Origin of the sequence: Schinkia azotoformans, assembly GCF_035811335.1 — a bacterium.
GTDB lineage: Bacteria > Bacillota > Bacilli > Bacillales > Bacillaceae_J > Schinkia > Schinkia azotoformans.
In genome coordinates this window covers 115344-172043 of record NZ_JARSMD010000021.1, presented here as the reverse complement: position 1 = coordinate 172043, position 56700 = coordinate 115344, and the positions used below count along the sequence as shown (strand labels likewise).

64 protein-coding genes, 1 other RNA gene and 1 riboswitch (1 of these 66 cut by a window edge) are annotated in these 56700 nt (G+C 36.2%); of the genes, 42 read left to right on the top strand and 23 right to left on the bottom strand.

What is annotated here, in order from left to right; translation table 11 throughout:
* Nucleotides 1-81: 81 nt before the first annotated feature.
* On the top strand, nt 82-897 hold the full coding sequence (locus P9E47_RS13730) for a CAP domain-containing protein (RefSeq protein ID WP_326163697.1): 816 nt from the start codon (nt 82-84) through the stop codon (nt 895-897).
* 68 nt (nt 898-965) lie between these two features.
* Here the strand turns inward: P9E47_RS13730 and P9E47_RS13725 are convergent, their stop codons facing one another.
* On the bottom strand, nt 966-1721 hold the full coding sequence (locus P9E47_RS13725) for a DUF4931 domain-containing protein (protein ID WP_326163695.1): 756 nt from the start codon (nt 1719-1721) through the stop codon (nt 966-968).
* 176 nt (nt 1722-1897) lie between these two features.
* On the opposite strand from P9E47_RS13725, the gene P9E47_RS13720 reads away from it, so the two are divergent.
* Nucleotides 1898-2161: a stage VI sporulation protein F gene (locus tag P9E47_RS13720; RefSeq protein ID WP_003330193.1), complete on the top strand. Its 264-nt coding sequence runs from the start codon at nt 1898-1900 to the stop codon at nt 2159-2161.
* A gap of 53 nt (nt 2162-2214) precedes the next feature.
* Here P9E47_RS13720 and P9E47_RS13715 read toward each other — a convergent pair whose 3' ends face one another.
* The 3 genes from P9E47_RS13715 to trhA all read right to left on the bottom strand — a co-directional run bounded on the left by P9E47_RS13715 (nt 2215) and on the right by trhA (nt 3473).
* Nucleotides 2215-2562: a hypothetical protein gene (locus tag P9E47_RS13715; RefSeq protein ID WP_003330194.1), complete on the bottom strand. Its 348-nt coding sequence runs from the start codon at nt 2560-2562 to the stop codon at nt 2215-2217.
* A gap of 16 nt (nt 2563-2578) precedes the next feature.
* A complete protein-coding gene (locus P9E47_RS13710; protein ID WP_157382066.1) occupies nt 2579-2755 on the bottom strand; it encodes a hypothetical protein in 177 nt (58 codons plus the stop codon).
* Nucleotides 2756-2822: 67 nt separating this feature from the next.
* A complete protein-coding gene (trhA, locus tag P9E47_RS13705) occupies nt 2823-3473 on the bottom strand; it encodes a PAQR family membrane homeostasis protein TrhA (RefSeq protein ID WP_003330195.1) in 651 nt (216 codons plus the stop codon).
* 220 nt (nt 3474-3693) lie between these two features.
* On the opposite strand from trhA, the gene P9E47_RS13700 reads away from it, so the two are divergent.
* The 5 genes from P9E47_RS13700 (at nt 3694) to P9E47_RS13680 (ending at nt 8278) form a co-directional block, all read left to right on the top strand.
* Entirely contained in the window at nt 3694-4572 is an 879-nt protein-coding gene (locus P9E47_RS13700; RefSeq protein WP_326163693.1) for an FRG domain-containing protein, read from the top strand.
* Nucleotides 4573-4618: 46 nt separating this feature from the next.
* Nucleotides 4619-5530 (top strand): RluA family pseudouridine synthase, encoded by a 912-nt coding sequence (locus P9E47_RS13695; RefSeq protein ID WP_003330197.1) that lies wholly within the window; start codon nt 4619-4621, stop codon nt 5528-5530.
* Nucleotides 5531-5594: 64 nt separating this feature from the next.
* On the top strand, nt 5595-5741 hold the full coding sequence (locus P9E47_RS13690) for a hypothetical protein (protein ID WP_326163691.1): 147 nt from the start codon (nt 5595-5597) through the stop codon (nt 5739-5741).
* 127 nt (nt 5742-5868) lie between these two features.
* On the top strand, nt 5869-8037 hold the full coding sequence (locus P9E47_RS13685; protein ID WP_003330198.1) for a GDYXXLXY domain-containing protein: 2169 nt from the start codon (nt 5869-5871) through the stop codon (nt 8035-8037).
* 61 nt (nt 8038-8098) lie between these two features.
* A complete protein-coding gene (locus P9E47_RS13680) occupies nt 8099-8278 on the top strand; it encodes an H-type small acid-soluble spore protein (protein WP_003330199.1) in 180 nt (59 codons plus the stop codon).
* Between the two features lie 46 nt (nt 8279-8324).
* On the opposite strand, the gene P9E47_RS13675 is transcribed toward P9E47_RS13680, so the two are convergent.
* From P9E47_RS13675 to phaQ, 5 genes are all read right to left on the bottom strand, one after another.
* The gene (locus tag P9E47_RS13675) at nt 8325-8630 is read right to left on the bottom strand and encodes a DUF3846 domain-containing protein (RefSeq protein WP_003330201.1); all 306 of its coding nucleotides are present in this window, start codon (nt 8628-8630) and stop codon (nt 8325-8327) included.
* A gap of 122 nt (nt 8631-8752) precedes the next feature.
* Nucleotides 8753-9142, bottom strand: a complete 390-nt coding sequence (locus P9E47_RS13670; protein WP_003330202.1) for a PilZ domain-containing protein — start codon at nt 9140-9142, stop codon at nt 8753-8755.
* A gap of 170 nt (nt 9143-9312) precedes the next feature.
* Nucleotides 9313-9753, bottom strand: coding sequence for a MaoC family dehydratase (locus P9E47_RS13665; RefSeq protein ID WP_003330203.1), 441 nt, complete (start codon nt 9751-9753; stop codon nt 9313-9315).
* 33 nt (nt 9754-9786) lie between these two features.
* Nucleotides 9787-10314: a hypothetical protein gene (locus P9E47_RS13660; protein ID WP_003330204.1), complete on the bottom strand. Its 528-nt coding sequence runs from the start codon at nt 10312-10314 to the stop codon at nt 9787-9789.
* A 39-nt stretch (nt 10315-10353) separates the two neighbouring features.
* The gene (gene phaQ / locus P9E47_RS13655) at nt 10354-10767 is read right to left on the bottom strand and encodes a poly-beta-hydroxybutyrate-responsive repressor (RefSeq protein ID WP_003330205.1); all 414 of its coding nucleotides are present in this window, start codon (nt 10765-10767) and stop codon (nt 10354-10356) included.
* A 185-nt stretch (nt 10768-10952) separates the two neighbouring features.
* Between phaQ and phaR the strand changes: the two genes are divergently transcribed.
* The 5 genes from phaR (at nt 10953) to P9E47_RS13630 (ending at nt 15379) form a co-directional block, all read left to right on the top strand.
* On the top strand, nt 10953-11366 hold the full coding sequence (gene phaR / locus P9E47_RS13650) for a polyhydroxyalkanoic acid synthase subunit PhaR (RefSeq protein WP_003330206.1): 414 nt from the start codon (nt 10953-10955) through the stop codon (nt 11364-11366).
* A gap of 52 nt (nt 11367-11418) precedes the next feature.
* Complete coding sequence (phaC, locus tag P9E47_RS13645) at nt 11419-12510, top strand: class III poly(R)-hydroxyalkanoic acid synthase subunit PhaC (RefSeq protein ID WP_003330207.1); 1092 nt, start codon at nt 11419-11421, stop codon at nt 12508-12510.
* A gap of 75 nt (nt 12511-12585) precedes the next feature.
* An RNA gene (rnpB, locus tag P9E47_RS13640) (RNase P RNA component class B) lies at nt 12586-12981 on the top strand.
* A gap of 187 nt (nt 12982-13168) precedes the next feature.
* Nucleotides 13169-13999 (top strand): undecaprenyl-diphosphate phosphatase, encoded by an 831-nt coding sequence (locus P9E47_RS13635; protein ID WP_003330208.1) that lies wholly within the window; start codon nt 13169-13171, stop codon nt 13997-13999.
* Between the two features lie 96 nt (nt 14000-14095).
* On the top strand, nt 14096-15379 hold the full coding sequence (locus tag P9E47_RS13630) for a purine/pyrimidine permease (RefSeq protein WP_003330209.1): 1284 nt from the start codon (nt 14096-14098) through the stop codon (nt 15377-15379).
* 52 nt (nt 15380-15431) lie between these two features.
* Here the strand turns inward: P9E47_RS13630 and P9E47_RS13625 are convergent, their stop codons facing one another.
* Nucleotides 15432-15923, bottom strand: a complete 492-nt coding sequence (locus P9E47_RS13625; protein WP_081585640.1) for a peroxiredoxin — start codon at nt 15921-15923, stop codon at nt 15432-15434.
* A gap of 122 nt (nt 15924-16045) precedes the next feature.
* Nucleotides 16046-17308, bottom strand: a complete 1263-nt coding sequence (locus P9E47_RS13620) for an FAD-dependent oxidoreductase (protein ID WP_003330213.1) — start codon at nt 17306-17308, stop codon at nt 16046-16048.
* Between the two features lie 218 nt (nt 17309-17526).
* On the opposite strand from P9E47_RS13620, the gene P9E47_RS13615 reads away from it, so the two are divergent.
* The 3 genes from P9E47_RS13615 (at nt 17527) to P9E47_RS13605 (ending at nt 18483) form a co-directional block, all read left to right on the top strand.
* Nucleotides 17527-17691: a YozD family protein gene (locus tag P9E47_RS13615; protein ID WP_003330214.1), complete on the top strand. Its 165-nt coding sequence runs from the start codon at nt 17527-17529 to the stop codon at nt 17689-17691.
* Nucleotides 17692-17833: 142 nt separating this feature from the next.
* Nucleotides 17834-18040, top strand: coding sequence for a YozQ family protein (locus P9E47_RS13610; protein WP_003330215.1), 207 nt, complete (start codon nt 17834-17836; stop codon nt 18038-18040).
* A gap of 287 nt (nt 18041-18327) precedes the next feature.
* The gene (locus P9E47_RS13605) at nt 18328-18483 is read left to right on the top strand and encodes a hypothetical protein (protein WP_003330216.1); all 156 of its coding nucleotides are present in this window, start codon (nt 18328-18330) and stop codon (nt 18481-18483) included.
* Nucleotides 18484-18534: 51 nt separating this feature from the next.
* Here the strand turns inward: P9E47_RS13605 and P9E47_RS13600 are convergent, their stop codons facing one another.
* A complete protein-coding gene (locus tag P9E47_RS13600) occupies nt 18535-18819 on the bottom strand; it encodes a hypothetical protein (protein WP_003330217.1) in 285 nt (94 codons plus the stop codon).
* A 38-nt stretch (nt 18820-18857) separates the two neighbouring features.
* A complete protein-coding gene (locus P9E47_RS13595; RefSeq protein ID WP_233276100.1) occupies nt 18858-20087 on the bottom strand; it encodes an MFS transporter in 1230 nt (409 codons plus the stop codon).
* Nucleotides 20088-20275: 188 nt separating this feature from the next.
* Here P9E47_RS13595 and P9E47_RS13590 point away from each other — a divergent pair, with 188 nt between their 5' ends.
* From P9E47_RS13590 to P9E47_RS13580, 3 genes are read left to right on the top strand one after another with little or no spacing between them, the layout of a single operon-like run.
* Nucleotides 20276-21046: a phosphosulfolactate synthase gene (locus P9E47_RS13590; RefSeq protein ID WP_003330219.1), complete on the top strand. Its 771-nt coding sequence runs from the start codon at nt 20276-20278 to the stop codon at nt 21044-21046.
* Nucleotides 21047-21070: 24 nt separating this feature from the next.
* Entirely contained in the window at nt 21071-21616 is a 546-nt protein-coding gene (locus P9E47_RS13585; protein ID WP_003330220.1) for a histidine phosphatase family protein, read from the top strand.
* 13 nt (nt 21617-21629) lie between these two features.
* Nucleotides 21630-22325 carry a phosphoadenylyl-sulfate reductase gene (locus tag P9E47_RS13580; protein WP_003330222.1) on the top strand — a complete coding sequence of 232 codons (696 nt, stop codon included), beginning with the start codon at nt 21630-21632 and terminating at the stop codon, nt 22323-22325.
* Between the two features lie 89 nt (nt 22326-22414).
* On the opposite strand, the gene P9E47_RS13575 is transcribed toward P9E47_RS13580, so the two are convergent.
* Entirely contained in the window at nt 22415-23032 is a 618-nt protein-coding gene (locus P9E47_RS13575) for a YitT family protein (RefSeq protein WP_003330223.1), read from the bottom strand.
* A gap of 138 nt (nt 23033-23170) precedes the next feature.
* On the opposite strand from P9E47_RS13575, the gene P9E47_RS13570 reads away from it, so the two are divergent.
* From P9E47_RS13570 to P9E47_RS13560, 3 genes are all read left to right on the top strand, one after another.
* Nucleotides 23171-23398 (top strand): hypothetical protein, encoded by a 228-nt coding sequence (locus P9E47_RS13570; protein ID WP_003330224.1) that lies wholly within the window; start codon nt 23171-23173, stop codon nt 23396-23398.
* Between the two features lie 165 nt (nt 23399-23563).
* Complete coding sequence (locus P9E47_RS13565; RefSeq protein WP_003330225.1) at nt 23564-25018, top strand: D-alanyl-D-alanine carboxypeptidase family protein; 1455 nt, start codon at nt 23564-23566, stop codon at nt 25016-25018.
* 39 nt (nt 25019-25057) lie between these two features.
* A complete protein-coding gene (locus tag P9E47_RS13560; RefSeq protein WP_003330226.1) occupies nt 25058-26506 on the top strand; it encodes a phosphodiester glycosidase family protein in 1449 nt (482 codons plus the stop codon).
* A gap of 39 nt (nt 26507-26545) precedes the next feature.
* Here P9E47_RS13560 and P9E47_RS13555 read toward each other — a convergent pair whose 3' ends face one another.
* Nucleotides 26546-27580, bottom strand: a complete 1035-nt coding sequence (locus tag P9E47_RS13555) for a ThiF family adenylyltransferase (RefSeq protein WP_326163690.1) — start codon at nt 27578-27580, stop codon at nt 26546-26548.
* Between the two features lie 169 nt (nt 27581-27749).
* Between P9E47_RS13555 and P9E47_RS13550 the strand changes: the two genes are divergently transcribed.
* Nucleotides 27750-29558: an aldehyde ferredoxin oxidoreductase family protein gene (locus P9E47_RS13550; RefSeq protein ID WP_003330228.1), complete on the top strand. Its 1809-nt coding sequence runs from the start codon at nt 27750-27752 to the stop codon at nt 29556-29558.
* 61 nt (nt 29559-29619) lie between these two features.
* Here P9E47_RS13550 and P9E47_RS13545 read toward each other — a convergent pair whose 3' ends face one another.
* On the bottom strand, nt 29620-29892 hold the full coding sequence (locus tag P9E47_RS13545; RefSeq protein ID WP_003330229.1) for a hypothetical protein: 273 nt from the start codon (nt 29890-29892) through the stop codon (nt 29620-29622).
* Nucleotide 29893: 1 nt separating this feature from the next.
* Nucleotides 29894-30172 carry a ubiquitin-like small modifier protein 1 gene (locus P9E47_RS13540; RefSeq protein WP_003330230.1) on the bottom strand — a complete coding sequence of 93 codons (279 nt, stop codon included), beginning with the start codon at nt 30170-30172 and terminating at the stop codon, nt 29894-29896.
* Nucleotides 30173-30325: 153 nt separating this feature from the next.
* On the opposite strand from P9E47_RS13540, the gene P9E47_RS13535 reads away from it, so the two are divergent.
* The 3 genes from P9E47_RS13535 (at nt 30326) to P9E47_RS13525 (ending at nt 32306) form a co-directional block, all read left to right on the top strand.
* Nucleotides 30326-31096, top strand: a complete 771-nt coding sequence (locus P9E47_RS13535; protein ID WP_326163689.1) for a sporulation protein — start codon at nt 30326-30328, stop codon at nt 31094-31096.
* A 343-nt stretch (nt 31097-31439) separates the two neighbouring features.
* Nucleotides 31440-31562, top strand: coding sequence for a hypothetical protein (locus P9E47_RS13530; RefSeq protein WP_087946148.1), 123 nt, complete (start codon nt 31440-31442; stop codon nt 31560-31562).
* A 264-nt stretch (nt 31563-31826) separates the two neighbouring features.
* The gene (locus P9E47_RS13525; RefSeq protein ID WP_003330233.1) at nt 31827-32306 is read left to right on the top strand and encodes a GNAT family N-acetyltransferase; all 480 of its coding nucleotides are present in this window, start codon (nt 31827-31829) and stop codon (nt 32304-32306) included.
* A gap of 88 nt (nt 32307-32394) precedes the next feature.
* Here P9E47_RS13525 and P9E47_RS13520 read toward each other — a convergent pair whose 3' ends face one another.
* Together P9E47_RS13520 and dapA are read right to left on the bottom strand one after the other, a co-directional pair.
* Entirely contained in the window at nt 32395-32751 is a 357-nt protein-coding gene (locus tag P9E47_RS13520) for a hypothetical protein (RefSeq protein ID WP_003330234.1), read from the bottom strand.
* Between the two features lie 52 nt (nt 32752-32803).
* Complete coding sequence (gene dapA, locus P9E47_RS13515) at nt 32804-33715, bottom strand: 4-hydroxy-tetrahydrodipicolinate synthase (protein WP_326163688.1); 912 nt, start codon at nt 33713-33715, stop codon at nt 32804-32806.
* Between the two features lie 98 nt (nt 33716-33813).
* Nucleotides 33814-33995, bottom strand: a riboswitch (Lysine riboswitch).
* Between the two features lie 182 nt (nt 33996-34177).
* Here dapA and P9E47_RS13510 point away from each other — a divergent pair.
* Complete coding sequence (locus tag P9E47_RS13510; RefSeq protein WP_326163685.1) at nt 34178-35422, top strand: MFS transporter; 1245 nt, start codon at nt 34178-34180, stop codon at nt 35420-35422.
* On the opposite strand, the gene P9E47_RS13505 is transcribed toward P9E47_RS13510, so the two are convergent.
* Complete coding sequence (locus P9E47_RS13505) at nt 35419-36774, bottom strand: MATE family efflux transporter (RefSeq protein WP_326163684.1); 1356 nt, start codon at nt 36772-36774, stop codon at nt 35419-35421. The genes P9E47_RS13510 and P9E47_RS13505 overlap by 4 nt on opposite strands.
* Before the next feature lie 158 nt (nt 36775-36932).
* Here P9E47_RS13505 and P9E47_RS13500 point away from each other — a divergent pair, with 158 nt between their 5' ends.
* The 7 genes from P9E47_RS13500 (at nt 36933) to P9E47_RS13470 (ending at nt 44975) form a co-directional block, all read left to right on the top strand.
* The gene (locus P9E47_RS13500) at nt 36933-39077 is read left to right on the top strand and encodes a putative bifunctional diguanylate cyclase/phosphodiesterase (protein WP_326163682.1); all 2145 of its coding nucleotides are present in this window, start codon (nt 36933-36935) and stop codon (nt 39075-39077) included.
* An 81-nt stretch (nt 39078-39158) separates the two neighbouring features.
* On the top strand, nt 39159-39473 hold the full coding sequence (locus P9E47_RS13495; protein WP_003330239.1) for a hypothetical protein: 315 nt from the start codon (nt 39159-39161) through the stop codon (nt 39471-39473).
* Nucleotides 39474-39666: 193 nt separating this feature from the next.
* Nucleotides 39667-40854, top strand: coding sequence for an MFS transporter (locus P9E47_RS13490; RefSeq protein ID WP_326163708.1), 1188 nt, complete (start codon nt 39667-39669; stop codon nt 40852-40854).
* A 54-nt stretch (nt 40855-40908) separates the two neighbouring features.
* Nucleotides 40909-41112, top strand: coding sequence for a DUF6501 family protein (locus P9E47_RS13485; RefSeq protein WP_003330242.1), 204 nt, complete (start codon nt 40909-40911; stop codon nt 41110-41112).
* A gap of 268 nt (nt 41113-41380) precedes the next feature.
* A complete protein-coding gene (locus tag P9E47_RS13480; RefSeq protein WP_326163681.1) occupies nt 41381-43876 on the top strand; it encodes a U32 family peptidase in 2496 nt (831 codons plus the stop codon).
* Nucleotides 43877-44104: 228 nt separating this feature from the next.
* Nucleotides 44105-44737: a thiamine diphosphokinase gene (locus P9E47_RS13475; RefSeq protein ID WP_035194583.1), complete on the top strand. Its 633-nt coding sequence runs from the start codon at nt 44105-44107 to the stop codon at nt 44735-44737.
* A 31-nt stretch (nt 44738-44768) separates the two neighbouring features.
* Entirely contained in the window at nt 44769-44975 is a 207-nt protein-coding gene (locus P9E47_RS13470) for a hypothetical protein (protein ID WP_152551221.1), read from the top strand.
* A 197-nt stretch (nt 44976-45172) separates the two neighbouring features.
* Here the strand turns inward: P9E47_RS13470 and P9E47_RS13465 are convergent, their stop codons facing one another.
* Nucleotides 45173-46792, bottom strand: coding sequence for an ABC-F family ATP-binding cassette domain-containing protein (locus P9E47_RS13465; RefSeq protein WP_003330246.1), 1620 nt, complete (start codon nt 46790-46792; stop codon nt 45173-45175).
* A 238-nt stretch (nt 46793-47030) separates the two neighbouring features.
* Between P9E47_RS13465 and ilvD the strand changes: the two genes are divergently transcribed.
* On the top strand, nt 47031-48707 hold the full coding sequence (gene ilvD, locus P9E47_RS13460) for a dihydroxy-acid dehydratase (protein ID WP_003330247.1): 1677 nt from the start codon (nt 47031-47033) through the stop codon (nt 48705-48707).
* A 287-nt stretch (nt 48708-48994) separates the two neighbouring features.
* Here ilvD and P9E47_RS13455 read toward each other — a convergent pair whose 3' ends face one another.
* The gene (locus tag P9E47_RS13455) at nt 48995-49885 is read right to left on the bottom strand and encodes a nuclease-related domain-containing protein (protein WP_326153856.1); all 891 of its coding nucleotides are present in this window, start codon (nt 49883-49885) and stop codon (nt 48995-48997) included.
* A gap of 285 nt (nt 49886-50170) precedes the next feature.
* On the opposite strand from P9E47_RS13455, the gene P9E47_RS13450 reads away from it, so the two are divergent.
* A complete protein-coding gene (locus P9E47_RS13450) occupies nt 50171-50827 on the top strand; it encodes a VC0807 family protein (protein WP_003330250.1) in 657 nt (218 codons plus the stop codon).
* A gap of 75 nt (nt 50828-50902) precedes the next feature.
* Here the strand turns inward: P9E47_RS13450 and P9E47_RS13445 are convergent, their stop codons facing one another.
* Complete coding sequence (locus P9E47_RS13445; RefSeq protein ID WP_003330251.1) at nt 50903-51142, bottom strand: hypothetical protein; 240 nt, start codon at nt 51140-51142, stop codon at nt 50903-50905.
* A 118-nt stretch (nt 51143-51260) separates the two neighbouring features.
* On the opposite strand from P9E47_RS13445, the gene P9E47_RS13440 reads away from it, so the two are divergent.
* The 7 genes from P9E47_RS13440 to P9E47_RS13410 all read left to right on the top strand — a co-directional run.
* The gene (locus P9E47_RS13440) at nt 51261-52958 is read left to right on the top strand and encodes a DUF2339 domain-containing protein (protein WP_003330252.1); all 1698 of its coding nucleotides are present in this window, start codon (nt 51261-51263) and stop codon (nt 52956-52958) included.
* A 129-nt stretch (nt 52959-53087) separates the two neighbouring features.
* Complete coding sequence (locus P9E47_RS13435) at nt 53088-53849, top strand: copper amine oxidase N-terminal domain-containing protein (RefSeq protein ID WP_326163680.1); 762 nt, start codon at nt 53088-53090, stop codon at nt 53847-53849.
* The gene (locus tag P9E47_RS13430) at nt 53846-54166 is read left to right on the top strand and encodes a hypothetical protein (RefSeq protein WP_003330254.1); all 321 of its coding nucleotides are present in this window, start codon (nt 53846-53848) and stop codon (nt 54164-54166) included. The genes P9E47_RS13435 and P9E47_RS13430 overlap by 4 nt, the downstream gene beginning before the upstream one ends.
* Before the next feature lie 5 nt (nt 54167-54171).
* Nucleotides 54172-55110 carry an FAD:protein FMN transferase gene (locus tag P9E47_RS13425; protein WP_326153855.1) on the top strand — a complete coding sequence of 313 codons (939 nt, stop codon included), beginning with the start codon at nt 54172-54174 and terminating at the stop codon, nt 55108-55110.
* Between the two features lies 1 nt (nt 55111).
* Entirely contained in the window at nt 55112-55657 is a 546-nt protein-coding gene (locus P9E47_RS13420; RefSeq protein ID WP_003330256.1) for a ferric reductase-like transmembrane domain-containing protein, read from the top strand.
* A 48-nt stretch (nt 55658-55705) separates the two neighbouring features.
* A complete protein-coding gene (locus tag P9E47_RS13415) occupies nt 55706-56386 on the top strand; it encodes a response regulator transcription factor (RefSeq protein WP_003330257.1) in 681 nt (226 codons plus the stop codon).
* A protein-coding gene (locus P9E47_RS13410) for a sensor histidine kinase (RefSeq protein WP_326163678.1) crosses the window boundary here: on the top strand, nt 56367-56700 show its beginning. The gene runs 983 nt beyond the window's last position; the window shows 334 of its 1317 coding nt (coding positions 1-334); its start codon is at nt 56367-56369; the stop codon falls past the right edge of the window. Before P9E47_RS13415 ends, P9E47_RS13410 begins: the two co-directional genes overlap by 20 nt.

The following is a 56700-nucleotide window of genomic DNA, read 5'->3' as shown; positions in this document are numbered from 1 at the left end:
CCAACATTTCTAAGCAATATAATTTTCGTACAGCGGAAATTATAAAAAAGAAAGGGAAAAAAATTTGGGAGGAACAGACACGTGAAAATAAAATCACTAAAATTAATCGTAATGAGTGTATCATTGTCAATAATGGGTGCCTGCGGTGTTAATAATGCAAACGAGGAGCAGGATATTTTAAACCCTAATGCAGCTACCATTTCTAGTATGAATACATCATTAAATAGCGATCAATATCCGCATACAGTACCGATGCTAACGAATGGTGCGAAGTACGAATTTAGAATTGCGGATGGGCGTTCGGGTGGAATGTATAATTTTGATGGTGGAGATTACCGTCAACAAGAGCAGCAAAACCAGCAATATTTACAGCAGTACCGACAACAATTCCAACGGGTACCACAAGCTCCTCAGGAGCAAGTACAACAAGTGCCACAACAACAAGTACCAAAACAACAAGCACAACAGGCTCCAAAGCAACAAACACAGAAAACACAGCAAGCTGCTCCTACTGCAGGCATAAGTGCTGCTGAATCAAAAGTTGTGCAATTAACAAATGTAGAGCGGAGAAAAAATGGGCTGCCTGATTTGCAAATGGACACAGCTTTAAGTAAGGTTGCTCACGAAAAAGCGAATGATATGCAGTCCAAGCATTATTTTTCACATACAAGTCCAACCTATGGATCACCATTTGATATGATGCGTGATTTTGGCATTACTTATCGTTCTGCGGGTGAAAACATTGCCCAAGGCCAAACAACACCGGAAGAGGTTGTTCAGGCTTGGATGAACAGTGAGGGGCACCGTAAAAACATTTTAAGTGCTGATTTTACTCATATAGGAGTAGGTTATACACAGCAGGGGAGTTATTGGTCACAAATGTTTATAAAAAAATAATCACGAAATAAAAAAACAGGCTGTCTTAAACTTACCATTTCGGATAAATTTAGGACAGCCAGTTCCTTTTAAAAATAAAGCTTTTTAATTTTATCAATGACATAATCTGTATGATTAGATACTTGTGGAATGGAATATCCGACATAAAGTGGTGATGTCGGAAAACGAGGAATGACCTTAACAGCGATTTTTCCAGCATACTCGTAAAAAAACAAATTATAGCTATTACAATTTCGATTAAAGTGATTCAAAATATAGTGAGTGGCAATCTGGATATCCTCTGCAAAAGTTTTTAAGCCCGATTCAGCTTCCATGATCACATTAAATTCGTAAAAGCCCATTCTAGGGTATTTTGAAATGTTAAATTCCACCCCGTCTTGAACCTCGATCGGAACCCCAATAAAATGATCGTCGTGTAATGAATCCAGATAGTTAATATGATCGAGTCCAACAATTTGCATATGGGGATGACGTAGTGAACCACCGGATAATGGACCATGATTTTTGAAAAAAAGCACAGATTTATACTTCTTAGTCTTAATCATCTCTTTCCAATGGTTGAGTCCAAACGAAATGACTTTATATAAGTGCTCCTTACTATACTCGGATAATTCTGATTGGCATTCATCTGTCTCAATAATGACCGTTTGAAACGTTTTTTCTAATGTAGGATATTTATTTTTCAGCCAAATGATTGAGCCGTCAGTATCAAAAATATCTGTAAGCGCATCCCGCTTACAAAAAGGGCATGTTGTATCAGAATGAATTAGACTGTTTGGCTTTTGCGAACCAATCGAGGAATCAAATATTAAATGATTATGCATAATCGAGTTTGCTCCTTTAACAGTTTCCTATAATAAGTTTATTATAGATTTAAAGGCTTTACCACTAAAAAGCTAGTTTGATTATTAAAGCCTGTTTTTTCCGATTGCTGCACCTTCAAACAAAATCCTCCATACAATGTTAGTAACTGTAAATAGAAATGGAGGGCAATAAATTCATGCAAAATAAAAATAATAACAATAATATGTTTGGGAATATCGAGAAGAAAACAGGTGTCAATATGAGTGACATTTTGAAATTGGCAAACTCTTTATCTAATGCAAATTTCAAAGATGAAAACACAGTAAGAAGAGTGATCCAGCAGGTAGCACAATTAGCCGGTAAACGCGTTCCAAAAGAAAAAGAAGACATGCTAGTTAAATCAATTTTAAGCAATAATATGCCAATGGATTTAAACTCATTAACGAAAATGATGAAATAAGCTTCATGTACTAAATAAAGAGGCTAGCTCATTCGAGAAAGCCTCTTTGTGTGTTAATGAATGATTATTTCCGGAATGGAAATCATCATATCCGAAGACATTTTTGGTTCATAGCTTCGATATTTAATTAGGGCTTTTCCCTCTTTTAATACGGAGAGCGATAATATTTTTTCAGGTGACTTTCCTTTTGTCTCGAGAAGGAAATGAACGTCATTTTCAGTTAACGTATATTCATGAAGATCTATTCCTAGTAAATGGCGGCTTGTTTTAATCGTATTGGAATCATTTTTAATAAAGGAGGCCAGCTCAACTAAGGAAAATTTATTATTGTTTCCTTGAAGATGATGAACGGCTTCCTTTACTTTGTCCGTAATGGTATGAAAAATTGTTTTAAAATCCAAGACAATCCTCCTATATTTATCCGTCGTCTTCACTTTCATCCTGGGCATGTTCGATATAGTCATCTAATGGCAGGAATGAAAGGACTTCTTTTATGATTGTGTTTCCCTTTTGGTTAACCATTTCTTGTCCAAACGCATTTTTTGCCTTCACCGCTATTTTAATAGTATGAGCAAAGGCTTGTGACTTAGTCATTTCCATGTTTTCTCAAAGTGTGCATAAGATTCAAAACAAAAAGCGTTATCTCAAGCGATGCCCCTTTTTAAGCGTTTAAAGGTAAGACGTATAAGAATACAGCAAAGAAATGTGCAACAGAACCTAAAAGTACAAATACATGCCAGACTGCATGGTGAAAGATGAATCCTCGCCATACATAAAAAATAGTGCCAATCGTATAAAGAATTCCACCTGTCACTAATAACACCATACCGCCCGTTGAGAGACCAGCAGCAAGCGGCTTCCATGCAAATACTATAAGCCAACCCATTACAACATAAAGGATTGTAGAAAGGTATAAAAATCTTTTGCAAAAGAAGATCTTAAACACTACTCCTAACAAAGCTAGCCCCCATATGATACCGAATAAAGTCCATCCAACCCAACCTTTTATTACGATAAACAAAAACGGAGTATATGTCCCAGCGATAAATAGATAGATGGAAGAATGGTCCATAATTTCAAAAATATCTTTCGCTTTACCCGCTGGAAAACTGTGTACTAGCGTAGAGGAGACATATAAGAGCAGCATTGTCCCTCCAAAAATTGAAAAGCTGATGACATGGAGTACGGATCCTTCTAAACTTGAAAAAACTGTGAGTAAAACAAGTGCTGCAATACTAAGCAGAGCGCCGATACCATGAGTAATTGAGTTTACAATTTCCTCAATTTTTGTAAATGTATGCGTTGTATTCATGAATGATTTACTTCCTTTCAAAGTCGAATACTCAATAATTCGTATTATAACAGAAATGTCGTTGTTCAATGTATTTTAAAGTGATTTTTAAAAATATATCATACCGATATCAAAGTGCTATCAGAATGATAGGGTTGGCTACTTTTTACGGATAGTATAGACCTTTTAATGTTGGCAATAATCAGTAGTAGATTTTAACTTTATTCTCGTGGGTGAAAAAATGAAGAACGCACTTGATATAACCAATTATTTCTTTTCAGAAAATTGGCTTAAACTTTTAGAAGAAGTTACATTTTTTGCAAAGAAAAGCAGGCTTGTTTGGTATCGCGGTCAAAGTAACAATGCTTCCGAAAATGGTTGTTATCCTTTACTTTCAGGGCTTTTTAGACAATCATTTTCGGTAGAGAAAATTTTACAGTGGGAAGAACTAAGCTATAAACGCTTTTTTGAAAATGGCTTTGATTTACACAAAACGGAAAACCAATGGGACCTCCTTTATTTGATGCAGCAATACGGTGTTAAGACAAGATTATTAGATTGGTCTGAATCCTTTGCCGTTGCTTTGTATTTTGCTACAAGAAATTGGGACCATAAAACTTCTTGTTCCATCTGGCTTCTCGACCCTTTCCGGCTTAATCGAATATTTCACAATTTAGATGAATTAACAAGTATGCCAAAAACAATCGATTTCCTAGAAGCTAGGAAAGAATTCCAAAAAACAATGGCGTTAAGCCCTAGAATGAATACATATCGAAGTATGTTTCAAAAGGGTTATTTTACTCTCCAAGGCAATACAAAACAAGGGCTTGAAGAAGAAGAAAATGGGGTGCTTTTACGAGAACGCATCCTTAAACATATCAAAATAGATGTTGAACTTCGAAATGATGTTGAATTGTTTTTGGAGTTAAGCGGGATTAATCAATTAACGTTGTTTCCTGACTTAGGGGGTCTGGCAAGCTATGTTAATCAATGGACGACAACAGATTTAATGAAGCAGAAATTTCTTAAGGATATAAATGATCAAAATTCAAAATTGTTCAGACAAACCTCGTCAGGTAAGATAGAATGGAAAGAGGATGAAAATACGTTTTTACCATAAATCAATTAAATGAAACAAAAATTTAGCAAAATAGGAGTTTAAATAAATGGACTGTGTAAAAAAAGGGGAATGGCTCCAAATCGGAGTACCACAGGAATGGGATCAGGTAAGCGTTGAAAAAATATTGAAGGAAAAATGGAAGGTCCCTAAAAAACTGTTACACCAATTTAGAATGGAAAAAAGGGTACAAGTAAATAGTGAGATCGTAACAAGATGGGATCAACAGCTTAAAAAAGGAGATAAACTGCAAATTCGTTTATTTGTCGATGAGGAATACGGTGCCGCCCCACAATATATTCCGATTGAGGTTTGTTATGAGGATGACCATGTGTTAATTGTAAATAAGCCTGCTGGAATCGATACCCATCCTAATGCCGGGGAACGTGATACACTGGCAAATGCAGTCGCTTATCATTTCCAAGCGGAAGGTCTTCGGACGAAGGTTCGGCATATTCATCGTCTTGACCATGATACTTCCGGTGGTGTCGTGTTTGCTAAACATGCACTGGCGGGCCCCGTTCTTGATCAAATGCTGGAAAAAAGATTGATTTCTAGGACCTATATAGCTTTTGTACATGGGCAAATAAAACAGAAAAAAGGAACGATCACCGCCAAAATCGGACGTGATCGCCATCATCCTACAAGAAGAAGAGTATCAAGCACAGGAGATTTGGCTATCACCCATTATGAGGTTCTCAAATACTACCCTAAGGTCAATGTAACATTAGTAAAGCTTAAATTGGATACGGGGAGGACTCACCAAATCCGGGTCCATATGAGCCATCTTGGATACCCCATTGTTGGCGATATTCTTTATGGTGGAAAACCTGTAGGTATCAAAAGACAAGCCCTACATGCGGAGCATATCCATTTTGTCCACCCATTTACCAATGAAAGTATTGACGTAGCCATCCCATGGAGTGACGATATGAAAAGGTTTCAGAAAACCTTGGCATAATTTCACTCCTTTTGCCAAAACTAGTATAGTGAACATTAAAATTTTGGTAAAAGGAGTGATTTGAATGTCAAATGAAAAAGAAAAACAGCATAAATTAAGCTATGAATCAGATGGAATTATGGGTCATAATCGCCCGGAAAATCCTAGTGAGCAAAATCAAAACAATGAAATGACGGAAGAATTTTTTAATGTAACGCAAAATAGCGAATGAATAGAAAAAGGATTGTTTTCGTTATGAACACCCACGGAAGCAGTCCTTTTTTGGTAAGTAATTGTAAGCTCCTTCCATAATTTACATGATATAATGAAGTGAGATGGTAAAAGGGGTGGTGGTTAAGGTGGATCTAGGTCGGAAACACGAATGGAAAGAAAAAGGTGTTGAGATCGGGTACGTATTGGGACTCTCACTAATACTAGCTGCTATTATTTATTTTTTTGCATCAAATTGGCCTGGCTTTGAGAAGTGGACAAAAATTGCCCTTAGTATTGGCTTGCTTATTTTGTTTTATCTTGTGTCCTATTTAGTAAAATTTATTTTCCAACGACATCCTTCATTAAGCTCCTTATTTTTATTTTTTGGTTCGTTATCATTTGGAGTATGTGTTGCCTTATTAGGACAAATTTACAACTCACATGCAGATAGTTATATGCTATTTGTCGTTTGGTCGATTCCAGTACTCTTATTAAGTGTTATTTCTAAATTTCAGCCATTTTATGTGGCATCATTCATTCTCATCCATTTAGCTGTCTATTTTTATGTGTTTCCATCTTCTGGTGTTCAATATGTTCCGAAAAACTATGCTCAATGGGTCTTTCTAGGCATAGCTATTTTAAACGGTATATTATTTTTTATAATTGAAAAAAATCTTATAAGATCTATTCCACTTCAATATTTAAGTTTGATTGTATTTCATGTTATTATGCTCGGGTTAACAGTAGAGAAGTTATTTGATCCGTTTAATGTTATTGTGAGCTTAATGTATATCGGTTCACTCGGATTTTTATATCGATACTTAACACAAAAAGAACAGAATAAAGGCTTTCTAGTCATACTCGGCTTGGCTTCGATTGCCTTTGTCATAATAAAATTTATTGAGTTTGTTATTTATACCAACACTGAATGGATCTTTCTATTTACTTTTATCCTTCCTTTTATTATTGTTGGCCTTGTTATTTATGGTTTGCGGAAATGGAAAGTAAGCGGGAAAGGGGAGGAAAAGCATTCCTTTTTCAGAAAAATTGTAGTAGGAATTACGACTGCAGTCGCATCGATTATCGCTGGAAGTTCACTTTTTGGGATTTCATTTTTGTTAATCAATGATATTCCGTTTTCCTTCTTTGCCTTTTTTTCAATCGCCCTAATTTTATTGGCCAAAATTAAATCGAATTGGGATTCAATCATTACGTACACATTATTATCCACGGCATTATTTATCGGGATACCGGCAACTTTTGAATCAAATTTGGGCATTGATTTGTTATTCATTGCCGGGCTGCTCTATATTTTCTGGACATTTAAAAATAGAACGATTCGATATATCGTCTACTTAAGTATGATGATTGTGATCACAGGCGCATTATTTGAACCAAATGAGTTTACGAAGGAATTTGTAATAGGCTGCATTTTATTAATTAATGTTGTATTGTATTTGATTTCTAACAGCATATCTAAAACTGCGGTCGGGCATATTTTAATGCATAATAGTATGTTTTATGGTTTATTATCATTTTTTATTTTAACATTCCTGTTTGAGGATCAAAAAACGATATATTATTTGACTAATATCCTGTATTTTGTGACGACAACTTTACTTGTATTATGGTCCCTTAGGAAGAGCTATTCGATTCGCTATCGTGTCTTTTTGGCTTTCTGGTTTGCCTTCATTGTTTACAAGTACTATGATCTTGTCTGGAGTTTAGTCCATAAATCTATAACATTCCTTATTACAGGACTGTTCGTATTACTAATAATCCAGAGGTTTGACAGAGTTCCTAAAGAGAAAATTTCAAGACATTTATTGTCGTTGAAGGCTGCCAGTATTATTGCAGTTATTTTCTTACAGTTGGCTATACTCGGTGTTCAAGTTGGGAAGAGTGAATCACTTCTTGCAAATGGTGATTTAATTAAGCTAGAGCTGGCACCTGTTGATCCAAGGTCACTATTGCAAGGTGATTATTTAGTATTAAGATATTACATTTCATCGTTACGAATTGAGGAAGACGGTTGGAATGAGGTGGTCCGAATTGGACTTATAGAAAACAAGGATGGGCTTTTTAGTTATAGCGGTCACTATGTCGTAGGTAAAGAAGTTCCTGCAGATATGATGAAAAAAGCCGATGTTTGGATTACTGGAAGATTGAAGGGATATGAAAATATCGAATATGGAATTGAAAATTATTTTGTACCTGAGGGGACAGGGCTTGATCTTCAGGAGAAAGTCCGTTACGCCTATGTTAAGGTTGCGGAAAACGGTGATGCCATGCTAGTAGAACTTGCAGAGGAATAGGTATAAATTTTCCATTCACTACAAACCATAATAGGGAAAAACGAAAAGGGAGTAATGAAAATTGGATATTCATCGTGCAAAACAAATCATCTCGTCTCCAAATGAAATCACAGTAACATATCACGGAGTACCTGTTTGGTTACAACATACAAATGAAACGGATCAATCTGTAAGTGTATTTACAAAAGATAATCCAAATGATGTTAGGGTTGTACCAGCCGCAGAGCTTAATGAAAAATAATTCTAACAATAAATGAAGGGAGCCCGGAAAGGCTCCCTTCATTTATTTAAACTAACGTAAAATCTTCTTTTCTAATGGTATGAATAATTTCATTTATTTCATCCTTAGAAAGACTGCGTAACCGATTATTCTCACGACCTAAAAATACGAAAGTGCCAGGAATATTTAATCTGTAAGTTCTGTTATTACTTTTGTTTTCATAGTAATCTTTGTTGCACATCACAATTATCGAAGGATGATTTAATGGCAGTGCCTTTACGTTATCACCAATAATCTCTTGTATTTCCCCATACTTGCCTTTTATAGACTTTATGCACGGTGGAAGATTGGGTTCGCATATCAGTATATTCATTACAAATCTCCTCGGTATAATCTCTTATACTATTGTAACATCAAAAATCCTGATGCAAATATATTAAAGTTTGGTAAAAATTTATGATATTCTTAACTTATTAAGAAAAAAATTCAAATTTTTCATGGTTTAGCTTTTTTTGATTGTACATTCTTCTCAGCATGTTTTTTTAATCCAGTTACAATACTTGCTGTTATTTCTTCACTACAGAGGAGCTTTATGCCATAGGAATAAACATTTAAAGACCATTCTTTTTTCTGCCATAGAATTATACCAGGAGTAATAAATGCTTGTTCATCAATTGGAAAATGTACTTCTATTTCTACTTTTTTTAGAGTTGGAGAAACATTGAGTGAAGAAATCATTTTTAAGCCGTTTGGGCTAATATCAATGATTTGTCCACTACCGAACTCAGTGTTAACCTCGGAATCGTCTATTTTAATGATTTTAAATGTGCAATCAATTGGTTTATTAAAGGTATAACGGAAGCTTTCCTGACGCCGAAATATCATATTATTCCTCATTTATTTACAAATTCTTCCCTTTTAAGTAGTATTATACAATAGAAACCCTATTCTTTTCCATATAAACTATTTAAAAAATTAAAAGTACCCAACACCGTCTTGGATTGCACGGTGCCAGGCACTTGGGATTTTTAAAGAAACTCTTGGCTATTGAAATTTTACATTTTCATAACTACGGCTGTTCCTTCTAAAACCATTTTTTCATATTGATTGTAAATATGTGTATTCATCTTGAGTATTTGCTTATCATCTCTTTTTTCGATTACTTCGCCTACAACGGTTAAGGTATCACCAATTTTTACAGGCGCCTTGAACTTTACATCTTGAGATAAATACAGTGTATTTTTTCCTGGTAGCTTTGTGCCAATTAAAGTAGAAATAAAACCGGCTGTGAGCAGTCCATGGGCAATACGTTCTTTAAACATCGTAGTTTTTGCAAATTCGTCATCCACATGAATCGGATTAACATCCCCTGTCACCTTTGCAAATTCCATCACATCATCGTTCGTAATCGTCTTCGTGTAAATAGCTTTCGTACCAACCTGAATTTGAGAATATGGGACATCACATACTTGGTTTGACTGTTCAATGAAGCTCATCCACATCTCCCCAATCTGTTTAACTTAATAAAGTTACTTTAGTAACGAAAGGTTTTGGGTTTGGAATTTTTCAAATTCCTCTGTAATTTTTTCAAAAACATTTTTCATCTCAAGAGAAATTTCATTAATCATAGATTTCATTTCAGAGCGATTTTTCTCTTGTTGCTGAAAGAGTTCATCAATACTTTTCTCAATTTGGCTTAAGTTTTGAGACATCAATTGTTTGACAGCGTTTTGTGGTGTAAGTGAGATTTTTGATACACGTTCGATTACATCCTCAAGCTGCTTTTGGATATTTTGTAGTGATTCACTTGTGTTTTCGTCTTGATACTTTTCTACTGTGGACAATGCTTTCACCTGAAACTTCTCAGTGATTGCTTTTAATTCCTTAGAATATGAATCTAATAATTTAAAATATAATTCCACCGCGTTTTTCTGTTGATTAAAGGTTTGCATAAACAAATTTTCAAATTGTTTTTGATTGCTATATACTTGCGTCAACCCCTCGTCCCATCGGTCCCAAATAAGATTAATGAAATATTTTGAGTCAAGTGCTGTCATGAATAATTACCCCTTTTTTATTATTTATTTTTATAGTTTCTAGTTTTCTTTTTCTTCGTCTTTCTTCTTACTATGCTGTGGAAAAGTAAACATATTGGTATAAACTGAAAAAAATTGATCAAGTATCGATTGGTAATGCTCAAGCGAATACACACAAGTTTTTAAGTATTGTTCACCTGCCTCTGTTAATGAATAAATTCTTTTTGCCGGTCCAGCTTCTGATGTGTCCCATTCAGACTTAACGAGTGTATCCTTTTCCAATTGTCTAAGCATCCGATATAAATTTCCTTGGTCAATCGTAGAAAAACCAAAGTCCATTAATTGCTGCAAAATTTTGTAGCCATGGCAATTAATATCGCGAAGACTTAAGAGTATGAATGGAACAATAAAATTTTTAGGAGCCTGAAAGGTTTGTTCTGATTTACTAGAAGAGTCTTTAGAATGATTTGTCATATTATTCACCTGCTTTAAAATGTTCTCCCTACATGTAATTTACACATAGATGGATCAATTAAGAACTAAAAAGTGTAAAAAATAAAATAAATTATTGTATTTTGAGTTTTTGGTTCTAATTCAGGTGCAGGGTCATAAGTTAAAAAGGGATTTAAAATAGCGGGTTTTTAGAAAGGAGAACGTCTGTGAACCATTCAAATACGATTGATCCATTTGAGATTTGGAAGAAGGTTTATGATCAAACGGAATCTTATTGGAGTAAAGTGCTGGATGAAAATCTTGCAACAGAAGATTTTTCGATAGGCCTTGGAAAAGTTCTTGATATGAATCTTCAATATAAAAAGTTAGTGAATGATTCCACGAGCGCTTATCTTGAACAAATGAATATGCCTTCAAAAGACGACCTAGCAAAGTTAGCCTCATTAATCATAAATGTGGAAACGAAAGTAGATCAAATAGAAGAGGTTGTAGAAGAGGCCATTGTTGTACAAGCAGACCAGGATAAACAAGCTAGTGAAATTAAGAATTTACAACATGAAGTAAAAAGGATTCATAGAAAAATGGATCAAATTTTAGAGCTACTGCAAAAACAAGCTTAAAACTAAATAGGAAAGAAATTAGGGTAAAAAAGAAGGGATGGCGAGGGGGCACATGGTAAATTCATTAGTAAAAGATTGGGAAAATGTATTTGAAGAAACAGTCCCAAAAGAAATTAAAGATTCGTATATACGAATTAAAAGGGCTTCTGAAATAATGATAACAGAAGCAGAGCCTGAGGTAGGTTTAACACCAAAAGAAGTGATTTGGACAAAAAATAAAACAAAGCTTTATCGTTATGTTTCAAGTCAACCAACTAAACATAAAACACCATTTTTAATGGTCTACGCGTTAATTAATAAACCTTATATTTTAGATATAACACCTGGCTTCAGTCTTGTGGAATATCTTTTGAATCGCGGCTTTGATGTTTATTTGCTTGATTGGGGTACACCGGGAGAAGAAGATAAGCAAATGAGGTTAGATGATTATATTCTAGATTATATTCCTAAAGCAGTTAAAAAAGTATTAAAAACATCAGGTGCTGATGAAATCTCGATGTTAGGTTACTGTATGGGTGGAACAATGACATCGGTTTTTGCTGCATTACATCCTGAGCTACCGATTAAAAATATTGTTTTTATGGCAAGTCCTTTTGACTTTGAAAATACAGGTCTTTATGCAAGATTATTAGACGAACGTTATTTTGATTTAGATAAAGTGGTGGAAACATACGGAAACGTGCCGCCTGAAATGATCGATTTTGGAAATAAAATGCTTAAACCAATTGCAAACTTTTACGGACCTTATGTAAGTTTAGTGGATCGTTCAGAAAATCAAAAGTTTGTTAACTCGTGGAAATTAATGCAAAAGTGGTTAACTGATGGAATTCCGTTTCCAGGTGAAGCTTATCGTCAATGGATTCGCGAATTTTATCAACAAAATAAGCTAATAAAAGGCGAATTAGTCGTACGTGGCCGAAAAGTGGATTTATCCAAGATTAAGGCGAATGTTTTGAATATTTCTGCTGAAAAAGATCTAATTGCAATGCCGCACCAAGTAGAAGCCTTGATGGATGCTGTTTCTAGTGAAGATAAACAATATGTATGCATATCAACTGGTCATATTTCGATTACTTTTGGTCCAAAAGCTGTTAGAGAGACGTTTCCAACAATTGCCGACTGGTTAGAGGAGCGTTCTAATTAAGAAACATTGACTTCCGTGAACTCAATTGATAAAATAAACAAAGTAAGATATAATAAACAAGCAATACTTCATACAAAACTGGCGAGAATCGCGCAGATCTTGTATCTGTGAGGAAAGTCCGTGCTCGCACAGGCTGCGATGCCTGTAGTGATCGTGCCTAGCGAAACCGTAAGCTAGGGCAGCTCTTTCCAAGAGTTGACGGCAGGGAAAATACCTAAGTCCATTTTGGATATGGTATGACTACCTTGAAAGTGCCACAGTGACGGAGCTTCAATGGAAACATTGGAGGTGGAACGAGGTAAACCCCACGAGCGAGAAACCCAAATTTGGTAGGGGAAGTGTCTGGAGGGAATTGAACCGAACAGACACCATAGCCATTAAGGCTGTGAGATAGATGATTCTCCATTCAAGTGCGAGAATACTTTTCGTATTCATTTGCAGCACTAAATGAACAGAACACGGCTTACAAGGTTTTGTATGAAACCAATTGTGAAAATAAACTGAATGATGTAAAATGACGGACTTTGCAGCTAATTATGCAAGTCCGTTTTGTTTTATAATGACAATAGTAATTCATAGTTATCATCAAGCGAAAAGTATGCTATATTTGTTAAGTCTTTGTTATTTTCTAATTAGATAGTAAAAGGAGTTTAATAGTATGGATTTTCTTACAATTTTAAAAGCAATTATCCTTGGTATGGTTGAAGGATTGACGGAATTTGCGCCTGTTTCTTCGACAGGACATATGATTATTGTTGATGATATGTGGCTGCAATCAGAACAATTTTTAACGAAATATGTGGCTAATACATTTAAAGTAGTTATTCAGCTCGGTTCAATATTAGCTGTTGTCGTTGTCTTTAAAGACCGTTTTATTGAGATGCTGGGACTTGGAAAACGAGGGAGGCAAGCCCTTCATGAAAAAGGACATCTTAAACTAACACATGTGATTGTTGGCTTAATTCCTGCTGGAATTCTAGGAGTACTCCTCGAAGATATGATTGATGAACATTTATTTACAACTGGAACAGTTCTAATCGGTTTAGTTTTGGGTGCCATCTTAATGATTATTGCTGATAAATTCACTAAAAATAAACCAATGGTTCAAACGGTAGACCAAATTACTTATAAACAGGCATTTACAATCGGCTGCATTCAATGCCTTTCATTGTGGCCTGGATTTTCGAGATCAGGTGCAACGATTTCTGGAGGCGTTTTAGTCGGTTTAAGCCATCGTGCCGCGGCTGATTTTACTTTTATTATGGCTGTGCCAATTATGGCTGGTGCAAGCGGTATATCATTTCTTAAAAACTTAGAATATTTTTCATTCGATGCATTGCCATTTTTTATTCTGGGTTTCATTAGTGCTTTTGTATTTGCTTTAATTTCTATCCGCTTTTTCTTAAAGCTCATCAACAGGATAAAACTTGTGCCGTTTGCAATTTATCGTATAGTATTAGCTGCTGTGATTTATGTGGTTTATTTTTAAATAGCAGGAAAGGGACTTACCCCAAACACGGTAGGTCCTTTATTATTTTGAATATTTCAATGGATGCTTTTTAATCGGCTGTAAGGAGAGAATACGATGAAGAATATCATGCCTACGCTCCAATGGTTACTGTTTATGGTTTCAGGGAGCATCGTTACACCAATTGCAGTAGCAGGTATTTATAATTTTAATGTTGATCAAACGATTGATTTTATCGCAAGAACCTTCTTTGTATTAGCAATAACAGGGTTACTGCAAGTTTGGTTTGGACACCATATGCCTGTTTTAGAAGGGCCGGCCGGTTTATGGTGGGGGATTTTTGCTTTATACGCAAATTTAGGAGTCGTTATTTACGGTTCCTTGGAAAATACGTTACAAACATTGGAATTTGCATTGCTTATTAGCGGGGGAATCGCCATCCTTTTAGGTCTCTTTGGGCTGATTGAAAAAATTGCAAAATTTTTTACCCCGGCGGTCACAGGGACTTATATGATTTTATTAGTTGCCCAACTAAGTGGTTCATTTTTAAATGGGCTCCTAGGCGTAGATTTAACCGGAAAAATCTCATATAAAATTGCCATTTTATCATTTATTATTGTTTTGATCTCATTTTTAACAGCTCATCATTATATATTAAGACAGTTTGGTATTGTGATCAGTATCGTAGTTGGTTATATTTTATTTTCTGTTTTTGGTCTTTCAACACCATTTCATGAAGCAAAATCCTTCTTTAAGCTACCTCAACTTTTTGCATTTGGATCCCCTAATGTAGATTGGGGGATTGTACCTACTGTATTTTTTATTACATTGCTACTAATCACGAATATGTTAGCAACGGTCAAAGTTGTTCAAAGTGTCTTAAAAAGGGAAGGGAAAAAGATTCCGGAGATGCCCGGAAAAAAAACAGGGGCAATTATGGGGATTAGTCAGCTCTTAAGCGGATTATTTGCTTCTGTAGGTTCTGTACCAATCTCAGGTACAGCGGGCTTCATTGCAACAAGTAAAATTATTAGCAGAACACCTTTTATAATTGCTTCCCTTGTTATTATTGTTTTAACGTTCTTTTCACCAGTGATTGCTGTAATTGCAACAATACCTGCTGCAGTTGGATATGCAGCTATTTTTCCAGCCTTCTCAGGACTGTTGTCTATCGGCATTAAAGAATTGTTTTCAAGTGAAGCAGTTGAGAAAACAATTAGCAAAGTCGTTGTGCCACTTTTTGTCGGTTTAGGTGTGATGTTCATTCCAACCGAAGCTTATTCTTCATTGCCGCCACTAGTTGCTTCAATTCTAAGTAATGGGCTTGTATTGGGAACGATCATGATCTTATTAGTGGAGGTTATTGATGTAAAAAAACAACAATTTAGAAAAAATCAATAAATAAACACCCTCATTACTTGGAGCGTGTCCAAAGTAATGGGGGTGTTTATTATTATTTATTTTCAAGTTTTCTTAAAACTTCGAAGATCTCTTCGTTTTCAGGAAGTTCGCCGATTGGATGTACATCAATAAATTGGATAATACCTTCTTTATCAATGACGAACAATGCGCGCTCGCTCATTCCATTTTCATGGCGCACTCCATAAAGGTCTGTTACTTTACCTTGTGGGTAGAAGTCAGAAAGAAGTGGGTAGCTGATGCCACCTACAGATTTTTGCCATGCTTCATGGCTAGGTACACTATCTACGCTAATACCCAAAACTTGAGTATTTAAGCCTTCAAACTCATCGAGGTCATCTTCGTATGAAGGCATTTGCGCGCCTCAGACTGGTGTCCAATCTAAAGGATAGAATGCAATAAATACATTTTTTTTGCCAAGATAGTCAGAAAGAGTGACTTCTCGATCGCCGTGTGCTTTTAGAGTAAAGTCAGGGGCTTTATCTCCAACTTTGAGCGTTTTTGTTTCAGTTGCTCCTTTTGGCACAGTAATTCCTCCTTTTATAACAAATAATTTATTTATAATTAACCAATAAGGGAGAACACCCTTTTGGTAATTATCACAAAAATATTGTAATTGTTAAAATCTTTATAAGCAAATTGTGCTTATTAGCTGTACTGAGCTTTCATTGTTTTACGTTTGTTAACATGTTGATCTGCTCCAAGCGCAGCAATACATCCATCTGCAGCCGAGATAACAGCTTGCTTAATGAGAGTACGACGTGCATCACCGCCGGCAAATACGCCGTCAACACTAGTACGTAATGCCTCATCAACCATTATATACCCTTCCTCATCACGTTTAACCGCATCTTTTAGGAAATCTGTGCCTGGTTTAAGTCCTGCAAGGTATAAGAAGACACCATCAACTGCCCATTCTCCTTCATGCTTGTCAGCGTCTCGAATTATAAGCTTTTCAACTTTTTTATTCCCGATGATTTCTTTCAAGCGGTGATTCCAATATATTTTTACATTATCAAGCTTTTCAAGTTCATCTGTATTTGCTTCACCTTTTAACTTATTGGTTGGAACAAACAGCATAACTTCTTTAGCAAATTTAGCCAAAGCTTGTGTTTCGTGAACAGCTTCTTCCGTATCTCCAACTACACCAACAATGCGGTCTTTAAAGAAGGCAGCGTCACAAGTTGAACAATAGCTGACACCACGACCTGTATATTCTTCTTCACCTTTAATTTTACTGCCAGGTGCTTTAGCACCAACCGCAATAAAGACACTTTTTGCTTTAATTGTCCCCTCAGGAAGTTCAAGCAATTTAATATCTTCGTTCGAAAAATCTACGCTTAACACATTCGAACGAACAAAAGTTGTTCCAAAATTATGGGCTTGTACATGCATTTTTCTTAGAAGTTCTTGACCAGTAAGCTCCTCTGGAACTCCTGGATAGTTAGCGATTTTATGTGTAATGGCAAGCGTTCCTGAAGCAGGTGCTTTATCAATAATTAATGTTTTTAAGCGGGCACGGGAAGCGTAAACAGCTGCTGAAGCTCCAGCAGGTCCTGCCCCAATGGTTACAAAATCATAAACATCATCAAACATTTCCTTTGTTGGCTCTTGGAAGAAGTTTTCAGAGGATTGTTCCTCACTGGTATTAGTTGGTTTATTTGCAGCGATCATTTCATCAGTAATTCCAAGAGCTTTTTTCATTTTCTTAGGCCGATATCCGATAAAGGCTTCACCGTTAATATAGACAACTGGTGTAGAGAACATACCTTCCTTATGAAGATCTTCAAAATAGGCAGGGTTTTCAGTTACATTTCGTTCCTCATAATCATAACCCCATTCTTTAAATTCCTTTTTCATTTTTTCACAATAAGGACAACCGGTACTGCTATAAATAATTATTTCAGCCATTTGAATTACTCCCTTTTTCAATTAATTTTGATTACGAATTAAGAGTTATATTTTATAATAAAGATTAAAATATATTAATTATTAATTTATAATTATTATAATCTGTAGAAAAGAGGCTGTCAACTTAATTGGACATTTTTTTATTTTTAAAAAATGTATTCATTTACGCATAAAATTTTCATATATATAAATAAAATTCTTTTTTTTGGGGGGTATATATGAAAAATATTGTTATTGACTCAGACGATATTGCAAAATTTTTTTATGAAAGATTAATTCAATCCGGTTTTGTTCCATCAGAAGAAGAGACATTAATAATCGCTGATATAGCTTTTGATTATTTATTAAGTATTGGCATTATTGAAGAAATTGATGATGAATAATCAATAGCCTATATCGAATTTTCCCCGTTTCCCCCCTTTTTTACTACAGGTCATGCCTTCCTATTTTTTTAACCTCCCATTATGAATTCATTAACAATAATTACATAAACTATTGTTGTCCGACAAAAAGGAGGTATGAAGGATGACGCAAAAAGCTCAGAACAACAATGAAATTGCAGAAAAAAATTATCAACCGCAAGACTATACTAGTAAAAATGAGCTCAATTCAGGCTTAGCAACCACCCATGAACAAGTGAGTGATACGTATGCAGAAGGTACGCTTGAAGCAAAAATTGATAATGTAAAAGGTCAAGATATTGAAATCCCGCGAAAAGGCTATGAAGCTTAGATTTTTGAGGCTAACTTCTAAGCCTCTTTTTTTCGAAGGGAGGGAGCTTTCTGCCATATCTAAATATTGACAAAGCCTCACTGATGAAATGTACAAAGCAGGTCTTTACTACCAACGAAACATTATTATAAGTTTAATAAATTAATTGACAAATTTATGCAAAAACTAGCAACCGTTTCGAGTTGAATATTATGTAAATTACAAACTTCGCTAATATCAGCTTAGGATGTCAATTTCTGCGCTTTCCCGAGAAATATTTTATCTTTTAATGATGGAGGTACAGAACAATGAAAAAAAGTACTCAAGTAAGGTCAGAGGCAACTGTTGCACCAGGAATCGATGATGAACAAGGACTGGAATTAAAGGCAACCTCAGAAGATATTAAGAAAGGAAGTACAACAAAGGTCACGATATTATCATTGGATGAAAACGATCCCTCTTGAAATATTATAACGCAAAAATAAAAAAGAGGTACTAAATATTGGTACCTCTTCCTATTTTCCTTCATTATTTTGATTTAGATCTATTTTTTCACCGCCAACAGTCAAGTAACAAAGAATGTCAATTTCTTCTGGCAGCGATTTTTTCATCCCTTGGATATAAGGTTTCACCAAGTCTTTAAAGTCCTCTGTCACGCCATTTTCTGCTTGACCAAACACATATAATTTCTTCTCATCAAATAAAAAGGTTAGAAACCCGACAGGTTTATTATTTTGATCAACAATATTTAATAATTGGTAATCGTTTTTTATCATTTCAGGTGATAAATATATTTGCAAGCAAATGTACCCCCTTTATTAATTTAAATTTCCTTTCCTTATTCAGTTTTTAACTCGAGCGGTTTAAATAGGGATCCCCCCATTTTTGTGGAAGGATTCTCGTTTTTGACGTGAATCATAACCATACATAAAAGCCCAACAAGAAGCGTTAAGCTTGCTGTGGAAAGAAACATACCTGCTCTTGACCATTCCATCAACCATCCATAAATTGGCGGACCAATCGCAACGCCCAAAAATCTTACAGAGCCATATAAGGAGGTTACAAATCCCCTTCGCGTCGTCTCTACTGACCCGGTAATGAAGCTGTTTACACATGGTAGAACTAATCCTGTTCCAATACTTGAAATGGCCAAAATAGCAATAAAAGGGATTAATTTTTCAAAAAAAACGAGCGTCGCAAAAGAAACAGTCATTAAAATAAAGCCAATTACGATCAGTTTTTTCATTAACGGCATCTTTTTGCCAATTTTACTCCCAGTAACATAAGAGGTAATTGTCATAAAAAGAAGAGGTATCGCTAGAATACCGCCTTTTAATACACCGTCTGTGTGATACGTTTTTTCTAATACATCAGAGATATAAAATAAAATTCCAAATAAGGTAAATAAACAGGTAGCCCCTGCTAAATAAGCGGTAAATAACCATCTGCCTTCCTGTTTAAAAACTGAAAACAGTCCTTTAACATATGTCCCGACAGGTGGAGGCTCTTTCTTTTTCTTTTTTTCATGAATAAAAAATATCGTTAGTAAAATCGATAATAAACAAAAGACTGGAAATGCAAAAAATGCTGCATACCAAAATAATAAGGCCAAAAGTGAACCGATAATGGGGGAGACAACTTTCCCAAAGCCATTTGATGCTTCTACGAGACCTAATACACGACTTTGTTGCCCCCCTTTAAATAGGTCTCCTGTTAATGCCATGGCGATTGGGGCCGTACCAGCAGCTCCAATCCCTTGGAGAACACGTCCAGCCATAATCCACATATATGGATCCTTAAACCATGCCGCCGCTGCACCAGCTAATAAACCACCTGTCCCATATGCAATCAAGGCTGGTATAATAACGGCCTTTCTTGTAAAGCGGTCGGATAAATAACCTAAGACAGGAATAGAAATAGCCGCACCAACAGAAAACACAGTAATGATTAAACTAACTTGGAATTGCGAAATATCTAATTCAGATTTCATTTTCGGTAGAACGGGGATAAGCATGGAGTTCCCAAGCACTAAAATGAGCGGAATTGATCCAATTGCCAAAATAGTCATAAATGAATTGTTTTGTTTGGACAAGTGACTATACAGCTCCTTTAATACAAATTCTCATGACTTTACTATTGTTCGAAAAATTTTCGATTCCTATGCAAATAAACATCCCATCGGTTTTAATTGCGATTCACCCTTCAGATAAATGTTGAATAGCATAAACAGAAGGAAAAAGGAGGCGTATATCCTAAATGAACTTTCTTGATATGCCAAAGAGAACTATTGGAAATAGAACATTCGGATTGACATCCATTGCCGATTTTGGGGTCCCAGTTGGACAATTACGATGTATTTTAGATGATTACCATTCTTATATTGATGTAGCAAAATTAGGTGTTGGTTCTGCCTATGTTACCCCAAACTTTGATGAAAAAATCAAATTATATAAACAATATGGAATTAAGGTATATTGTGGGGGAACATTATTCGAAAAATGTTACTATCAGGGAAAATTAGACGAATATAGGAAGTTTTTGCAAAAACATGGGGTAGAGTGGATTGAAGTGTCAAATGGCACGTTGGATATACCTCTTGAAACAAGATTTGATCTTGTCAATGAATTGAAAGCCGATTTTTCCGTTCTAGGTGAGGTTGGTTCGAAAGACCAAACCCAAGAACTTTCTGCTAGAAGTTGGGTATTAGAAATGAATTCATTACTTGAGGCTGGATGTAAGTACGTGATTACTGAAGGTCGTGATTCAGGAACAGCCGGGATTTACAATCCAAATGGGGAAGTAAAGAAATCGATTATAAAAGAGCTTACAAAACAGGTGGATATAAACAGGGTCATTTTTGAAGCGCCAACAAGTAAGCAGCAAATGTATTTCATTAATGCCTTTGGTCCCAATGTTAATTTAGGTAATGTTAAAATGCAAGATGCACTTTTGTTAGAAGCAGAACGAGTGGGATTACGTAGTGAAACGTTTTTTATGGAGCCAGACTCAAATCCCGCCCGCTTATAGTAAAAGGAAAAAGGAGTAGCGGTGATGGAATTATTATTAATAAGACATTTACCAACGGAATGGAATATATCTGGATTCCTTCAGGGTTCACAGGATATTCCACTACTTCCAGTTATTGATGAAGATCTTGCAAAACTAGAGGAAAATAAAAAAGTGATCAGCTCTTTCCAGCCGGAGATTGTCGTTGCCAGTCAATTAAAAAGAACACAACAGACCGCTTTACACTATGGCTTTCCTAATCCTTTTGTTGAACCGTTACTTAATGAACTGAATTTTGGAAAATATGAAGGAATTGAGAAGAAACATCTATTACAGGTAAAAGAATGGATTTCAGATCCTAAATCACTTATATTAGGTGAGCGATTAAGCGATTTTGAAAAGAGAATCTTTCGGTTTCTTAGCAAATATGATCACTTTACTCGTATCTTGGTCTTTGGGCACGGTTCATGGATTCGCGCACTGCTTTCATTAAATCAAATAGGTTCCATAAAGGAAATGAATCAAATCGAGGTTCACAATAATGAATTGATTTACCTTACAATTAATCAACAATTGCTTCAATTGGGATAAGGGGGAGGTTATCTTGCTCACATATGATTCGTGTCCGGAAGAGTTACTGAAAACCATTTCTTTTAAAGAATCAATGGAATGCCTTAAATGGGCCTATAAGGAGTATGGCGAAGAAATCGTGTACGCATGCAGCTTTGGTGCGGAAAGCAGTGTGCTCTTACATTTAATAAGTAAGATTAAACCAAATGCAAGGATCACGTTTATCGATACATCTCTTCATTTTAAAGAAACGTATGAAATACTTAATGAGGTCAAGGAAAAATACCCCGATTTCCAAATCAACTCCATTTATACTAGTATGTCATTAGAAGATCAAGCAAACCAATATGGTGAGAATTTATGGGAAAGAAATCCAAATCAATGCTGTCAAATTCGAAAAATTGAACCATTGAAAAATGAGTTAAAAAAATATAAGGCCTGGATTTCTGGATTGCGCAAAAGCCAATCTGAGACGAGAGCCAATATAGAATATATCAACATGGACCATAAATTTAAAACGATAAAAATTTGCCCGCTAATCCATTGGAACTGGGAAGAAGTTTGGATGTACATTAAGGTACATGATTTGCCTTATCACGAGCTCCATGACAAAGGATATCCAAGTATTGGCTGTAAGGTATGTACAAAACCTGTAACTGGGGATGGAGACTTGCGGTCCGGGCGTTGGCTGAATCATCAAAAAACTGAATGTGGCCTCCACATGGATTAAGCGATGTGAAAACTAAATGATCTATATCAGCTGCCTATACAGCAACAGAGAAAAAGAGTAAAATAAATTCCTACTTGATCAAGTAGGAATTATTTTTTTCGCCAACCAATAGAGGGAGATGAAAATATAGGGAATTCCACTTCAATTATAAAATCAATAATTTTGGTTGAAACCCATTGACACATGACGGCAAAAATAATAATTTTCCAATAGATAACAATGGAAGTTAACAAAAAGATTGAAATATTAATAAAAAACATCACACGTCCGGGTCGGATCCGATAGGAATGTGAAATCATGAGAGCGGGTATAACCATCCCGCCGCTTGATGCCCCGTTACGGATTAACAGTCCGACACCGATACCAAAAATAACACTTCCCATTACTAAATCAATAATGATGTGGGTGTGGGAAAGTGAGACAAAAGTAGTAAGGAGACTAACTGTAACCGATGTAATCGTTACTGCAAACATCGTCCGCATTGTCCACGAGTAACCAAAATATTTCAAAGCAACGGTTAAAAAAATAAAATTAACAATCCATAACCCAAAGCCAAGAGGCATTCTAAAAAAATAATTTAATAATATTGCAAGACCTGCTGCTCCCCCTGATGGGATGTCATGTGGAAACAAGAATAATGACATACCAATGCCTTGAAAAACTGCCCCAATTAATAAAAGCAAATAAGTTATGATGTGTCTCTTCATATGGGATTCCACTTTCTATTATTTACTTTGTTCTTGTCCATATTATGTTTTCGAGCGATAAATTATGAATTTTTAAGAGTAATAGATTTTTTAAATAAAATAAAGTAGGATAGTTAAATAGGGTGGTGCGAGAAATAAATGAACCAACAAAAAGTTAATTGTTTTAAATGCAGACATTTCTATACGACGTGGGATGTACGGTTCCCAAGAGGGTGCAAGGCTTACGGCTTTAAATCGAGGCAAATTCCTTCAGATTATGTTCAACAAGTGTCAGGCCATGCTTGTATGAAATATGAGGATAAAAATAAACCTCCGCAACGACAAATCAAACAAATAAAAGATAATAATGGGGGATACCATATTTGAATGGCATCCCTATTTTCAAAATGCACAATAATTTGTGTTCCCTCTTTATTGCACTTTTTGCCAATTTATTCTACGTAAAGTAATCAATTTGAATTTTTATGTCATACATTGAGGGACAGGCTCATACATTTTATCATATATTTCTAAATAGGATGTGTGAGCTTAATGAGATATTTATGGATTTTTCATATGATGATCATTATGACTTTTCTTTTCATTGCGGCGCCATCTGTTTTTGCGGAGGTAAGGACAGGACAAGCTGTGTTTAAGGATTTGATTATCGATGATGATGGAAGAGAGATAAAAGTTTCAGAGCCGGTGATTTTATTTGAGGGGCAGAATTACTTGCCATTACGTGCCGTGACTAATAATCTTCAAAAAAGTGTATATATTGATGAACATACAAACAATTTGGTTATTGGAGCTAGGTTTCCAAATGAGGAACAACCCTCCAAGGAACCTGTTGAAGCATCACAGTATCGACCAAGTTTAAAATTTGATGGGCAGGTTTCATCAAATGGTATCATTATAATGGAAGATAATCAGAAAAATGTAATGTTTGAAAAAAATGGCTACTCTACCTATTATCCCGCCAGTACGACGAAAGTACTAACAGCACTAATTGCGCTTGAACTAGGGTCTTTAAATGATCAAGTTATAGTTTCAGAGAATGTAAACAAGCTGCCTAGCGATAGTCGCAGGGTATTTATTCAACCGGGGGACGCACTCACATTGGAACAGCTTCTATACGGAATGATGCTTTATTCTGGAAATGATAGTGCATTGGCCATAGCTGAGCATATTGCTGGTTCTGAAGAAGCCTTTGCAAAGTTAATGAATGAAAAAGCGAAAGAAATCGGTGCCATCCACTCTAATTTTGTTAATCCACATGGGTATCATCATCCTGATCACTATACAACACCATACGATTTGGCATTAATATTAAAAGCGGCAAGTGAACATCCGTTATTTTTAGATATTATCAATACCCCTGTTTATAAAGCAGTGTATACAAATAAAAAAGGGGAAAAGGTTGTAAAAACCTGGGATACAACGAATAGTTTTTTGAAAAACTCAAATTTGGCTATCGATGGAATTATCGGTGGCAAAACCGGTTTTACAACCCCTGCTAAACGTACTTTAGTTACGGTTGCTGAACATAATGGCCATCGATATTATGTTGCAGCGTTAAAAGGAGATTCAGTCGGCAGATACATGGATACAAGGAAGCTATTGAAAATGGCCTATCAAAAAAGAGCTGCATATGACCAAGAAATAATAAAAAATATTAATGTGGCTTTTTTTGATCATTCATTGGAAATAGGGGATCAAAGCATCGCTTCACCTGGACAAATATTTATTTATAAGGGAAGAACCTATATCTCTCAATCTTTCTTAAGTCAAATATTAGCAGATGTTGATCAACTTACTGCAACTGATAATAATATTAAAATAAATCTTGAGCCAAAATTTGCATTTGAAGAAATCGTGAAGCCGTTGTCCATGTCACTTGTTAAACAGCAAAATAAACCGCATATACAAAATAAATTGATCGCTCATTCCTTTTCTTCATTGTTAGCCTTTTCTTACTTTAAAAGTCACTCCTTTATGGTAAGGTAGAATAGAAGATTACGTACCTAAGGTAAAAGGGGTTTTGTCATGGGATTTAAAAGGTTTATTCTAGTATTTTTCATAATAGGAGTTTTTTCATTTTTTAATCATGCTAACACAACTGGCGCTGAGGGAACTGCCTTATTAGATATTGACAAAGGACGTACATATGTACCGATTCGCTTTGTAACTGAACAATTTGGTGCAGAGGTAACTTGGAATGGGGAAGACCGTACGGTTTTGATTAATAATCAATCGAAAACTGTTATTTTAAAAATTGGCGACCAAAAGGTTGAAGTCAATAAGAGGATCGAGCAAATTGATGCACCACCTTTTATAAAAGACAGTATTACCTATGTGCCGCTTAGATTTATTTCAACGGTATTAGGGACAGAACCAGTATGGGAACCTAAAACGTCAACGGTTAAAATTGAATTGAACAAAAAGGTAATTACCTTATCAACGATCCCGTATAACTCAAAAACAGTAACAAAAATAAATGGAACCAAAGGAAGTTCAATAACGGAGACCGTCAAATCTTTTAAAGTCGGTGCAAAAACATTCAAGGCAAATGTGATTACTGTTGATTTGAATGACCTAGCGCTCGATTTGAAAGTTGCTATTGCAAAAGACAGGGTTGGTCAAGTAGAATCACTGGCTAGTATCGCAAAGCGTAATGGGGCAGTGATAGCCATAAATGGAACTTTTTTTGATGCTTATACAGAAAGTAAAGAACCATATGGAATGATCATTGCTGATGGAAAAATCGTTTGCGTAGGAAAAGAGCGTACTGTCTTTTCATTTGATGCCGATAATAATGTTTCTTTTGGAATTATGAATCCTGAAATTAAAGGTTCTACCAACGGTTCCGATGTATGGCCTAATAATTGGTATTCCTATTGGCTGAATCGAACACCTTCATTTAATGCAGCGGCAAACGTTGTTGTTTTTACACCTGATTGGGGGGATTCGCTTGGATTTCCCCATGGGACAAACGTCATTGTAGAAAATGGGAAAGTGAAAGAAATTGTAACAGATAAAGATGTTAAAATTCCTAAAAATGGATTTGTTATTAACCTTATGGGATCGGAAGTTCATACTTTATTGTCACGGTTCACAGTTGGAACAACTGTTGACTATGAAGTGGTCGAAAACAGTAATAAATTAGAGTCCATTGATGGTGCAATTGCTGCAGGCCCCCGTTTAGTAACGGATGGCAAAATTACAGTTGATTTTGATAAAGAGGGTTTTAAAGATCCTAAAATCAGAACACAAAGTGATGCCAGAAGTGCGATCGGTGTTACTAAAGATCAAAAGCTGATTTTCTTAACAACCACCTCAACTATTATTGATTTAGCTGAGATTATGAAACAAGCTGGGGCCTATCAAGCTATGAATCTTGATGGCGGTGCCTCTAGCGGGCTTTATTATAATGATAAGTATATTTGGGCACCAGACCGTGAAATTAGTAATGCTATTTTGGTGATAAAAAAGTAATGTGATAGGCTGACTGCCATTTAGTCAGCCTAGTTTATTTTAAGAGCCGATATATTTAGCATAAATTGCTTTGGCTTTCGTAATATCATCTGTTCCCTGAATCATGACCCGGCCGTTGTTAAAAAGAATTATTGTTATTTCATCAAGATGACATTTTAATAAAAAAGGATTAAGTTCAACAGTGCCAACATTCAAAAGAATTTCCTTCATTTTTTCTAAATCAACTTTATGTTCTTTTCTCGGTGTAATTTGCACGGCATTCCGTCCACATAATGCTGCATAATCATCACCCTGAAAAGCAGCATTCAAAAATTCAAATTCATGCTTTTCACAGGCAGGGCATTTTGGATTTCTACTATTAGATATATCCATTTTCATTTCATCATTTAACCAAATATCGAATTGTTCTAAATTTGGATTTCGATTTTCATGATCTTGAACAATTAATTTTATCACTTCAGTTGCTTCAAAGCTTCCGACTAAATGGGTGACGGCTGAAATGACACCAACCATATCACAGGTTTCTGACTGGCCTTTAGGAGGATTCGGGAACAGGCAACGATAACAAGGCCCGTGGGTAGGTGTAAAAACGGCAAACATTCCTCTAGAGCGGACAGCAGCCCCGTGGACCCATGGAATGCTGTATTTAATTGAAATATCATTAATTATATAACGGGTAAGAAAATTATCAGTACCATCAATAATGACGTCTACATCTGACAATAGCTCTTCAGCATTCCAGGCATGAATATCCGTGACAACAGGTTCGATTTTGATCGAGGAATTAATTTTGATAAGCTTTTCATAAGCAGCCACTGCTTTAGGCTTATTTTCCAATGCATCATTTTCGTCATATAACATCTGCCGCTGCAAATTTGTTTTTTCAACAAAATCTCTATCTATGATTCTTATAAAGCCAACTCCACTTCTTGTTAAATGATTGGCAATGACTGTTCCTAATGCACCCACACCAACGATAGCGACGCAGCTTTTTGCCAGCTTTTCCTGTCCTGCTTCACCAATTTGTGAAAATAATATTTGTCTAGAATATCTTTCTAAATATTTATTTTCCATACAATCACATCCGTAAATTTAGAATATTAATACTTTTCACTATTTATTTTGACCTTATTATTGTATAATATATTCAGTGAAAAGTGGAATAATAGGCAGTTTCTTTATGTAAAATGAAATGAAAACGCTGTTATTTCGTCCAACTTTATTTTAAAAAGGGGTGTATTTCATGAACTTAGGCGGATTTAAAAACAAGGAAGTAGTGGTTGATTTAACTCAAGGACAGGTTACATACCGAGAAATCAACGAAGATTTAGCGAAAAAATATATCGGTGGACGAGGCCTTGGTGTTAAATACGTATTTGATAATGGACCAGAGGTGGAAGCACTTTCAGAAGAAAACATCCTTTGCTTAATGACAGGACCAGTTACAGGCTCACGTTCAACGATGAGCGGAAGACTATGCTTTGTTACAAAATCACCGTTAACAGGTACGGTTACGGACTCTCATATGGGTGGTTGGTCTGCTGCAAGGCTAAAATGGGCTGGAGTAGATAATGTTATTTTCAAAGGAAAAAGTGACAAGCCCGTCTATTTATATATTGAAAATGGTGAAGCAGAGCTTCGTGATGCAAGCGATCTTTGGGGTAAGAGTGTCCGCGAAACCATTAATCAATTAAAAGATCGATATGGCAAGGACGATTTAAGTGTGATCACCATCGGTCAGGCTGGGGAAAACCAAGTTCGCTTTGCTTCATGGATAAATGAAAATGACCGTGCTGCAGGTCGGGGAGGTACAGGTGCTGTTGCCGGTTATAAAAACTTAAAGGCAATTGTTATCAAAGCAGCGCAAAAAGGGAATATGCCTGAACCGAAGCAAAAGGAAAAATATTTGGAAGCTAGTAAAAAAGCAACAAAGGCCATTATGGATGGCGGCCTAACAGCTCCTAAAAAAGGTGGATTGTCGCTTTACGGTACGAATGTATTAATGAATATCATTAATGAGGTAGGTGCTTTACCAACTGCTAATTCCAAGTTTTCTAATTTTGATGGTGCAGAACAGCATAGTGGTGAAGCAATTCGGGATTCAATTCTAGTTTCAGAGCCTGCGTGCCATGCCTGTCCTGTTGCTTGTAAGAAAGAAGTAGAGGTAAAAGAAGGAAAATATAAGGTCAAAGTTGAAAGCTTTGAATTTGAATCTGCTTTTGCGTTTGGATCAAACTGTGGCTTGGCTGACAAAGAACCAATTGCCTTCTTAATTGATATTTGTAATGAATATGGAATGGATACAATTGAGCTTGGTCATGCTTTATCAGTGACAATGGAAGCATATGAAAGAGGCTTGACTGAAGAAAAGCTCGATTGGGGCGATGCCGACCGCATGATTGAGATTGCGAAGCTTGTTCCATTCAAACAAGGTATTGGGGCCATTTTGGCCGAAGGACCTGCCGCTGCTGCAGCCAAATTCGGTGCACCGGAAATTTCAATGTCCGTAAAAGGACAATCAATTCCTGCTTATGACCCTCGTGGAATTCAAGGAATTGGTCTAGGATATGCTACAAGTAACCGTGGTGCTTGTCACTTACGCGGCTATACAGTAGCAAGTGAAATCGCTGGTATTCCCGAGCCTACTGACCGTACTAAACCAGAAGGAAAAGGCGAGCTATTAAAAATATTCCAAGATTTATTATCATTCTCTGATTCTATGAATATTTGTAAATTCTCATCTTTCTCTGAAAATGCTGAGCATTATGCTGAGCAATACAGCACGATGACAGGTAATGAATTAACGGCAGATGATGTAATGAAAACAGGTGAAAGAATTTATAACCTTGAGCGTTATTACAATAACCTAGCTGGTTTTAACAAACGTGAAGATGATTTCTTACCAAAACGATTTACAGAAGAGGGTGGATCTGGTAACAGTAAAGGTCTTGTAAGCCGTATGGATATCATGCTTGATGAATACTATCAAGTCCGCGGCTGGAGAGATGGCGTCGTTTCAGATGAGAAATTAAAAGAATTAGAGATTATCTAATTCACCAAAATGAAAAGTCTTGCGTCCCGACTCTTATTCTCGAGTCCTGCGCAAGACTTTTTTATCCGCCAACCCTCGTTGTTTTTTTGCGGTAATTTTTAAGCAGAGTATCTAATACTTCTTCCGTTTCTGCTTTAAACCTAATATGGACGGCATTTACGAAAAAACTGGAGGTAATTTTGATTTCTTCTTCATACAAAATTGATGATTCCCAGTTTGTCCCTTGAATTATTATCGGAAATTGAGTAGTTTTTTGGGTACCACCAAGTTCCTTGAAATAATCTAGCAAATGCGCTAAATGTATACCCCTAAACTCTAATTCCGTTTGGACCATATTACCCTCCCGCAACCGGAGGAAATAACGCAAATTGATCATCAGGATTTATTTTTGTTAGTAGGCCGTCTTTGTGAATAATATTATGTCCATTAATAAAAACATGCACAAATGACTTCAGTGTTCTTTCCTCAGTGAAAATTTCATCTTCCATAGCTGGAAACATTTTGACCAATTCTTCTAAAATATCAATAACAACAAGTGATGCTGTTTCAACTTCAACAACACTCGCATTACAAATTTCTCTTAGATTTGCAAACACTTTAACTTGAACTTTCATCAGATCCCTCCTAGTCTCTATTTTATTATAAATAGGGCTGTTCCAAAAGTTTAGTCACTCGTCAAAGAAAATTTTTTGAAGCCTTATTTCATAATCTATCCAATATTGTTATGATGTGGATATGAGTAATTATTTTTAATGTGGAGGTATGGCATGTCATTTTTTGATAAAATGTTCGCAAGCGTTGGGATTGGTGCAGCAAAAGTTGATACGATTTTAACGAATGATAGACTCATTGCAGGGGACGATGTAAGTGGAAAAGTTGTTATCCTAGGGGGAAAAATTGAACAAGAAATTGATGAGATTTATTTAAAGGTCATTACCAGCTATGAAAGAGAAAGGGACGACAAAAAAATAAGGGAAGAATGCGTCATCGGTAAGTATCGTTTGACAGATCGGTTTACAATTAGGGCAAATGAAAAACGGGAAGTCCCTTTTTCCTTTGAGCTACCTATTGATACACCTGTTTCTTATGGAAAAACGAGAGTGTGGGTTGAAACTGGCTTAGATATTAAAAATGCCATTGATCCATCAGACCGTGACTATATTGATGTGCATCCTTCTACACTTATGAGTCAATTTCTTAATGCTGTTACAGACCTCGGATTTCGTTTACGCGAGGTGGATTGCGAAGCAGCTCCACATCGCCTAAGACGGAGATTATCCTTCGTTCAAGAATTTGAATTTATTGCAACAAAGGGGGAATTTAGAGGTCGACTAGATGAACTTGAGGTTGTATTCCTTGAAACTAGCCATGATCGAATGGATATCCTTTTGCAGGTCGATCGTCGCCCCACAGGTTTAGGCAGTCTATTTTCGGAAATGTTAAATCTTGATGAAACTAATCTTAGATTGACTGTAACTTCTGCAGAAATTCCTTTAATTAAAGAGAAATTACTACAAATTTTAAGAAAACATTCCTAATAGCACCCGAGATGGTGCTTTCTTTTTTACTAGCAAAAAAATCATTATTTTTGAAACTTTACATATATCTTTAACGTATTTAAAGTGTAAACATTTTCCGATAAGGGAGTAGATCCAATGTTAAAGAAAATATTAAAAACATTATTAAATTCTAACCATCGTCGCTAAAGCAGCAGTGATTACAAAAAAAATATGTATAGAAAGAATGGATACCATGGCCATTCAAGTTATGGTCTTGTGTCGAAGAAGTAATTCAGACGTTAGATCAATTAATTCTTGAATCAAAATTGCCGAAGTAATCCAAACTAAAGATGAATTTCAAAACATAACAGGAGGGTTACAAATGGGCAAAAAGCCTCGCAACAGCTTACGTGAAAAGAAAAATAATCATACACCCGATGATGTTATTCAGGCAAAAGAAATCGCACATGCGAAAGAATATTCCGCAACTGGAAGAAAACGATAGGCTGCCTACAAGGCAGTCTTTTCTATTGTCTAGCTTCAGCGCCCAGCGACTCGTAAACTTCACCCACCTCCCTATGATAAGTCAACATCGATTCGCAATTACTCATCGTGTTTCCTTTATCTCAGTCGATGGGCTCCAGTTTTGTCGTGCGCTAAACGGGCGCTTCCGCTTTTCTAATTATTCACAAAATGTTCAGTTATAGCCCATTTTTATATATAGTTTACAACATATAACGTGTTATTATAATGGTGGAGGTGGAGAGATGTGTTAGCTGGTTTTAAATATACTTTAGATGCCATTTTATCTCTGCTCAAGGAAAATGACCTTAAAGCACGTTATATGGAGTGTGAAGGACGATTTTTGTTTCGAATTGATGAGATGATGTGTGATGCAGGCTTTGGCTGTGACAATGTGGTCCTCGATGTGTTTTTTGATGAAGAGGAAAAAATACTTTTCATTGGATTGCTTCGCTTTCCTAAAGAGAAAAGAAGGGCCGGGTTGGGCAGTAAAATTTTAAAAAAGATTTTGGAATATGCCAATGAGCATAATTTTACAATATATTTGGATGCTTGGAATGAATCCCAGCCTTTCTGGAAAAAGTATGGTTTTAAGCATGTATATACCGATAAATATCATTTTGAAATACTTGGGTATTCTGGTAGTGGGCTTGATATCTTTCACGAGTGGGAACTTTTCAAAACGACAAAGGTATTTAAAATGTATCTTACCTGTCATGAAGAATAGAAAAGCGGAAGTTTACGAGTCGCTGGGCGCTGAAGCTAGGCAAAAAAAAGAAAAGCGATACCGCTTTTCTTTTTTATTCAGGTTCTAGCTATTGAAGCTTTGTATGGATAATTTTTGCGCTAATAATTCGTGCGAATGGGATCGGAGTACATAGCTTTGTATGTCCTTTAACACCATGAATGAGAAGAACTTTTTTATTTCTTCTATCAATATGAAGAATCCGTCCCTTTAAGCCTATCGTTTGATCGGTCTGTTGACCGGAGACTATGATTTCAATAGGTAACCCAAGTCTATAAGCCTGTGAAATGATCCGCTCCGTTTGCTGGGGATCTTGATCTTTTTTTCTTTTTCTATTTTCTAATAATAATATGCCACGCTTCATTCTTGTGTTAGCCAAATAAATAAAATTAATCCGCCAGTTTTCACCGCTACTGTCATCCAACATTATAAGTACCACCTATTATTATAGTATAAATATATTATAGGGGTTTGAGCGTTTATCTGGCAATAGACGTAATGAATTGTATTTTGTCTTTTTCAAGGATTGGCAGTAATGCGTTTTTCAATACTTCTCTTTCGGTTTCATTTAACGGTATTAGTGGCAATCTTAATGATCCTGTATCAATGCCCTTTAACCCTAGCGCTGCTTTAACAGGGGAAGGGCTTGGTGCCGCAAATAAAGCTTTCATCATTGGTAATAATTTTCGATGAAGGCTACTTGCACCTTTTAAATCTCCGTTAAAAAAAGCTTGAACCATGTCTTGCATTTCGTTTCCGATAACATGTGCCGCAACGGAAACAACGCCAACGCCGCCAATTGCAAGTACCGGAATGGTTAAGGCATCATCACCACTATACAAACTAAAGTTATCGTCCGTTTCTTCGATAATTTGGGCCATAGCATCAAGGTTTCCACTTGCTTCCTTCACACAAACAATATTTTCGACTTTAGAAAGACGGATGATAGTCTCAGGTGTCATATTTACGGCACTGCGTCCAGGTATATTATAAAGCATGACAGGGAGGGTAGTAGCTTCTGCAATGGTCTTAAAATGTTGATAAAGCCCTTCCTGTGAAGGTTTATTATAGTAAGGAACTACAAGCATAATGCCATTAACGCCTGCTTCTGCGGCTTTTTTTGTTAATTCAATTGAGGCTTGCGTATTGTTAGAGCCTGTTCCGGCAATTACAGGAATTCGACCATTCGCGACTTCAACAACTTTTCTATATAACAGCACTTTCTCATCGCTTGATAAAGTAGGGGATTCGCCTGTTGTACCTGCAACAACAATACCTTCCGTACCATTTGTAATTAAATAATTAACCAATTCAGTTACTTTGTTATAATCCACATCTCCATTTTCATTAAAAGGTGTTACCATAGCTGTTAAAATTCTTCCAAAGTTCATTCCATTCGCCCTCATTTCAAAATTTTTTTACAAATAAAAAAGCAACAACGATAGCTATCGTTGCTGCACGGAAGTTGTAAGTAAATAAAAATTCCAATGCGTGAGATAGCCCTCCATATAGACAACGCTATATGACAATCTTGCACCTATTCGATGCAAAACCAGTATCTGAGAAAAATGAGCTTCTCATCACTTCGGCGAATTCCCCTTTCAACCATGATCCCTGGATCTCATTATCCTCCCATAGTGTACTAATGGTTTTCGCGCCTCTATACTCACTTCAATGTAAGTTGAAGTAAATTTTATATTGTTTCTTGTACAATAACAGAAATTCCAGAATTTTTCAAGGGATTGGATAAAAAAGAAAAAGATTTTTGGAAAAAATTATTTAAAGTGATAAAATAGGAAAATATTAATCAGATAGTATCCAAGATATATAGATGGAAGGGATGGAAAATAAACGTGCGCGCTCAAGTTAAAGAGATTTCGTTAAAGGCACATCAAACAACTGAAAATGCAAGTACAATGTACCATATTTTATTTATAATCGGCTTTGTACACTTGCTAAATGATTCTATTCAAGCGGTAGTCCCCGCGATGTTCCCAATTCTTGCTGAATCACTTGGCTTTAACTTTACCCAGCTGGGTTTGATAGCCTTTGCTGTAAACATGACGGCTTCGATCATGCAGCCGTTGGTTGGAGCATTTTCAGATAAACATCCAATGCCGAAACTGTTGCCGATTGGCTTAACGCTTTCTTTATTTGGAATGCTTGGTTTGGCGTTGGCCCCTTCCTATGGTGTAATCCTTTTATCAGTTATGTTATTGGGCGTGGGATCTGCCGCCTTTCATCCCGAAGCTTCGAAAGTTGCCCATATGGCATCTGGAACACGAAAAGGTCTAGGGCAATCCGTTTTCCAGGTTGGGGGGAATGCGGGGCAATCACTGGCCCCTTTAATCACGGCGTTAATTTTGGTCCCGCTAGGCCAATTAGGGGCGATTTGGTTTACATTAGTCGCTTTTCTGGCCGTCATGATCTTAGTTTATATTTCAAAATGGTACGGACAACAGCTAACGATTAATCAAACTAGGAAAAGAAATTCAGGCGAAGATGCACCAACGATTGGAAAGTCTATAAAAATTGCTTTTGTATTACTCATATTTTTAGTGTTTATAAGACAATTTTATCATGCCGCAATCACGAACTATTTTGCATTTCATTTGATTGGCACCTATGGAATGAGAATTGATCATGCCCAAATCTATATCTTTTTATTCCTTGCCGCTGGCGCTGTCGGGACATTCCTTGGCGGACCGATTGCTGATAAGATCGGGATGAAAAATGTTCTGCTTTTTTCGATGATAGGAGCTGCTCCGTTATGTATTTGGCTTCCATATACAGGGCCTAAGCTTTCCATGGTTATTATTACGATAATTGGCTTTATATTACTTTGCAGTTTTTCCGTTTCTGTTGTCTATGCCCATCAGTTATTGCCAGGGCGGATTGGAATGGTTTCAGGGATGATTATTGGCTTTTCATTTGGTCTAGGAGCGATTGGTTCCATCGTCATCGGCTGGGTTGGAGACCAAATCGGCATTTCAACTACCTTGCTGTATGCGAGCTTCTTACCTTTGTTAGGGATTTTTACAGCTTATCTGCCGAATGAGAACAAAATACAGGAATTGCATAAGGCTAACCTTGTTTAAGAAGGCAGCCTTATTTTTTTTGCTTGGATAATAAACAATCTTCCAAATAGCATGATGGCCCCAACGGCGAGTCCAATAATTAAGCCAATCCAATATCCGAATGCTGCAAGGGAAGTATATTTAGCGAGCAAAAACCCCGTTGGCAGACCGATCAGCCAATAAGAAATAAGAGCGACTATGAAGGTTGCATTGACATCCTTGTACCCGCGAAGAGCACCTTGAATAGGAGCACCGAAAGCATCAGACAATTGGAATAAAATAGCGTATAACAGAAAATGTGTTGTTAGCTCCAGTACTTCTAGATCATTTGTATAAAGCCCGGCAACACTCTCTCTTAAAAAATATAAAAGAACAGATGTGATCAAAGCCATTACAATAGCAAACGAAATTCCAAGAAAACTGTATATTTTAGCGTCTTTAAATCGTTTTGCCCCAACTTCAAACCCTACTACAATCGTTAATGCCATAGAAATACTTAATGGAATCATATATAAGTAGGATGCAAAATTCATCGCCGCCTGATGGGAAGCAATAGTGAGTGTATTATATTCACTCATTAATAAGGTAACAGCAGCAAAAATACTCGTTTCAAAAAACATTGCAAAACCGATAGGGAGCCCGATTTTAAGAATTTCCTTCCATGTCTTAAATTGGACAGGATACAAAGTTCGAAATAATTGAAATGGACGAAAAGGGGCTAGTTTGATTACGACAAATAGGGCAAATCCAAGTATTACCCAATAGGTGATTGCCGTTGCATAGCCAGTTCCGATTCCGCCCAACTCAGGAAACCCCAATTTGCCAAAAATGAATACGTAATTTAAAATCACGTTGATAGGCAAGGAAGATAGTGTAATGACCATTGTCACCCTTGTATGCCCTAAAGCATCAATGAAGCAACGTAAAACGGTGTATATTACTAAAGGGATGACCCCAAATCCTAATCCTATTAAATAATGTTTGGCAATGTAAGAAACCTCAGTGGTTAGACTCATAGTATTTAAAATTGGATCGATTGCCACAAAACCGAGGATCAATATGATTCCAGCAATAACAATTGATAAATACACACCTTGAATAATAGAGAACGGAACATTCCTTGTGTTTTTAGCTCCAACTAATTGAGCAATAATAGGTGTAATCGCCAACAAAATACCATTAACCAAAGTGAATATGGGCATCCAAAGACTTGAACCAATGGCAACACCGGCTAAGTCATCTGCACTAGCCCTTCCGGACATCATCGTATCAAAGAAATTCATTGCGTAAAGGCCAATCTGGGTAACTAATATAGGAAATAATATTTTAATGAAAAAAAGTAGTTTTTGCTTCAACGTATAGGTTTGTTCCATGTCTTAACCTCAATCCTAGAGTATATGTCAAATAACTGAATTTAATCTACTAAACGAAAAATTACATGAGGAATATTATATCATATCGCAAAAAAATAAATTATAATTAAATTAATATTACTATTACTTTCCATAAAAAATAATTTTAGGTGATTATAATGGCCTTACCATTTACACAATTCTCCCAGAATGCAAATAAAGAGATGCTTAATCTCCTTCGGCAATTAGGTGATAACGATCAAACATCTGAAATCGGGGAGAAAATTAGAGAAATCTTTTTGAGAGAATATGCATTCATAAAAGATGCACTTGATTCGTCAACCATTGTTGCTGTAACTAATAAAGCTGGCATTATAGCATATGTAAATGATAAGTTTTGTGAGATTTCCCAATATAGCAGGGAAGAATTAATAGGCAGTACACATCGACTATTAAATTCGGGTTATCATAGTCCAAACTTTTTTAAAGAGATGTGGACTACGATTCTGTCAGGGAAAATTTGGTGTGGAGATGTAAAAAATCTAAAAAAAGATGGCAGCTATTACTGGGTTCATACAAATATTATTCCAATCATTAATAATGTCACAAATCAAGTCGAACAATTTATTGCGCTTCGTACAGATATTACGAAGGGAAAAGAAGCGGAAGAAGAGCTGCGCAAGGTTATTCAAAATGATTTCGAAAGGACGATAAGAAGCCTTGATAATATGGTGTTTAAAATTAAAAAAGATAGATATGGCGATTTCATTATTACTTTAGTAGAAGGAAAACTATCGAAGTTGCTGGACATTTCGGAAGGGATTTTTGATCAAAAAAGAATCGAGGATTTCTTTGGAACTGAAATGGCTAATGAGGCTTTGAGAAAATGTGAAGCAGCTTTCCGTGGAGAAAAGCATTCAATTAAACATCATTACAATGGCATCGAGTTATATACGACATTGTCTCCAATAATAGAAAACGGTACTATTATTGAAATTATTGGGAATTCCAACGATATCACTTTATTAGAATTGGCTCAAAAAGAAATTCACCATTTAGCCTACCATGATGATCTAACAGATTTACCGAACAGGAGAAAGTTAACAAAAGATTTACAAGAAAAGCTTAATCATATTTCCAATCAAAAATTCGCGGCTTTATTTGTTGATATTGACCGTTTTAAACAAATAAATGATACTTTAGGGTTCAATAGAGGGGATAAACTAATATTGGAGCTAAGCCAAAGATTAAAGCAATTTATTTCTGGGCTTGGAACAATCTACCGCTCAAGCGGAGATGAATATGTTATTATTCTTGAAAAATATAAAAATGACTCGATTCTTTCGAGGCAAGTACAAGAACTATTGAAGATTGTAGAAGAACCTATGTTAATTGATGGGTATGAATTAATGATTACATGTTCCGTTGGTGTTACTACGTTCCCTAACGATGAGGATTCAGCGGAAAAAATACTAAACCGAGTGGAAACGGCTTTAAAGCATTGCAAATTAAATGGTAGACAGGGATTTATCTTTTACAATGAAGAAATGGCTCAAAATACGAAGGAACGTTTAAACTTAGAGATCAATTTTAGAAAAGCTATAATAAATGATGAATTAACCCTTCATTATCAACCAAAATATATTCTTAATTCTAATCAAATGGATGGGATGGAGGCACTGGTACGCTGGTATTCCCCGGTATACGGGTTTGTCAGTCCGAACGAATTTATCCAGATTGCTGAGGATACCGGCTTAATCGTTCAATTAGGGGAATGGGTCCTTTATAATGCTTGTAAGCAAAATAAAGAATGGATTAATAATGGCTATCCACCGCGGAGAGTAGCTGTAAATGTTTCTGCGATTGAGCTCTTAAGACCAAACTATGTAGAGCGTGTAAAACGAATTCTAAAAGAAACAAAGCTTGATCCACAGTATTTAGAACTGGAAATTACTGAAAATAGTGTGATGCGTAATCTCGAAAAGGGGATCCAAATTCTTCAAGAACTAAAGAGTTTAGGGATTTTTATAGCCATTGATGATTTTGGTACAGGATACTCTTCGTTCGGATATTTAAAGCAGCTTCCAATTAATATTTTGAAAATCGATAAATACTTTATACAGGAAATTGATAAGAGCGAAATTGATGCAAATATTGTGAAATCTATGATACAATTAGGGCATACGTTTCACTTGAAAGTTATTGCAGAAGGGGTTGAAACAAAGAGAGCGGCGGAGATTCTCAGAGACCTAAACTGTGATATCGTTCAAGGTTATTATTTCAGTAAACCAATACCAGCTGATATGTTTGAAAAACTGTTATAACTTATATGAAACGTAATCATGTTTTCATGGTATAATGCATATGTATGAAAAAAGTGGAAAAAAGAAACGGAGGGTAGAAAGATGGACCAACAGAAACTAGCAACCTACTTTGAAGAGAAGATTAATGCCGCTAAAATCCAATTTGAACGAACAGTTGAATGCAAGCACACGGAGTTTGATGATTTGTATCCTTATATGAATGAACAGCCTACATTTTTTTGGTATAAGCGCTATGTTGCATGGCAGGAGTTATTAACCATTACTAAATTAGCAAGTGAACTTGAGCTTGAATGGAAATCTTTCTTTACCAAAAACCAAATTCTTTTTATTGATAACAAAGTATTAGACGCAAAAGTTTTAGACCATTGGTTTGAAGAATGCCGCCAAGAATCATAATAAAAAGTATAGTGGAACAGCCTGACTATAAAATGTCTAGATTCGCTCTAATCTACATGCGAATCAGGCATTTTTTTGTTTGTAGGCATATTAAATGAAATTTACATTTTAATAATTATATAATAAATGAAGAAATGTACTATTCCTAAAGAAGGTGAACGATATATCTTTACATAAACGAAACTTAATCATAATGTGGATTTCATCCTTCTTAATTTCGGGAAGTCTAACGATGGTAATGCCCTTTCTTTCTCTGCTCATTGACTCGATGGGAGATTATTCTACTGAATTTGTTTTAAAATGGGCTGGTTTAGTTTTTGGGGTAACCTTTGTAACAGCCTTTATCATTTCTCCAGTATGGGGCCGACTCGGAGACCGTCATGGCAGAAAAAAATTGTTATTATTTTTAAGTTTTGGTGCCTCGATTTGTATTTTATTAATGGGGATTGTCACTTCGGTTTACCATATTTTTATTATTAGATTTTTCATGGGCTTTTTTGCCGGCTTTATTCCGATGGCCCAGGCCTTTATTGCTACGCAAACACCAAAGAAAATTGCCGGTAAAGTAATGGGCACCCTCCAAACAGGATCGGTTTCCGGAGGACTATTTGGTCCGCTTATTGGAGGGTGGCTTGCAGATTCATTTGGATTTACTTATACATTTTTATTAACAGGATTCATTATCCTATTTACTTTTTTAATGATTTTAGCTGGAGTCAAGGAAGTGGAAGTTAATAAGAATGACTCCAAGAAAGAAGATTATTCAAGTAAACAGGTGTTCCATTTTATCTTTACAAGTCCACTCCTATTAGCTGTTATGGTTGTTGGAATGCTAGTACAAATCGCAAACTTTAGCATCCAGCCTTTACTTGCCATTTATGTAGGGGAATTACACGGACAACAGAATTTAGCCTTTTTCTCCGGCGCAGCTTTTTCGGTTGTTGGATTAGGTAATTTATTACTTTCGAGGGAATGGGGGAAATTAGGTGATCGCTTTGGTCATGACAAAATTCTCTTAATATTAGTCCTGGTAGGTGCAGTTGTGTATGTACCGCAGGCCTTTGTCACTTCCATTTGGCAGCTGCTCGTCTTGAGGCTTTTTCTAGGAATGGTAATCGGCGGTGTCATTCCTTGTATTGTCGCCTATATCCGTCAAGCTGCGCCATTTTCGATACAAGGTGAAGTGTTAGGCTATAATACGAGCTTCCGCTTCTTTGGGAATGTCGTCGGTCCTATCATGGGCGGCTTTATTTCAGGCTATATTGGGATTTCATCCGTATTTTTTGTGACAAGTGGGCTGTTTATCATAGGTGGATTTTTATTATGGATGGTACGCAGTAAATCAAACCTTCCCAAAATGAAAAATTCTTTTGGAAATTAGGTGAGTTCCCTATATAATATGGAGATGAATAACAATTTGAAAGGACTGTACGAAATGATTCATAATACATGGCAAAATAAAGACACCATTAAGCAAGTAAAATGTGTACATACAAACGCAGAAAAGTACATGGTAAACAGAGCGTTAACAGTAGGTAATATCTACGAGGTCAAAAACGAAACAGAAGAATTTCTGTTTATCATTGACAATACTGGCAAAGTTGGCGGATATTATAAAGATTATTTTGAAGCAATTTAATAAACAATTGAAAGGTAGGTTCGCAATGCAACCTATCTTTTTTTACTTTATTCAGGAGAATAAAGTAAAAGCCTCCGGTGGATGCCTCAGATTTTCAGAGGTAGTTTTTCGAGCAGGCTCGAAAAAATCTGGGCGCAAATGCGCCAAGGCGCATTTGATCAACGCAAAAACTAACAATCTGCGACATAATTCCCTGTTGTTGTATAGCTTTTTCATTTCAAATGCAGTAAAATTAATTTTTGAGTGCCGAACAGAGAGGATTGAGAAATTGAAAAGCATCAATAACACTAAGATAGAGCTATTAGCACCTGCCGGAAATTGGGATTGTATTAAAGCTGCAGTTGCTAATGGAGCAGATGCTGTTTATTTTGGAGTTGGAACTTTAAATGCAAGAGTACGGGCAACGAATTTTCAAATCAATGATTTGCCCGAAGTTATGGCTTATTTGCATAAATATAATGTACGTGGTTTTGTCACGTTGAATATTTTAATTTTTGAAAAAGAGATGAATGATGCCCGCACTTTAATTGAAGCTTGTATTGGTGCCGGCGTAGATGGATTAATCGTTCAGGACATGGGAATTTTGCAATTAATTCGCGAAATGTCACCTGATTTTCCGATCCATGGTTCAACGCAAATGACGGTCACATCACCTGAGGCTGTTGATTTTCTAAAGCCGTATAATCTTGAAGTCGTTGTTTTGGGTCGTGAAAACAATATGAAGCAAATCAAAACGATTCACGACCAAACAAAAACTCCATTGGAAGTTTTTGTACACGGTGCTATCTGTGTTTCCTATTCAGGCCAGTGCTTAACATCAGAAATGTGGGGCGGACGATCAGCTAATCGTGGTGAATGTGCCCAAGCATGCCGCTTGCCATATGACCTAGTCGTTGATGGTGAAGTAAAAGAAATGGGAAATCTTGCTTACGTGCTATCACCAAAGGATTTAGCTGCTTTAGAGATTATACCTGAGCTAATTGAAGCTGGTGTAACTACTTTTAAAGTTGAAGGTCGTTTAAAATCACCTGAATATGTAGCGAATGTCGTAAGCAAATACCGTAAAGCGATCGACGAGTATCTTGCCGGTAGAGACTACACACCATCAAAAGAAGAAATTCGCGAACTTCAGCAGAGCTTTAGCCGAGGATTTACATTTGGCTTTTTAAAAGGAACTAACCATAAGCAATTATTAGATGGAACATTCCCTAAAAGCCGTGGTGTTTATGTAGGAACTGTCAAAAAAGTGCTAAAAGATGCAGTTCTATGTGAGACCCTAGCTCCTTTAAAGCGTGGCGACGGGATCGTTTTTGATGCTGGACGTCCAGAAGAAAAAGAAGAGGGCGGACGAATCTACGACCTTCGCAAAAAAGGCAACAAAGTAGATGGAGAGGTAAAAGAAGGTCTCATTGAAATCGTACCAGGCCGTCATGATATTAATTTAACAAAAGTCCATGTAGGTGATAAAATTTGGAAAACAAGCGACCAAGAACTGGATCGCCGCTTACGCAAAACCTATGAATCAGAACAAACCTATCGTCTTTTCCCAGTAAGTGTGTCAGCATCAGGTACGGTTGGTAGTTCATTAGTTACAGTATGGCATGATGAAACGACAAATCATTATGTCACTGTTGAGTCAAGTAGTAATCTTGAATTGGCAATGAAACGCCCATTAACTAGTGGATATCTAGGAGAACAGCTAGGCCGCTTAGGTGGAACAATTTTTGAGTTAACTAATATTGATGCAAGTTTTAGTGAGGATGTTATTATTCCGGTAAAAGAATTAAACCAAATGAGAAGAGAGGCAGTCGAGCAACTTCTAGTTTTAAGACAAGCGCCACCTTGTTATCAAAAAAACGAAGTAAAAGTGATCTCCAAATCTAAAAAAAGACAAAATAAAGACAAGCAAACTATGGAAAATCCGAATCTAATTGCCCTTTGTAGGACAATGGAGCAGGTTGTGGCTGCTTGTCAAACCGATATTGATTTCATCTATGCTGACTTTGAATTTACAACGGACTATCCAAAGGCTGTGAAAGCTGCTAGAGCACACAACAAACCGATCGCACTAGCTACACCTAGAATTCATATGCCTGGTGAAAATGCTATTTTAAACGGCTTAATTAAAGCTGAACCTGATGCCATTTTGGCAAGAAACCTAGCTGCAGTTCAATTTTATATGGATCAAAATCTATCAATACCGGTTATAGGCGATTTTTCTTTAAATATTGCGAACTCAAAAGCTGTGGATTTATTTTTGGGACGAGGCTTATCAAGAATCACTCCATCCTATGATTTAAATATTCAACAGATGTTTGATTTATTAGAGAATTCTACAACGACGAATATTGAGGTTGTCATCCACCAGCATTTGCCGATGTTCCATACTGAGCATTGTGTATATTGTACATTCCTCAGTGAAGGAACTGATTTCACAAATTGTGGTCGACCTTGTGAACAGCATCGTATATCACTTGAAGACCGAATTGGGATGAAGCATCCAGTACGAGTTGATATTGGCTGCCGCAACACAGTGTATAATGCGATCGAGCAATCCGGTGCAGAATATCTAGCGAATTTTTTAAATGAGGGTATTCAGCATTTTAGAATAGAGTTTTTAGAAGAAGAGGCTGGAAAGGTTCAAGAAGTGATCCATCTTTACCGTGAAGCACTTGAAGGAAAAAGAACCGGTACAAGTGTATGGAAATCACTAAAAGCTACAAATCAATTAGGTGTTACGAGAGGGCAGTTAATTAAAAAATAAATATTGGGGATACGCAATTCCCCTTTTTTCTTTAAAATAGGAGAATTTTAGGAAAAATTCTTAAATTAGCCATACAATTTTGCGAAAAATGTATTACTATATATAGTAGAGTTTATATTTTTATTAATTTAATTTGGCATACATATTGACAAACTGTAAAAGATAAATAAAAAGATGCTTTCCTAATCCAACTACTGCACGATACGACAGAAAGATAGGTGCAATGCAGTGCGAGTATTAATATTTAGTGGTGGAAATTTAAATACTTGGGCCCTTTCAAGTATAAAGGAGGAGGATTATATTATCGGAGTCGATCGCGGTGCCTATTTTCTATATTCTAATGGTATAGAAATGGATTGTGCAATCGGGGATTTTGATTCCGTAACGAAGGCTGAAAAAGAACGAATAGTGGCAAAAACAAAGGAAATAATTTCATGTGATGCCATTAATAAAAATGAGACCGATACGGAGATGGCGTTTAACTTTGCGCTAAATAAACAACCAAAAGAAATATTGCTATTTGGTGTTTTAGGAACTCGTTTCGATCATTCGATAGCCAACATTCAACTACTATACAGCGGATTAGATGCGGGAATTGACTGCAAAATCGTCGATGAGAGGAACGAAATTCAACTCGTTAATAGTCAGCTTGTCATACATAAGAATCGCTTCAAAAACGTTTCTTTACTGCCCTTAACCTTTGAGGTGAGCGGGATCACATTAGAAGGATTTAATTATCCCTTGACTGATGCGACGATCAGAATAGGGGAATCAATTGGAATTAGTAATATATTAAATGGTGAAATTGGCAAAATTACGATCAAATCTGGAATTTTGCAAGTGATAAAAAGTAATGATTAATAAAAAATTTATAAAGGAAGTGCAGTTTAAAATGGCAAAGAGAATAAGTGAACTATATGAGCATGAACTAATTGAAATGGCAGCAAAAAATTTACAAAAAGAACAAATTAAAAGAGAATGGTTTAGTCGTTGGGGTTTAGAGTTTCCAATGATTCGTACTGCTTTTGGTGTAAAAAAATATGGCGAGGATTATACAGCTAAAACTGAAATGAAAAACAAAGAGTATGTTGCGATATAAATAGAAAAGCGGAGGCGCTCATCGACGAGGCTTCCGCTTTTTTGTTGTCTAGCTCCAGCTCCCAGCGACTAGAAAACTTCGCAAGCCTCCCTACGATAAGTCAACATCGACTCGCATGCTCGTCGCCGGATGTCCTATATCTCAGTCGCCGTGCTCCAGTTTTTACGTCGCTAAACGGTCGCTTCCGCTTTTCTATTTTATTTATACATTTCTGCGACTTGTTTTTGAATATCTTTATTTTCCAAGTATTCATCAAATGTCATTTGCTTATCAACTAAGCCTTTTGGTGTAATTTCAAAAATACGGTTAGCTATAGTTTGGACAAACTGATGGTCATGGGATGCAAACAGCATTGAACCTTTAAAGGCAATTAAACCATTATTTAATGCTGTAATAGATTCAAGGTCTAAATGGTTTGTCGGCTCATCCAAAAGTAGAACGTTCGCACCGCTAAGCATCATTTTCGAAAGCATACAACGTACTTTTTCGCCCCCGGAAAGGACGCTTGCTTTTTTCAATACTTCTTCACCTGAGAATAGCATTCTTCCTAAAAAGCCTCTTAGGAAGCTTTCACTTTCATCATTAGGTGAAAATTGGCGAAGCCATTCAACAAGATTGACATCACTGTTTTCGAAGTACTCAGAGTTATCTTTTGGAAAATAAGCTTGCGATGTTGTAACTCCCCACTTGAATGTACCGCTATCAGGCTCCATTTCACCCATTAATATTTTAAACAAGGTTGTTTTCGCTATTTCATTGCTGCCAACAAGGGCAACTTTATCGCCTTTATTCATGATAAAGCTTAAATTGTCTAGAACTTTTTCACCATCAATTGTTTTTGTTAAACCTTCGACACGCAATAGGTCATTTCCGATTTCACGGTCAGGCGTAAAACCGACGAATGGATAGCGGCGTGATGATGGTCTAATATCGTCCAGTTCAATTTTATCTAATAATTTTTTACGGGAGGTTGCCTGTTTTGATTTTGATGCGTTTGCACTAAATCGGGCAATAAACTCTTTTAGTTCTTTGATTTTTTCTTCTTTTTTACGATTCGCATCCGAAGCCATCTTTGATGCTAATTGGCTTGATTCATACCAGAAATCATAGTTACCGACATAAATTTGAATTTTACTAAAGTCCAAATCAGCGATATGTGTACATACATTATTCAAGAAATGGCGGTCATGGGATACAACGATAACTGTATTTTCAAAGTTAATTAGAAATTCTTCTAGCCATGCGATCGCTTTTAAATCAAGATGGTTCGTCGGCTCATCCAATAGTAGAACATCAGGTTTACCGAATAATGCTTGGGCAAGCAATACCTTCACTTTTTCTGCACCGGTTAGTTCAGCCATTTTTTTCGTATGAAGCTCTTCTGGAATACCAAGCCCTTTTAATAGAATCGCCGCTTCAGATTCTGCTTCCCAACCGTTCATTTCAGCGAATTCGCCTTCAAGCTCGGCTGCTTTTATGCCATCTTCATCTGTAAAATCAGCCTTCATGTAAATGGCATCCTTTTCCTGCATAACCTCATAAAGACGAGCATGGCCCATAATGACTGTTGTCAGCACTTCATACTCTTCGTATTCAAAATGGTTCTGTTTTAGGACAGCTAAACGTTCACCAGGGCCCATGATCACATCACCAGTTTGCGGTTCGATATCACCAGATAAAATTTTTAAAAAAGTAGATTTACCGGCACCATTGGCACCAATTAAACCATAGCAATTTCCAGGGGTAAACTTAATGTTGACATCTTCAAAAAGTTTGCGGTCCCCGTAGCGTAGACTTACATTACTTACAGTAATCATTTAATTAAATTCCTCCAAATATTTGTTATCTATCAGATTATATCAAATAAACACTAATAAAGCGATTAACACCATAACAGGCCAGGATTAATGTGTTATTTATGTTTGTTATTATTATTTGAAAATAATTGTAAATCATAGTTTTCAAATTTTTACTGTCATGGTGATAGAATTAGTGGTACAATATTAAATAATTTCAATTTAATAATTTTTTAGATAATAGTTGGAGGGATTACTGGTGGCAGAACTACGTAGTAATATGATTAAAAAAGGCTTTGATAGAGCACCACATCGCAGTTTACTTCGAGCTGCAGGTGTAAAAGAGGAAGATTTCGATAAACCATTTATCGCAGTTTGTAATTCTTATATTGATATAGTACCAGGGCATGTCCATTTACAAGAATTTGGTAAAATTGTAAAGGAAGCCATTCGTGAAGCAGGTGGTGTACCATTTGAATTTAATACGATTGGTGTAGATGATGGTATTGCAATGGGTCATATTGGCATGCGCTATTCGTTACCAAGCCGTGATATTATTGCTGACTCGGTTGAAACAGTTGTGGCAGCTCACTGGTTCGACGGTATGGTCTGTATTCCAAACTGTGACAAGATTACACCAGGAATGATGATGGCAGCTATGCGTTTAAATATTCCAACTGTTTTTGTTAGTGGCGGCCCAATGAAAGCTGGCGTAACAAGCACTGGTAAGAAGCTTTCACTTTCATCAGTTTTTGAGGGAGTAGGGGCATACCAAGCTGGTCAAATTGATGAAGCTGCATTAACAGAGATCGAACAATATGGCTGCCCAACATGTGGATCATGTTCAGGCATGTTTACTGCAAACTCTATGAACTGTCTTGCAGAGGTTCTTGGATTAGCATTACCAGGAAATGGCACCATTTTGGCGGTTTCCCCTGAACGACGTGATTTTGTTCGTGAGTCTGCAAAACAATTAATGCATTTAATTGAAAAAGACATTAAACCACGTGACATCGTTACAGAAAAAGCAATCGACAATGCGTTTGCTTTAGACATGGCAATGGGCGGTTCTACAAATACAGTATTACACACACTTGCATTAGCAAACGAAGCAGGTGTTGAATATTCCCTTGAACGTATTAATGCAGTAGCTGAACGTGTACCACACTTGGCAAAGCTTGCTCCAGCATCTGATGTATTTATTGAAGATTTACATGAAGCAGGTGGTGTGCACGCAGTACTTAATGAATTAGCGAAAAAAGAAGGTACCCTTCACTTAGATACTTTAACTGTAACTGGTAAAACATTAGGTGAGAACATTGTTGGCCATGAAGTAAAAGACTACAATATTATTCTTCCAATTGATAAGCCGCACACTGAAAAAGGCGGACTTGCGATTCTATTTGGTAATTTAGCTCCAGAGGGTGCAGTTATTAAATCGGGTGCAGTCGAGGGTGGCATTACTCGCCATGAAGGTCCTGCGATTGTATTTGATTCACAGGAAGAGGCGCTAGAAGGCATTGCAAATGGCAGTGTTAAGGCAGGCCATGTAGTTATTATCCGCTATGAAGGACCAAAAGGTGGTCCAGGTATGCCGGAAATGCTTGCTCCAACATCACAAATTGTTGGTATGGGTCTTGGCACAAGAGTTGCCTTAGTAACAGATGGTCGTTTCTCAGGTGCATCCCGCGGCTTATCAATCGGTCACGTTTCACCTGAAGCTGCAGAAGGCGGACCACTTGCATTCGTTGAAAACGGCGACCATGTAGTTATTGACATTGAACAACGCACAATGAACGTTGACGTACCGGAGGAAGAGTGGAACAAGCGTAAGGAAAACTGGAAAGGCTTCGAACCAAAGGTTAAAACTGGTTATCTTGCACGCTATTCTAAACTTGTTACAAATGCAAGCAAAGGCGGAATTTTAAAGATTTAGTTGATGGTGGGTCTTTGAATCTCTGCTTGAAATTGAAATTTTTGTGATTGGAAATTGGTGAAAGCATGGCTCTTAGTTTGGGCCATGTTTTTTTGTGGTTATTAAGTATTTATCCTCATCAAACCGAGCCTAGATGAGGTTTGATAGTAAATAACTCGTGTTTATCCTCACCAAACCGTGTCTAGGTGAGGTTTGATAGTAAATAACTCGTGTTTATCCTCACCAAACCATGTCCAGGCCTGATTTGATAGTAGAAAACTATTATATTATTTAGTTAGTATATTATTTTAAATGTAGTGAGTTCCCCTTTGTTTTCCGATAGATTGATAATTAGTGGTCAGAACCTTCCTAATAGTGTTATCTGATTTAATAATACCGCACCATTCACTAATTGCCGTAGTTGTTACTTTTATATCAGGAAATAGCATTTTATATTCTTCAACATTCCGCAAAACAGCTGCTTCAATCTTCTCCCGAAAACCACATTTATTGCAAACTATTGTTTTGGGATTAGTGAAAACATCAAACGACTGACAAGATTTGCAATAGATCCCCTTTTTTAACCCCTCAAAGGTATAGTCCGGTCTATTTTTGAAGGGTGATTCGTCCTTATGGTTTTGTAGTAATTGTTGGGCTAACTTAAAATCTCTTTCTTTTAATTTGGCAGTTGTTAATTGTGAGTTTAATTGATTTACGAAGCGATCAAGTTGTGTTGGAAAGATGATAGGGTGATTGGGTGGTGCTTGATATAGGTAGAAATTTGGGTTTACAAACACTAGCTTTGATGTGATTGGGGATTTAAATCCTAGCCTTTGAAGTTGTTGTTTTAATAATAGCTCGCAACGGTTTAATTGGTGAATTGGATTTTTGCTTTCTTTTTTTCTATCATTTTTGAGGATAGAATACCAATTATTGTCGTTGTCAATGATGTAGTCGTTTTCAAAATTCTTAACATCGTAAAGATGTATTTTTTCTGGGGCCAGTAGCAGCGAATCGATTTGAAAATAGGTATTATTGATTTCAAATAATAGATCATTTAATATAATAAATTCACCTTGCAGCGGTGCAAGCAAGTGGTCGAATTGCACTTCACCCTCGTATCCTTTTTCAAGGGTCCAGTAGTATTGCATTTCGCTTTGTGATAGAGTGGTTCGGGTATTGACAACTCTATAAATCATTAATTCCTTCGATTCAGTTCGGTGTTTATAAATCATTAGAAAACTCCTTTCAATAATGTTATCTATTATTTTAAGTGAATTTTCATATATTTACCATGAAAAAATTAATAGATTTTATTTTCATCTAGTTTACATAATAAAATTATGGAATAGTAAGGATTCCGATAAAATTTCTCTGTTCTTGAAATGGTAAAATTAACACCCCTTGCAAAATTTGATTATTTAATTTTTCAATATTAGATACTATAATGGATGGATAGCAGATACTAATTAAAAGGAGTTTCTATGAAAAAATTCAAACCGATTATAGAAATCATTTGTTATATTGTATTGCCGATTGTAATTTGGAAGTATGGACGCGAGCCACTAGGGGATTATTATGCAATGTTGTTATCAACAGCGCCAGCGTTTGTCTATACGATATGGAACTTTTTCAATGACCGTCAATTTAACGTTTCTGGTTTATATATTATGTCATCGCTTTTGGTCAATACGATTTTGGATTTAGTCAGTGATTCGGCTGAATGGATGCTTTGGAACGGCATTTATTTTAATTTCGGTATGATTGCCTTTTTATTACTGACAATTGCTATTAAAAAACCGATTGTCATGTATTTTCTAATAGACGCTGCTTATGTTCAAGGTACACCGCGTGAGGAAAGCCGTAAAAAGTATAAATCAAAAGAGCTATTTAAATATTTCCAATGGTTGACTGCTTTCTTAATTTTACGGGACGTGTTGGAGAGCGGTGTGAAAATCTGGCTTATCTATAAATATGGTGTAGATGGATTTGATAAGATTTTGATTACGATGAGAACATTCGGTTATGTCATGTCAATTGTCTTTGTAGGAGCCGTTATGTTTGTATTTAATAAAATTAGCCAGCATGCTGAAAAAGAAAAAAGTGCCGAAAGTGAAGAAGAAGAGGAAAAGGTCATTTAATAATCGCCAGTAGAAGCTATTTAAGCTAAAAAAATTAAACACCTAGTTTCCGCTTACACAGGAATTAGGTGTTTTTTAATCCATTTTAATCGAAGTAGCAAATGCAACATAGGGCACCGACCCAATCATGATCCGTATGACCTGGATTGGAACTAAAGGGAATTTTAATTCAATAAATGCTACTGCTTCTTTTTTTACATTCTGTACAAATTCACCATCTTCGTTTAGTTGCGCAGCATGCCTTTTCCCTACATAAAGTAAAGCTTCAAACCGGCCTTCATTTTCTATGATTTCGTGCTTTAAAAATAAACCCAATCCTATCACCTTATCCAAACTGACGTTTACTTTATAGCTTAAACATTAACATAGATAATATCCTTGTATATTTTTCTCTGGTATAATTTAGAAAAAGAACAAAGGGGGGGAATAACGGATGCAAGACGAAGAACGAATTTATTTATTAGAAAAAAGAGTGTCCGAATTGGAAAGTGAGCTAAGTATTTTAAAAACGGCGATCCATGTCCCGTCACCAATTGACGATTCCCATTCTTCATTATTGCAAACTCAATCAAATACTAACGTGGCAAACGTCCCAAAGGTTCCCGTAGATCAAACAATCGATAAAAACTGGGACTTACTTAAAAAATCACAACAAAAAGAACAGCCAAAAGAAAAGCGTGATTTAGAAAAGCTATTAACCCAGGTTTGGCTACCACGGATTTTTATGGTTGTTATGTTGTTGGGGGTACTGTGGGGATTCAAAGTTGCGATTGATTACGGATTTCTTACGCCTGCTGTGCGAATTATACTTGGCTATATTGTCGGTGCAGCACTCATTTACTTAGGCCAAAAACAACTAAAACATGCTCGTGAAAAACTAGGAATCGTGTTATTAGGAGGATCCTACTCGATTCTTCTATTTACAACTTTTGCGGCTAATATCTTATTCGGATTTTTCCCAAGCCCATTGGCCTTTATTTTAAATATTATTTGGCTGGGAATCGGGTTATTTTTGGCAAGCAAGCATCATTCACAAGCTTTAGGGGTTTTCATTGCTATTGGCGGTTATTTAATCCCATTTTTAATCGAGAGTGAAAATCCAAGTATATGGATATTTGCATCATATGAAACGATTCTCTATCTTATTTTACTTTATTTTTCGTTACGTAAAAAATTCATTAGCCTTTATTTCGTAGCGTTTGCACTTTTACATCTAACATTTTTCATTTATTCGATAGCAGCTGGATTCCTAAGTAACAATGATCCGCTCGTTTATGGTGTCGTTATACAGTTCCTGTTTATTACGGTGATTTATTTGAAAGGAACCTTCTACACAACGGAGCAAAGGGCAACATTGTTTACAAGCTTTGTTTTAACAACCGGCTGGGTAAACATCACCTTTACCGATTTTGCTGCTGAACAATTTGCGCTCATCACTACAGTTATATTTTTACTAATCACCTATTTCTTCAAAAAAGATAAGGATAAGATGGTCATAGCTTCGGTAGTGGCAGCCTTCGCCTTAATTACCTGGCTAATCCATATTTTTGAAGGTGATTTACTGCAAGTCTTTTTATTAGTCGAAGGGGTAGCGTTATTGTACCTGGGCTGGAATTTACAGTCCAGTTTGCAAAAATTAGCCGGAGCGATCATTTATTCGATAGCATTTTTGATTGCGATTGAAAATAATTATGAGCGGCTGTTTTCGATCGATTCGATGATTTGGCTTACACTATTACTAACAGCCGGCTATGTACTATATGGAATTGTAAAATATGAAAAAAATCAAAATATATTAAAATGGACTCTTGTTGGAATGAATATAATCGTCTGGTTGAGGTACACTTTGCTTTTAATCCCCTTGATTTTGGCCGGATTAGATGAAAATGTGATCCAAATGACGGTTTCGTTTGTTTGGGCGATTCTTTCTGTAGCATTAGTTGTCTTTGGTGTTAAAAGAAATAAAAAGTCAGTTCGCTTAACGGGTGTTGGATTATTATTTATCTCCTTAATAAAAGTTGTCTTTTTTGATCTGTTCATGGTATCGATTGCGATCCGAGCTATTTTGTTCATCGGAATAGGTGTCATTGGTATCTTAATTTCAAGAATTTTTTACAGTAAAAATAATTAAAATAGATCTAATTTTGTTGGGGCTGACCGTTGGGGTGGCCTCATTTTTTTTCGTAAATGATAAAAATATTTATTTTTTCACTTTTTTTTCATTTTCGCTGGTTAGGATGTAAGTGTGGAGGGATTGAAAATGAAAAAAATATATTTAATACCGGCGGCCTTTCTTCTTTCAAGCAGCATTTTGAGTTATGCCCTAGTTGCTAAGGCAGATGATGATCACAAGGAAAAAAATTATTACAAGTATTCTGACCAGCGAAATTATGAACAGCTAGATTATAAAAAAGATCGTTATGAAGATGATGATGACTACAAAAAATATGAGCATTTCGAAAAGGACCGCTATAAAAACTATGATGAATATGAGAAACATCATGACGATGATGACGATGATGACGACGATGATGAATACAAAGAAAATGAAGACTATTACTATTATGATCAACACCAAATAAATGTAACCAAGGAATCATGGTTCAAATGGTCGAGATCAGTTGCAGAACCAAGTGAAATAGCGGCATTGCCGATCAGTCAAGCAACGGAAATCTTACTAAAAATGAATAACCAAGAGCCGATCAAAATTGAGGCCCTTCCAAATGGTAGTCAGCTTTTAGTACCTGTAGAAGAGGTGGCCAAATACCTTGGGGCTAAAACGGTTATTTATCCTAAATCAGAAATTATGGAGATTAATAAAGACAACATGCAGCTAATCGTTCGCAACAATACAAAAGTCGTTTATGAAAATATGAAAAAAACGCCAATGCAAGCCCAGGTTACAAAGAAAAATGATCAGTATTATATGCCTATTTCGGTACTGGCGAATGGTTTAGGTTATCAAATAATGGAAACAACAGCAAATAATCAAATAGAAGTAAAAGGTGGCTCACAGTTATGAACAATAAATGGATGAAATGGATTGTAGGTGTTGGCGGGATTTCGGCATTTACGCTTTTTCTACAGACGATTAATGCTAATGATCAAGCATCGAATGTGAATGAAGACTTTGCCTTAAACGAAAATATGAATGTGAACGTGGTAAATGCTACAGAAAATACTGGAATCAATAAAGATGAGCGGGAGCAACAATTACTTGCATTAGATTGGGATGAAAGTAATTGGGATGTGGAATACAGCAATGAGACGATCATCGCTTCTCCAAGAAACGGAATACCGTATTTAGACCGCGCTGAAGAGCGGACAAGGAGATCATGATGCTGATGCAGGAATATTATTTTCAATGCAAAGCCATGGATACCCTCATCGAAATTGCCGGAACAGGTAAAATTGATTTGTTTGAATGGGAGAAGGAAATTGAGAATTGGTTCGAACAATTTGAAAATATTTGCTCACGCTTCCGCCCAAACAGTGAGCTTTCGCTTTTGAATAATCAATCTATTGATACCATTATTCAAATTGAGCCGACTCTTTATCAAATTATTAAAAAAGCAAATGATTTTGCTGTGCAAACAGATTTCTATTTTAATCCATTTCTGGGCAAAGCCCTAAAAGCTTATGGGTATAAGGAAACTTTTAATGAATTCAAGGACAAAAACGATGTAGAGATTGAACCCTATCAATATGAAGGATATATCAAAGAACCGATTGAATTTTTACCAGTGATGAATGGTGTGATCAAAAAGGGAGATTACGAAATTGATCTTGGTGGTATTGCTAAGGGCTGGAGCGTTGATAAAGTCGCTTCCATTGTAAAAGAATTAGGGCTTGAAAATGGAATTGTGAATGCCGGAGGTGACATCTTTGTTTGGGGAGAAGAGGAAAGAACGATTGGTGTCCAGCACCCGTCCTCGGAGCTTAGTGATAAAGATATTATTCAATTCAAAATGCGGAACGGGGGAATTGCAACCTCAAATACGTTATACCGAAGCTGGAATGTAGGTGGGAAACGAGTTCACCATATTTTAAATGGAAAAGAGGGCATTCCCTCTGAAAGTGATATTGTTCAAGCAACGGCTTTCTCATCCAATACAGCAGAAGCTGATGTAGTAGCAAAAATATTGTGTATGCACAATTTTAAAGAAGCAATCCCCTGGCTAACGAAGCACTTTCCACATGCCGGCTGCATTGTAGTTAAAAATGATGGTCAAGTTGCTATTAGTCAATCAGTAAAAAAATATGTTACAAGGATCGTGATGTAATATGGCTTTACCTACATGGGAGCTTATTCGTGCCGCAGGCTTAACTTCTTATTTCTTATTATTTGTTTCTGCAGCTTGCGGCATATTGTTTAGTATAAAAGTTGCAACACATAAGACAAATCAACTTTTGCAAATCACTCACCAATCAGCGGGCTGGATTAGTTTACTATTTGGCTTATTTCACGGCCTACTTTTATACATTGATACTTACAAACCCTATACATTAACGGAAATCTTTATTCCATTTACAACAAAAGAAGAAACATTACTAAATGGCTTCGGTACCATTTCATTATATCTTTTAGTACTGCTGTTCATTTCTGGGGATATAATGAAAAAAATTGGGGCTAAAGTATGGAGAAGAATTCACGGTTTGGCATTGCCATTGGTTATTATCGCCAGTGTCCATGGTATTTTATTAGGAACGGATGCTAGCAATGCTTGGGCAATTATCCTTTATGCCGGCGCACTTGCGATCATCCTCTCATTATTAATTGTAAAATTGCTTCTCATTAAAGCAAAAACAAAAAAGGTAGTAAGTGCATAGGAAAATTTTGCTATATAATGTAGTTAAAAAGACAAGGTGTTGGTGAAAATGTTACTCCTTTTAGCAGAAGATGATAAACGATTAGGGAATCTAGTTGTTCATATGTTGAAAAAGGAAAAACATCAAGTAGACTGGGTGCAAAATGGGGAAGATGCCCTCCTTTTTGCAAAAAATTCTAACTATGACTTGATTATTTTAGATTGGATGATGCCGAAAAAGGATGGGATTACAGTTTGTAAAGAGCTGCGTTCATACGGATATGATGGGGCAATTTTAATGGTAACAGCCAAGGACGGATTGGAAGACCGTGTAAAAGGCCTTGATTATGGAGCGGACGATTATATTGTTAAACCATTTGAATTTGCAGAGTTATTTGCGAGAATTCGTGCATTGCAAAGGAGAATTTCTAAACCGTTAGTGCAAGACGAAATTCTATCAGTTGGTTCAATCCAGTTAAATGTTGTCACCCATGTTGTTGAAAAGGATGGTCAGGAAATTCAACTAACACCAAAAGAATATCAGCTCTTGGAATTGTTTTTACGTAACCCAAACCAAACATTGCCTAGAGATTTATTGATAGATCGAATTTGGGGCTATGAAGCTGAAGTAAGCAGCAATAATTTAGATGCCTTAGTACGTTTATTAAGAAAAAAAATTGAAGATGACGGCTCTCACCTCATTCAAAATATCAGGGGAGTAGGTTATAAAATTGAAAAACAAACTGTTTAACCACACCCAATGGCGATTAACTCTATTATTTACGAGCTTTCTCATTATTTTTCTAATTTCGTTTATTCTAATCACATATTTTTCATTGCTTTCGATTGTGACACACGACCAAAAAGAGAAAGTAATTGCATTAGCACATGAAGAAATGGAAGACCATCGTGAGGATTTGTTCGAATGGTATTTTAAAAAGAAAGAAAAAAAACACGATAAAAAAGATGCGATTGAATATAAACCGGAAGCAAGAACATTTTATTTTGTTTTATCAAGAGATGGAAATTTAATTGACGGGGATGAAAACAAACCGGAGATTCGTT

Bases quoted from the DNA above. Each gene is read 5' to 3' on its own strand.
- P9E47_RS13725 (WP_326163695.1), bottom strand. From the start codon at position 1,721: ATGCATAATCATTTAATATTTGATTCCTCGATTGGTTCGCAAAAGCCA.
- P9E47_RS13720 (WP_003330193.1), top strand. From the start codon at position 1,898: ATGCAAAATAAAAATAATAACAATAATATGTTTGGGAATATCGAGAAG.
- P9E47_RS13710 (WP_157382066.1), bottom strand. From the start codon at position 2,755: ATGACTAAGTCACAAGCCTTTGCTCATACTATTAAAATAGCGGTGAAG.
- trhA (WP_003330195.1), bottom strand. From the start codon at position 3,473: ATGAATACAACGCATACATTTACAAAAATTGAGGAAATTGTAAACTCA.
- P9E47_RS13700 (WP_326163693.1), top strand. From the start codon at position 3,694: ATGAAGAACGCACTTGATATAACCAATTATTTCTTTTCAGAAAATTGG.
- P9E47_RS13695 (WP_003330197.1), top strand. From the start codon at position 4,619: ATGGACTGTGTAAAAAAAGGGGAATGGCTCCAAATCGGAGTACCACAG.
- P9E47_RS13690 (WP_326163691.1), top strand. From the start codon at position 5,595: ATGTCAAATGAAAAAGAAAAACAGCATAAATTAAGCTATGAATCAGAT.
- P9E47_RS13675 (WP_003330201.1), bottom strand. From the start codon at position 8,630: ATGAATATACTGATATGCGAACCCAATCTTCCACCGTGCATAAAGTCT.
- P9E47_RS13670 (WP_003330202.1), bottom strand. From the start codon at position 9,142: ATGATATTTCGGCGTCAGGAAAGCTTCCGTTATACCTTTAATAAACCA.
- P9E47_RS13665 (WP_003330203.1), bottom strand. From the start codon at position 9,753: ATGAGCTTCATTGAACAGTCAAACCAAGTATGTGATGTCCCATATTCT.
- P9E47_RS13660 (WP_003330204.1), bottom strand. From the start codon at position 10,314: ATGACAGCACTTGACTCAAAATATTTCATTAATCTTATTTGGGACCGA.
- phaQ (WP_003330205.1), bottom strand. From the start codon at position 10,767: ATGACAAATCATTCTAAAGACTCTTCTAGTAAATCAGAACAAACCTTT.
- phaC (WP_003330207.1), top strand. From the start codon at position 11,419: ATGGTAAATTCATTAGTAAAAGATTGGGAAAATGTATTTGAAGAAACA.
- P9E47_RS13635 (WP_003330208.1), top strand. From the start codon at position 13,169: ATGGATTTTCTTACAATTTTAAAAGCAATTATCCTTGGTATGGTTGAA.
- P9E47_RS13630 (WP_003330209.1), top strand. From the start codon at position 14,096: ATGAAGAATATCATGCCTACGCTCCAATGGTTACTGTTTATGGTTTCA.
- P9E47_RS13620 (WP_003330213.1), bottom strand. From the start codon at position 17,308: ATGGCTGAAATAATTATTTATAGCAGTACCGGTTGTCCTTATTGTGAA.
- P9E47_RS13615 (WP_003330214.1), top strand. From the start codon at position 17,527: ATGAAAAATATTGTTATTGACTCAGACGATATTGCAAAATTTTTTTAT.
- P9E47_RS13610 (WP_003330215.1), top strand. From the start codon at position 17,834: ATGACGCAAAAAGCTCAGAACAACAATGAAATTGCAGAAAAAAATTAT.
- P9E47_RS13605 (WP_003330216.1), top strand. From the start codon at position 18,328: ATGAAAAAAAGTACTCAAGTAAGGTCAGAGGCAACTGTTGCACCAGGA.
- P9E47_RS13595 (WP_233276100.1), bottom strand. From the start codon at position 20,087: ATGACTATTTTGGCAATTGGATCAATTCCGCTCATTTTAGTGCTTGGG.
- P9E47_RS13590 (WP_003330219.1), top strand. From the start codon at position 20,276: ATGAACTTTCTTGATATGCCAAAGAGAACTATTGGAAATAGAACATTC.
- P9E47_RS13585 (WP_003330220.1), top strand. From the start codon at position 21,071: ATGGAATTATTATTAATAAGACATTTACCAACGGAATGGAATATATCT.
- P9E47_RS13575 (WP_003330223.1), bottom strand. From the start codon at position 23,032: ATGAAGAGACACATCATAACTTATTTGCTTTTATTAATTGGGGCAGTT.
- P9E47_RS13570 (WP_003330224.1), top strand. From the start codon at position 23,171: ATGAACCAACAAAAAGTTAATTGTTTTAAATGCAGACATTTCTATACG.
- P9E47_RS13565 (WP_003330225.1), top strand. From the start codon at position 23,564: ATGAGATATTTATGGATTTTTCATATGATGATCATTATGACTTTTCTT.
- P9E47_RS13560 (WP_003330226.1), top strand. From the start codon at position 25,058: ATGGGATTTAAAAGGTTTATTCTAGTATTTTTCATAATAGGAGTTTTT.
- P9E47_RS13555 (WP_326163690.1), bottom strand. From the start codon at position 27,580: ATGGAAAATAAATATTTAGAAAGATATTCTAGACAAATATTATTTTCA.
- P9E47_RS13550 (WP_003330228.1), top strand. From the start codon at position 27,750: ATGAACTTAGGCGGATTTAAAAACAAGGAAGTAGTGGTTGATTTAACT.
- P9E47_RS13545 (WP_003330229.1), bottom strand. From the start codon at position 29,892: ATGGTCCAAACGGAATTAGAGTTTAGGGGTATACATTTAGCGCATTTG.
- P9E47_RS13540 (WP_003330230.1), bottom strand. From the start codon at position 30,172: ATGAAAGTTCAAGTTAAAGTGTTTGCAAATCTAAGAGAAATTTGTAAT.
- P9E47_RS13535 (WP_326163689.1), top strand. From the start codon at position 30,326: ATGTCATTTTTTGATAAAATGTTCGCAAGCGTTGGGATTGGTGCAGCA.
- P9E47_RS13530 (WP_087946148.1), top strand. From the start codon at position 31,440: ATGGGCAAAAAGCCTCGCAACAGCTTACGTGAAAAGAAAAATAATCAT.
- P9E47_RS13520 (WP_003330234.1), bottom strand. From the start codon at position 32,751: ATGTTGGATGACAGTAGCGGTGAAAACTGGCGGATTAATTTTATTTAT.
- dapA (WP_326163688.1), bottom strand. From the start codon at position 33,715: ATGAACTTTGGAAGAATTTTAACAGCTATGGTAACACCTTTTAATGAA.
- P9E47_RS13505 (WP_326163684.1), bottom strand. From the start codon at position 36,774: ATGGAACAAACCTATACGTTGAAGCAAAAACTACTTTTTTTCATTAAA.
- P9E47_RS13500 (WP_326163682.1), top strand. From the start codon at position 36,933: ATGGCCTTACCATTTACACAATTCTCCCAGAATGCAAATAAAGAGATG.
- P9E47_RS13495 (WP_003330239.1), top strand. From the start codon at position 39,159: ATGGACCAACAGAAACTAGCAACCTACTTTGAAGAGAAGATTAATGCC.
- P9E47_RS13490 (WP_326163708.1), top strand. From the start codon at position 39,667: ATGTGGATTTCATCCTTCTTAATTTCGGGAAGTCTAACGATGGTAATG.
- P9E47_RS13485 (WP_003330242.1), top strand. From the start codon at position 40,909: ATGATTCATAATACATGGCAAAATAAAGACACCATTAAGCAAGTAAAA.
- P9E47_RS13470 (WP_152551221.1), top strand. From the start codon at position 44,769: ATGGCAAAGAGAATAAGTGAACTATATGAGCATGAACTAATTGAAATG.
- P9E47_RS13465 (WP_003330246.1), bottom strand. From the start codon at position 46,792: ATGATTACTGTAAGTAATGTAAGTCTACGCTACGGGGACCGCAAACTT.
- P9E47_RS13455 (WP_326153856.1), bottom strand. From the start codon at position 49,885: ATGATTTATAGAGTTGTCAATACCCGAACCACTCTATCACAAAGCGAA.
- P9E47_RS13450 (WP_003330250.1), top strand. From the start codon at position 50,171: ATGAAAAAATTCAAACCGATTATAGAAATCATTTGTTATATTGTATTG.
- P9E47_RS13440 (WP_003330252.1), top strand. From the start codon at position 51,261: ATGCAAGACGAAGAACGAATTTATTTATTAGAAAAAAGAGTGTCCGAA.
- P9E47_RS13435 (WP_326163680.1), top strand. From the start codon at position 53,088: ATGAAAAAAATATATTTAATACCGGCGGCCTTTCTTCTTTCAAGCAGC.
- P9E47_RS13430 (WP_003330254.1), top strand. From the start codon at position 53,846: ATGAACAATAAATGGATGAAATGGATTGTAGGTGTTGGCGGGATTTCG.
- P9E47_RS13425 (WP_326153855.1), top strand. From the start codon at position 54,172: ATGCAGGAATATTATTTTCAATGCAAAGCCATGGATACCCTCATCGAA.
- P9E47_RS13420 (WP_003330256.1), top strand. From the start codon at position 55,112: ATGGCTTTACCTACATGGGAGCTTATTCGTGCCGCAGGCTTAACTTCT.
- P9E47_RS13415 (WP_003330257.1), top strand. From the start codon at position 55,706: ATGTTACTCCTTTTAGCAGAAGATGATAAACGATTAGGGAATCTAGTT.